This window comes from Aneurinibacillus danicus, from assembly GCF_007991215.1.
Taxonomy (GTDB): Bacteria; Bacillota; Bacilli; order Aneurinibacillales; family Aneurinibacillaceae; genus Aneurinibacillus; species Aneurinibacillus danicus.
Genome location: NZ_BJXX01000127.1, coordinates 1 through 43,294, shown reverse-complemented (window position 1 = coordinate 43,294; position 43,294 = coordinate 1). Strand labels below are relative to the sequence as shown.

Here is a 43,294-nt window from a genome sequence, read left to right as displayed (position 1 = left end):
ATTTATTAATCATTTGGAAATTTTCTCGCTTCTGGCTAATGTGGCGGATGCGAAGTCTCTCGTTATTCATCCGGCAAGTACGACACACTCGCAGCTTTCAGAAGCGGAGTTAAAAGACGCCGGTGTTACTCCTGATTTAATCCGGCTGTCTATCGGAATCGAAGATCCGGACGACTTAATTGACGATCTTGCACAGGCGCTGGAAAAAGCAGCGGTACAAAACAGCGGTATAAAATAAAGAGAAAAGGAAGATTTGAACAGGCAACTACTGTTAAAAACTAAGTTTGTTCACCTACAAAAAATTTGAAAAAGAAAAAAGATCGCTTTTAACTAATTAAGGCGATCTTTTTTTGTTATGTATGGAATAAAGACGAAATTAGCAGGTGAAATTGGATTGAATGAAGGAGTAAGCTTAACCAAAACTTTTGGTTTTCCCTCATCATTAAAGGTAAAGAAAAGTCCCGCATCTTTACGTTTTTCGTATGATGCGGGACTTTCTATAAATTAACACGAATATTAGGCTGATTCAGAGGTAGCTTCCGGTTTAGGCACCCCGCCTTTACGGGTAACACTGTGGCGGCCATCGATACTAACAGGTACATCACCGGTTACTGTGACCCGGCGTACTATACGGTGTTGATTCCCGTAGTCATTAATCGCATAGTGCTGTGTTGCACGATTATCCCAAATCGCGATGTCGCCAGCGGCCCAACGCCAGCGTACAGTATTCTCCAATCTAGTGATATAATCTTGTAAAACTGAGATAATATGAGCGGAATCGGACGATGGTACACCCAGAATTTTCTTGACGAAATGCCCGAGTATCAATGTGCGCTCGCCCGTTTCCGGGTGTACCTGGACTACCGGATGTTCCGTTTCATATACAGTGGAAGTAAACACTTCACGGTAATGCTGCACGGCTTCCGGGGAAGCTTTTATATGCCGGCCTGCATAGTCATACTCATTCGTGTGCAGTGCCCAGAGTTTATCAGCGAGATCGCGTAAAGCAGGAGGCAGGTCTTGATATGCGGCTGCGGTATTTGCCCATACTGTATCGCCGCCAGCAGGCGGAACAACAACTGCGCGGAGAATGGATGCTTTTGGATATGCATCCACAAAAGTTACATCAGTATGCCAGGAGTTGGCTCGTCCTCCTCCATGAGTGGAGTCAAGTTCATGTATATAGCTTGTTTTTTCTCTCGTTGGTACTGTTGGATGTGCAACCGGGTTACCTAACAACTGTGCCAGCGCTTCCTGGCTCGCGTCATCAATATGGTGCTGCCCACGGAAGAAAATTACTTTATATTTCAGTAATGCCTGTCGGATTATGTTCACTGTTTGAGCATCAAGATCCGGAGAAAGATGAATTCCTCGTATCTCGGCACCGATCCGGCCCGCTACGGGTTGTATTTCCACATTTGTATTGGTGATAATGTTTTTATCAACTACGCTCATAATAGTACCTCCCTCTATTGATTGTCCCGTTTTTTGGGGATTTAATGCTGCCCACGCAGTAGATTCTTACAAAAATCGGCCTTTTACTTTCAAGAAATACACTTGTTCCTCGTTTACATCAGCCTCCTTTATAATTGAAAGATTTTGCGGATAAACAAGAGGAGGCCAGCACAACCGCTTGCACGGTGTTCTGGCCTCCAGATGACTGGTCGGCAATCGCCTTTTGTCATGTAATTAAACAATGTAAATTTATCGGGTTACAAAGATATTATACTTAGTATAATTTGTTGTCAAGAGAACTATCAGAATAATTTTTAATATAACGCTCAAATTCAGAGTAAAAAACATCTTGACAGTGTATATTCAGTTCGATATTATTTATTCAAATTAACCTTATAGGAATTATTATCATAGTAGTTTGGTGCATGCCGGTGACTATAGTACTTTGGTTGATGAGCCCATACGGTATAAAGGTATCTGGCTAAATGACCGACTAGTCGACTAGAGGTCGTATTCTTCTACATTTGGAGAATACGGCCTTTTAATTTTTATCAAAAAGAGGTGATTATACATGAGCAAAGTACAAAAAAATTCAATAGTGATAAAAGATCTTTTTAAAAGCTATGATGGAAAGGCAAATGAAAATGTCATTCAAGAAATTAATCTTGAGATTCCACGTGGTGAATTCTTCATATTGCTTGGACCGAGCGGCTGCGGTAAATCTACATTATTAAACATTATAGCGGGATTTATTAGTAAGTCAGGCGGCGATTTCTTTATACAAAATAAAGAAGTAAGAGGTCCTGGAAAAGAAAGAGCGATGGTGTTTCAACAGCCTGATGCAGCGTTATTTCCCTGGTTAAATGTAAGGGAAAATGTAGAATTTGGTTTGAAAATGCAAAAGGTTAGTAAAGTCGAGCGAAACTCGATATCGGATAAATACTTACGCTTAGTTGGGTTAAGCGATCATGAAAAGAAATTACCGGAAGAGCTTTCCGGTGGTATGAAACAGCGGGTTCAACTGGCGAGGGTTTTGGCAAATGACCCGGAAATCTTATTGATGGATGAACCTTTTGGAGCTTTAGACGCGCAAACAAGACGGACCATTCAACAGGAACTGATTAGGATTTGGACGCATACAAAGAAAACCATTATTTTTGTTACCCATGATATTCAAGAAGCTATACTTTTAGGACAAAGAATAGGGATTATGTCGAAAGGCCCCGGTTCTTTTATTGAGGCAATCTATGACATTACGTTGCCTTATCCCCGTGATATCACAGCGCCAAGCTTCAATGACATTTATAGAAAGGTACAATCACATTTTGAAGGTAATGGAATGGCAGAGAATGTAGTTAATTTCTAGGTTTTGAATAAAATTACGGAAATCCGGAAGGAGGAGGAGAAGCTTGCGTAAATTCGTAAAGAAGCAGAGCAGAGTGAACCTTGAAGCTGTAAAGTTCGGCTTGTTGAGCTGGTTCTTAGTACTAATCATCTGGCAAATCATCTCTTTGTTTTCAAAACCAGAATTTTTTCCTGGACCCTGGCAAACCCTTCAAGGAGCCATTGAATTAATAAGGGATGGAACTTTGCAGCAGTATACTTTGATTAGTTATGGACGTATTCTCACAGGTTGGACCCTTGGCAGTTTGATTGGGATTCCAATAGGTTTATTGATGGGGAAAGTTCGACGTGTTCGCTTGTTGCTAGAACCATTTGTTAATTTCTTCAGATTTATTCCTGCGCTTGTATTTGTCACTTTGTTCATCCTGTGGTTGGGGATAGGGGAGCAATCTAAAATTGCTCTTATCACGTATACAACTCTCTTTGTAGTAACACTGAATACAATGGCGGGCGTGCTTGCAATTGATGAAAATAAATTTCGGGCTTCCAGGTCCATGGGGGCAACAGAGGGACAAATAATATGGCATGTGATTATCCCGGCGACGGTGCCTTATATATTTAATGGTATACGATTAGCTATGGGAAATTCCTTTATGGCGATTGTTGGTGCGGAAATGTTAGCAGCGAAAGAAGGAATTGGATACTTGATTTGGACCTCCAGGCTTTATCTTAAAACGGATTGGATTTTTGTTGGATTGATAACCCTTGGGTTAATGGGCTTTTTTATGGATAAAGTGTTAACAAATGCAGGGAGTCTCCTGTTAAAAAAATACGGCGTGAAAAAAGCGGATAGTACACAAAGAAGCATGCTCCAACAAGCTCAATAGAAAGGAATAAGAGGATGAGATCAAAAGTATATTCTTTTAAAATAGCAATTTTTTTATGGTCAATACTATTGCTTGCCATTGTTCTAAGTGGATGCAGCCAATTAACATCAGATAAGGAGGCGGCATCAGATAAAGAATCGTCATCAGGTGAAAGGCAAAAGGTATCCATCGCTTTAGATTCCGGGGTGTTTTCGCTCCCCTTTCGTTTAGCAGGGGATAAAGGCCTATTTAAAAAATACGGTGTTGATGCGGAATTCGCTACCTATTCTTTTGGGATTGATACATTAAATACTGTTATTACAAATCAGGCCGATATTGGAATTGCTATGGATTATGCAGCTTTGACTCGAGTAGGGAAGGGGGATTTGAAAATTGTTTCACGTTTTGCTATCCCCAATTCAAATCGACGACAACTTCTCGTTAAAGGAAACATCAATAAACCTGAAGATTTGAAGGGAAAACGTGTAGGAGTACAGAGTGGTACAGTGGTTGAATATATATGGGCGAGATATCTTGAAAAATATAATATAAAGAAAACGGATATAACGATTGAACCGCTGACTTCTACAGCGGAAATATACACCGCATTTGAAAAAGGTGAAATTGACGGGGCATGGTTTGACGGACCTTTTCTTGATAAGGCCAAAAATGTGGCAGGAGCTAAATTTTTAGCTGATCTTAACAATATTGACTTCATTATGAGAGGCTATGTAGTAGCAAGCGGGGATTTTGTGCAAAAAAATCCAGAGACCATCAGCAAAATCTTAAAGGCTTTAAACGAAGCGAATCCATATATTAAAGAACATCCTGATGAAGCAGCTGATTTAGCATTTAAAGAGTTAAAGTTACCTGCGGATAAGGTGCAGGAAGAGGTGAAAAGAGATTGGGTATTTGATATTACATTTAACCAGGATGATATAAAGCATTTGCAGGATATCCTGGAATGGACCCAGAAAAATGGATTGATAAAGGAAAAGTTTAATATCAATGATAAGATTGCAGTCGCCCCCTTAGAGCAAGCACTTCCGGATAAAACAAATTAGTTTGTGAACTACCCGCCACCTACGCTTCGCTTAGAGGTGGGGGCTTCTAAGTAACCGTTTAAGTTGCTCGTTTTCTTTCATAACTTCTTCGGCATCAAGGACCGGAACCATAGAGAAATCAATTTCTCCATGTTTTCCGCTCTCGAACTCTCGCTTCCAGCGCCCCACCATGTTAGCAGATAACTCATAACGGCGGGCAACGGCTGCTAAATTACCGGTCTCTTTCGCTTCTTTCACCACTTGTTTTTTGAAATCAATCGAATACTTTCTTCTTGTCATTGATGTCTTCCCCCTCTGTCACTATAAGTGTAATCAAAATACACCCTTAGTGTCCAACTTCTCTAGGGGGCTAAAGAGATAGAACAAGATCGAGTTTTATTCGTAAGAGAATTGCGATAGTTGCATATGGCCGTCTGATTGTATCAAACAAGGGACTGCTGCACATCTCATCGTCGCATGTTAGATTGGAATACTATATAGACATTCATGTCGCTAACACAGCACCAGCAGATGATAAAATAAAGTTATTTCAGAATAGGCTTTTGTCTATGTCATAAGCCTATATATAAACATAATCTATGATGAAGTGCTAACACTTAAAATATAAAGGAGGTATACTCGATGTACGGGTATTATGATCCAAATTATGTGCAACACTATGATTATTTCGTTTACCCTGACTTCGATAGACAACCACAACTATTGGGAAGAGTTAATCAACTTGAAAGGCGTGTAAATCAACTAACCGCGCAAGTAAATCAGCTGCAAAATACGGTGGAACGCCATACAAGAAGGCTAAATCGGTTAAATCAACGTCTGCGTGTAGTTGAGAATAGGCTTCAAATACCTTTTACTCCTTATGAAGGTGGATTTTAGTTAATCAGAAAACGACCATGGTATTTTAGCCGTAACCCCGACATGAAAATTGAGGGAAGGCCAGCTGACTTTTTCGGTACGAAGGAAAAGAGAGAAGAGAAAGATAATGATTTCAATGTGGAAAAAGGCGACGGCCTTTTTCCTCCCTTGGATCTTTTTTCCTCTTCTCCTCTTTCTTTTCTCATGATTTTCACAGAAAAACGTTCATGCAGGGTGCTTACATCGTTGATGTACAAAGCATACAACTTGATGCTTAACGTCCGATAAGGCACGTTATATAAATAGAAGAAAAGTGAAAAAGGACAGAATGCAATGTCTGCAAATAAATGGACAATTGTACGGAAAATTTCTCGTAAGTTAGGTCCTGTATAGGTTGTTACCCGTGATAAGAATGGAAGAAAACAGAAGGGATATTTTAAGTTTTCTACTAGAAAAAATAAAGGGTTGCTCCGAGATCTGACCAACTAATTGTTACTGACATCGTATCCGAGTGCAACTTGGCGTTGTCTGTTGACCGATGGGAAATGTCGCAACGGGAAATTCGGTTTTCCCGTTGCTGGCTACTTGATAGGTGACCTTCTTCTAAATGAGCGTTTTGGGGGGTAAAAAACAATAGGTCGGCTCCCGTTCCCACATAAGTTTGTTCAATTGACTATCCATTCCTTCACCCCATTATTCAAATATTCATTTGACTGTTTTTATTATAAGGTATACAATAACATTCAAACAATTATTTTATTGTTAATATGAGGTGAAAAATGGAGAAACTAAAAAAAATAGATAGCTGTGAGATTTATTGTTTTGACGAAGAGAAGGTGAATCGTGTAAAGCAAAGCATCGAGGAACACGATACGTTAACTATTGTCAAAGTGTTTAAGGCATTGGCTGACGATACAAGGCTAAAAGTCGCATATGCGTTATGTGAAGAAGAGGAGCTATGTGTTTGTGATATTGCTAACATTATCGGCTCTTCTACAGCCACGGCATCCCATCATCTCCGTTTGCTTCGGAATATGGGACTGGCGAAGTACCGGAAAGAAGGGAAGTTAGTGTTTTATTCGCTACATGATGAACATCTTAAACAATTAATTACGCTTGCTTTTGCTCAACGAAAAGAGGTTGCCAGGCAATGAAAACAAGTGAAAATACACAACAGCTTGAGAAAAAAAGCGTCTATCGCGTGCAGGGATTTACCTGTACGAACTGCGCTGCTCAATTTGAACAAAATGTAAAAGCGTTGCCTGGTGTTAAAGATGCAAAAGTGAATTTTGGCGCATCTAAAATTTCTGTTGAAGGCGAGGCAACGATCGAAGAGTTAGAAAAAGCCGGTGCGTTCGAAAATCTACGGCTGTTCCCCGAAAAGCAACGGATCGTTGTTGAAAAAGAGTCTTTTTGGAAAAAAACGACGAATATCCGTACAGTGATTTCCGCTGTGTTATTATTGGTCGCTTGGCTTATTCGTGATCAGTATGGCGAAGAGCACTGGCTCCCCGTTTCGTTATATGCTGCTTCTATTCTCATTGGAGGATTTTCTCTTTTCCTAAAGGGATTTAAAAATCTCGCCGTGCTACGTTTTGATATGAATACTCTTATGACTGTCGCTATTATTGGCGCAGCCACCATCGGTGAGTGGGGAGAAGGAGCGACCGTTGTGTTCCTCTTTGCTATCAGTGAAGCGCTGGAGAGATACTCTATGGAAAAGGCACGTCAATCGATTAGCTCACTGATGGACATCGCGCCCAAAGAAGCGACAGTACGAAAAAACGGGCAAGACATACAAATTCCGGTTGAGGACATTCAAATCGGGGATATTATGATTGTAAAACCCGGACAAAAGCTGGCTATGGACGGCGAAATTGTTAAAGGTACATCTTCCATCAATCAGGCTGCGATTACTGGAGAATCCATTCCTGTGACAAAATCGGTGGGAGATGAAGTGTTTGCCGGAACACTGAATGAAGAAGGACTACTGGAAGTTAAAGTAACAAAAACAGTCGAAGATACTACGATCGCAAAAATTATCCACCTTGTAGAAGAAGCACAGGCTGAACGAGCACCTTCACAAGCGTTTGTAGACCGATTTGCCAAATACTATACACCGATGATTATGTTATTAGCACTGGGTGTTGCTGTTATTCCACCTCTCTTCTTTGGAGGAGATTGGAACGCATGGGTATACGAAGGATTGGCGATTCTGGTTGTTGGTTGTCCGTGTGCGTTAGTTGTCTCCACGCCAGTTGCCATTGTTACGGCAATCGGGAATGCAGCCCGTAACGGTGTGCTCATCAAAGGTGGTATCCATCTGGAGGAAGCAGGTTCTTTATCTGCTATCGCTTTTGACAAGACAGGCACACTGACTCGTGGGGTTCCTGTGGTAACCGATTTAATTCCTCTGCAAAGCCACTCAGCCGACGAATGCTTATCTATTGCAGCAACATTAGAAAAGGGCTCCCAGCATCCTTTAGCCTCTGCTATCGTACGGAAAGCAGAAGAGGAAGAGCTTTCTTTGCCTGACGTAGAAGATTTCTCCTCGATTACTGGTAAAGGGGTAAAAGCAACCGTAAACAGCAGCGAATATTACATCGGGAGTCCTCGCTTATTTGAGGAGCTCTTGTCCATTGGCAGAATGAAGGGTATTCAATCACAAATTGAGAAACTTCAGCATGAAGGTAAAACCGTGATGATTCTTGGTACAAGTGAACAAGCACTGGCTCTGATTGCTGTAGCTGATGAAGTTCGTGAAACCAGCAAAGATGTCATTCAAAAACTTCATGCAATAGGCATTAAAAAAACCATCATGTTGACAGGTGACAATAAAGCTACGGCTCATGCCATTGGAGAAAAAGTAGGCATCACTGATATAAAAGGTGAACTGCTACCTCAAGACAAGCTGGAAGCTATTAAGCAACTCAAGAAGTCCGGCCAACGTGTAGGAATGGTAGGAGATGGAGTGAATGATGCACCAGCGCTCGCTACTGCAACTGTGGGGATCGCCATGGGTGGTGCCGGTACAGACACTGCTCTAGAAACGGCTGATATTGCATTAATGGCTGATGATTTAGAAAAGCTTCCGTTCACGATTAAGCTGAGTAGAAAAGCACTACAAATCATTAAGCAAAACATTACATTTTCTTTAGCAATCAAGCTTATCGCTTTATTGCTTGTCGTTCCTGGCTGGTTAACGCTCTGGATTGCAATCTTTGCTGATATGGGAGCTACATTAATTGTAACCTTAAATGGATTGCGCTTACTAAGAGTTAGGGATTAACCCTGGCTCTTTTTACTTGTAGATGACAGACCTGATCTCCTGTTGATCATACATCCTGCTAAATAAACAGAATATTCTTAGTATAAAAATACTCCGCATATAAAATTCATCAAAAATAAAAGCCCGGATTACAAAAAACATCTTACCACCTCACTACCACATATGCTATCCCCTTTACATATTTATTTCGGTTTCAGCCTGGTAACCAGGTTATAACATAAGGTTACAAATATTTTTAACGCGTCATCGTATAAAAGAAGCCCATCTTAATTATTAGTAATCTTAATAGCTATAATAATTTATATGTATTTTACTAATGCTGTGACTTCCGGTAAAGTTGAAGTAGACACCTTTTCGAGGAAGTGTCTAAGCGGGGAAAGACAAATGAAAAAACGTTCCTTTCATTAAAATTTTCGAATGATTTATACTATTAAAACCCACTTTATTAATAAGAATAATAGAGATACAACAAAAAACATTTTTTCTCCGAATAGTGAACGGCAAAAATTGTTGAAACCACTCCTTATTAATAAAAAGAAGTACGATAAGTTTATATTCCTTTGTGAGGTGGATATCGTTGCAACTTCAGGTAATGAACAGTCCGTTTAATCAGGAGCAGGTAGAACTTCTTAACCGCCTTCTACCGACCTTGACAGAATCACAAAAAATCTGGCTGAGCGGTTATCTGGCCGCGTCCCAGTCTGCTTCCGTTCCGGGAACAACAGAAGCGCCGGCAGCAGAACTTCCTGTGGGGAACACCGGGCAGACAATTTCAAAAGAAGTGACCATTCTTTACGGATCACAGACAGGCAACGCGCAGGGGCTTGCGGAGAATGCTGGCAAAATACTTGAGGGGCGCGGCTTTCAAGTAACTGTCTCCTCCATGAGCGATTTTAAACCGAACAATTTGAAGAAAGTCCAAAACCTGCTTATTGTCGTGAGCACACATGGGGAAGGTAATCCGCCGGATAACGCGCTGTCTTTCTATGAGTTTCTTCATAGCCGACGGGCGCCAAAGCTTGATGATCTCCGTTTTTCTGTTTTGTCGCTTGGAGATAGCTCGTATGAGTTTTTCTGTCAGACGGGAAAAGAATTCGATCAGCGGCTGGAAGAACTCGGCGGCACACGGCTTTATCCGCGCGTTGACTGCGACCTTGACTATGATGAGCCGGCGGCAGAATGGCTTGAAGGAGTCTTTGGCGGCTTAAATGAAGCGCGGGGTGAGAGTGCTGCTCCTGCTCTGGCAACAGTACCTCAAGCAGGTAAACCGGCATATTCCAGAACAAATCCGTTTAAAGCGGAAGTGCTTGAAAATATAAACTTGAACGGCCGCGGCTCGAATAAAGAAACGCGACACCTCGAGTTATCGCTTGAAGGGTCTGGCCTCACATTTGAACCGGGTGACAGCCTCGGTATCTATCCGGAAAACGATCCGGCTCTGGTAGATATGCTTCTTGAAGAATTGAAATGGGATCCGGAAGAAAATGTGACGGTCAATAAACAGGGAGACGTTCGTCCGCTTAGAGAAGCGCTTATCTCTCACTTTGAAATTACCGTTTTAACCAAACCGCTTCTTGAGCAGGCGGCGCAGCTTTCAAACAATGAAGATTTACGGGAACTTTTATCGCCGGGCAATGAAGAAAAAGTAAAAGCGTATCTTGAAGGGCGCGATTTGCTTGATCTGGTCCGTGATTTTGGTCCGTGGGATGTATCGGCGCAAGAGTTTATCTCTATTCTCCGTAAAATACCGGCCCGTCTTTATTCGATTGCCAGTAGCTTATCCGCGAATCCGGATGAAGTGCATTTGACAATCGGTGCCGTCCGGTACGATGCACACGGACGCGAACGAAAAGGCGTTTGCTCCATTTTATGCGCGGAACGTCTGCAGCCTGGAGATACGCTGCCAGTTTATATTCAGCATAATCCAAACTTTAAGCTGCCAAAAAACCCGGATACGCCGATCATCATGGTTGGACCGGGGACAGGCGTTGCTCCGTTCCGCTCCTTTATGCAGGAGCGCGAAGAAACAGGGGCGAAAGGAAAATCATGGCTGTTTTTCGGCGACCAGCATTTCGTAACGGATTTCCTTTACCAGACCGAATGGCAAAAGTGGCTGAAAGACGGCGTGCTGACGAAAATGGATGTCGCGTTTTCGCGTGACACGGATGAAAAAGTGTATGTGCAGCACCGGATGCTTGAACACAGCAAAGAATTGTTTGAGTGGCTTCAAGAAGGAGCAACCGTTTATATTTGCGGAGATGAGAAAAACATGGCACATGACGTCCATAACACTCTTATTGAGATTATAGAAAAAGAAGGCGGCATGAGCCGTGAAAAAGCGGAAGACTATCTTGCCGACATGCAACAGCAAAAACGTTATCAGCGTGATGTATACTGATTTTGGATTGAAGGGAGTTTTTTCAACATGGTAAACCGAATTTTAAAAGCGCCGGACGGCCCGCCAAGCGATGTTGAGCGTATAAAAGAAGAAAGCAACTATTTACGCGGCACGCTGAAGGAAGTGATGCAGGATCGGCTCAGCGCCGGAATTCCTGAAGATGACAACCGTCTGATGAAATTTCACGGCAGCTACTTGCAGGATGACCGGGATCTCCGCAATGAGCGCCAAAAACAAAAACTTGAACCTGCGTATCAGTTCATGCTGCGCGTCCGCTTGCCGGGCGGTGTTGCGACACCGGAGCAATGGCTTGTCATGGACGAGCTTGCCCAAAAAAACGGCAACGGCACATTAAAACTGACAACACGCCAGACGTTTCAAATGCATGGTATTTTAAAATGGAATATGAAAAATACGATTCAGGAAATTCATGCGTCCCTTTTGGATACGATAGCCGCGTGCGGTGATGTGAACCGGAACGTCATGTGCAACCCGAATCCCTATCAATCTGAGATCCATTTAGAAGTATATGAATGGGCGAAACAATTGAGCAATTATTTATTGCCACGTACCAGAGCGTACCATGAAATTTGGCTGGATGAAGAAAAAGTGGAAGGCACGCCGGAAGTGGAAGAAATCGAACCAATATACGGACCGCTTTATTTGCCGCGGAAGTTCAAGATCGGTATCGCTGTTCCGCCATCGAATGACATTGATGTCTATTCACAGGACCTTGGTTTCATTGCGATTGTGGAAGATGGCAAGCTTGTCGGTTTTAACGTGGCGATCGGCGGCGGCATGGGCATGACGCATGGCGACAAAGCGACATATCCTCAGCTCGCCAAAGTAATCGGCTTCTGTACGCCGGACCGAATTCAAGATATAGCGGAAAAAGTCATTACGATTCAGCGCGATTACGGAAACCGTTCCGTCCGCAAAAATGCCCGGTTCAAGTACACAGTTGACCGACTCGGGCTGGAAACGGTCAAGGCTGAACTGGAAAACCGCCTCGGCTGGAGCCTGGATGAAGCGAAGCCGTATCATTTTGACCATAACGGCGACCGCTACGGCTGGGTGAAAGGTGTTCAAGGCACATGGCATTTTACACTGTTTATTCAGGGCGGCCGCATCGCGGATTTTGATGATTACAAGCTGAAGACCGGCCTGCGCGAAATCGCCAAAATCCATACGGGTGATTTCCGTCTGACAGCGAATCAAAACCTGATCATTGCCAATGTATCAAGCCAGAACAAGAAAAAGATTAGCGAACTGATCGAACAATACGGTTTGACAGATGGCAGACATTATACAGCACTCCGCCGCAGCTCGCTTGCGTGTGTCGCTCTTCCGACGTGCGGACTGGCGATGGCGGAAGCAGAACGCTATTTGCCCGTTCTGCTTGACAAAATCGAGACCATTGTCGATGAAAACGGCCTGCGGAACGAAGAAATTACCATCCGTATGACCGGCTGCCCGAACGGATGTGCACGCCATGCGCTTGGCGAAATTGCCTTCATCGGTAAAGCACCCGGCAAATACAACATGTATCTCGGCGCAGCCTTTGACGGCAGCCGCCTGAGCAAAATGTACCGCGAAAACATCGGTGAAGAAGAAATCTTGAGCGAACTGCGTGTGCTTCTTTCCCGCTACGCGAAAGAAAAGCAGGAAGGCGAGCACTTCGGTGACTTTGTCATCCGCGTCGGTATCGTCAAAGCAGTGACAGACGGCACGAATTTCCATGATTGATCAGGATGCACCAGAGACAGGAATGCGTTTCTGTCTCTTTTTTTGTGTCGAGTTAGTGAGAATTGAATCCAGATGATAATGGGCCTTTACTTATTTATTCGAGTTAAACGGAGTAGTAACCAGCAAAATTACTATCCTCATTTTGCGGTGGAATACGAATACAGGCATCAATCTAATCATAAACTATTTGCATTAAAAAAGTTAGAATTATTATTATATTCTAAAAATTATTTATGTTAAAATAACAGTATAATATCACTCAGGAGGGAAGCTATGTATCAAGAAACAATGCAAGCGTTATTTGACCAGGCTTTTCTTAAGTACAGGGATAACATTGCTCTCAAGTTTAAAGATCAGGTCTTTTCCTATGATCAAATTAGAAGAATAGCAAACCGCTGCAGTCATTCTTTAATTGAACGCGGCATTCATCCTGGGATGCGGGTTGCGTTGCTGCTCTCAAACTGTCCGGAATTTATTATATCCGATTTAGCTATCATGAAAACAGGAGCTACAAAGGTTCCGTTAAATGACATGCTAGGTAAAAAAGAAATTACCTACATACTCAGAGATTCGGGGGCTAAGGTAGCCTTTGTAGGACAAGAGTTTTTTTCTGTAATTCAGGACATTCGCAATGATTTACCCGATTTGGAATGGTTTGTTGGAATGGTAGAGGAAGGGAAGTGCCCGGATGGGTTTATCCCGTGGGAGACCTTCCTTGCTGGGGCAAGCGAGGCAGACCCGGAGCCTAGAGCCATGCCGGAGGATCCGTATCTATTGGCGTATACCGGGGGAACCACCGGGCTGCCTAAAGGTGTGGTCCACAACCAGCGTAACGGTTACATTAATATCTGTTCCCATGTAATTGAGACAGGTATCGGAGAAAATGAGCGAATGCTCTTCATGACACCACTTCCACACAGTGCGGGGCTTTTTACGCAGGCAGGATTGCTACGGGGAGCAACCGTCATAATCGAAGCAAAATTCGATCCAATACGTGCTCTTGCGCTTATTGAACAGGAGAAGATTACTTTTACCTTCATGGTCCCTACTATGATTTATCGAGTGCTTGATCAGTTGCGGCAAGCAAAATACGACACATCTTCTCTTCATACAATTATTTATGGAGCTGCGCCGATAACGGCAGAGCGGCTTAAGCAGGGACTTGCTGTTTTTGGGAATGTTTTTGTTCAATTTTTTGGCCAGACAGAGTGCCCGAATTTTATTACCAGGCTTTCGAAACATGACCATACGCTTGAACCGGATAAGATACATCGTCTGCGAAGCTGTGGGCGTCCTGTTATGATGGCGCGCGTACGGATTGTTAATGAGGAAGGACAAGAAGTGCCGCGCGGCGAGGTGGGGGAAATTGTCTGCTCCGCTCCGTATGTTATGAACGAATATTACAAGCTGCCGGACAAGACCGCAGAGACAGTACGAGATGGCTGGCTGTATACCGGAGATATCGGCAAAATGGATGAAGACGGATATGTTTATCTCCTGGATAGGAAGAAGGACATGATTATCAGCGGAGGAATGAACGTATATACGACGGAAGTAGAGAATGCCCTGCAAAAGCACCCTAAAGTGAGGCAGGTAGCTGTAATCGGAGTTCCGCATAATGAATGGGGGGAAGCGGTACTTGCACTAATTATTCCTGCGGACGATTCACTTACCGAAGAGGAGTTGCTTGACTTTGCTAAGGAAAATCTTTCTTCATACAAACGGCCAAAGAAAATAGAGTTTGTTACCGAGTTTCCGCTTACCCCTTATGGAAAACTTGATAAGAAAGAGCTGCGCAAACCTTACTGGGAGCAAGCAGGGAGACAAGTGAATTAGCAAAAAGGAGGGAGAACGTGTACGCAGTTCAGTCGGTCTGGCCGCAGGATAAAATAAAACAAACGATTATGAGTCTAAAGAAGGCCTGGTACCTAATGACAGAGCAAAAGGAAATCCCATATGATTATCTGCGACCCGTTGTCGCGGATTCCTGGCTTCGCTGCTTAGATGCAAACGTTCATTATACCAGGCGAACCGCTCCTCTTAAATGGCAGGAGGAATTCGTGCATCTTAATAGTAATAGCTTTATAGAAATTACCGCTCCCGTTTTTTCACAGCTGTATGACTGGATTAGTGAGTCCGGCTTCCTTATTGCCTTAGCAAATGCAGAAGGAATTTTGCTGCAAACGGCGGGTAAGGAGGATATGCTTGCTCCTGCCCGACATAATCAATTTATTCCAGGAGCGGATTGGAGTGAACAAGCAGCTGGAACAAATGGAATCGGAACATGCCTGGTACTTAACCAACCAGTGCAAATTTTCTCTTTCGAGCACTATTGTCAGGGCTGGCAAAATTGGACCTGCTCCGGAGCACCCATTCACGATCCACTAACAGGAAAAATATTAGGTGTAATAAACATTTCCGGCTATCAGGAAAATGTTCATGCGCACAATTTAAGTCTTGTTACAGCATCAGCCAAAATGATTGAACAAAAGCTTATGGAATGGCAGTTCCAGTTTAATAGAAAGGCCTACAATCTTGTTTTAGACAGGGACTCGGATGGTTTTATCGTTGTTAATCCCCAGGGACATATCCTTTCTGTAAATCCCAGCGCAAGAGAGCTGCTATCCTCTTCCTACTTCCTACATCGTAATTTACCTTCCAAACTGGTACAGATGCCGGAGTTGTACGAGAAATGGGAAAAGAGAATGATGGGAAGCGAAGTGATTGATGAAGAAGTTATGGTCTTCAGTACAGGTGGCAGGCAGCGGCTCGGTGTCAGTTGTATACCGATCGTTTATGATCGGATTGAAACCGGTACCCTTATAGTACTGCGTAGAATCAACAGGACTGAAAGCCTTCCAAAAAGTGAACGAACGATTGAGGAGACGCCTGCGAAACCATCCGTGGATCTGCCTATTATAACCGCCTCCGAAAAGATGCAAAAGGTACTTCATTTTGCAAGTCTCGCGGCCCGAAACGAAGCGAACATTCTTCTGCTGGGGGAGAGTGGAACAGGAAAGGAAGTACTAGCACGTTTCATTCATGATACAAGCACACGGAGACAGCGCCCTTTTGTGGCCGTCAATTGTGGAGCCATTGCTAAAGAATTAATTGCAAGTGAGTTGTTCGGTTATACGGAAGGGGCTTTTACTGGAGCTTCGAAACGAGGAAAGAAAGGAAAGTTTGAGCAAGCGGCGGGCGGCACGCTTTTTCTCGATGAAATTGGAGAAATGCCGCTTGATATGCAAGTTTCCTTACTCCGGGTTTTAGAGGGACGAAAGGTTTGCCCGGTCGGTGGGGAGGAAGAAATTCCTGTCACCTGTCGTATTATGGCAGCCACCCACCGTGATTTGTACAACGAAGTAGAAAAAGGGCGGTTCCGTGCAGATTTATACTACAGGCTTAATGTTCTTACCCTTGATATACCTCCACTACGGGAACGTAACGGAGATGTTCTTCTTCTTGTAGAGCATTTCTTGAAAGGATTTACCCGGAAGCTGCTTGATATGGATATCGAGCTTATTCGTTTTTTTCAGCATTACTCATGGCCGGGCAATGTACGCCAGTTGAAAAACATAGTTGAGAGGCTGGCATACCTAAGTGAGGGTAAAAAAATGACAAAGGATATGTTGCCGGCTGAACTGCTGAGGCACATGGAGCAGAGACCGACCCTGTGTGGGCAAAACGAAGGGGAAAAACGTTTAATACAGGAGGTGTTAAAAGAAACAGCCTCCTGCTATGCAGAAGCTGCCAGGAGACTGGGAATATCCAGAAGTACACTGTATAGAAAAATGAAAAAGTACAGAATTAAACCATAAAGGTCGCATACATGCGGCCTTATCTTTTTTCTCATGATGTATGATACATCTGTTTCAGTCGGACATAAAATGAGACAGTTGATAAGCATAAAAGACAGAAAAAAGCGCTTTCAATATTGGCATAGAATTTGCTCTGGTAAAAGGCATAGAGAAAAATCATACAAAGGAGGAAGCTTTGTGGCAAGAATACCTCAAATTCTAGCTATTGATGCTGGAGGAACAATGACGGATACGTTTTTGATTGATGCGAACGGAGAATTTGTGGTGGGGAAATCTCAGACCACACCGGAAGATGAGTCTGTTGGATTTACCAATTCAGTATACGATGCGCTCAGTTATTGGGGTATCAGTTCTGATGAAGCATTCTCTTCGCTTGTTTCAGGAATCTATTCAGGTACGGCTATGCTGAACCGTCTCTTAGAGAGAAAAGGACGGCGTATAGGATTGATTGTCACCAAAGGGCAGGAGGACTACCTTCGGATGGAACGGGGCCTTCAAACATATCTGGGTTATTCCTACTCGGATCGTTTGCACCTTGCTACTCATACTCATAATACTCCGCTTGTTCCACGGGAACGTATTCGCGGGGTTACGGAGCGCTCTGATTTGTTCGGTGATGTAATTATTCCGTTATATGAGGACGATGTACGACAGGCAGTAAAGGAACTGATTGCCGAGGAGATCGAATATTTGTGCGTAAATCTTCTATATTCCTATAAAAATCCTTCACATGAGCAACGGGTTAAAGAAATTGCGCTAGAGGTGTTTAAGGAAGAGGGAGTATCCATCCCGCTCTTCCTTTCATCTGAATTGTACCCGCTTCGTCGTGACTTTCCTCGTCTCAATACTTTGCTTATTGAGGCCTATGCTGCAGAACCGTCACGTGATCAATTGAAAAAAGTTAATGACGCGAGTAAAAAGCTGGGAGCAAATTTTGAGATGCGAGTAATGGCTTCTCACGGGGGAACCATTGGGATTGAGGCTAAACAACTAGCACGCACCCTGGTGTCGGGACCGATCGGCGGGGTGATCGGAGCTAAATACCTGGCGGATCAGCTGGGCAGTTCTAACGTGGTGTGTACGGATATCGGAGGAACAAGCTTTGACTTGGCCCTTATTACTGATGGAGAGTATCAAATTAAGAGCACACCGGATATTGCACGTTTCATCCTAAATCTCCCGCTTGTACAAATTGATTCTGTTGGGGCAGGTACCGGAACCTATATTCGAGTGAATCCATCGACAAAACGAATTGAACTTGGACCTGACAGTGCTGGCTACAGGATTGGAGTATGCTATGAAGAGGGAGACGTGGATACACCGACAATATCAGACTGTAACTTAATTCTCGGATATTTAAACCCCGATAACTTCCTCGGTGGAGAGGTTAAGCTGAATAAGGAACGGGCATATAAAGCATTTAAGGAACAGGTCGCTGATGTAATTGGCATGGATGTATATGAGGCGGCACAGGGTGTAATCAGCTTGTTTGAAGACTCGCTTCGTAATCAGGTGATTGCGATGGTTCTTGGAAAAGGGTATACACCTGTAAACTATACGATGCTCTCCTATGGCGGTGGCGGCCCCCTGCATACAGCCGGCTATACGGAAGGACTCGGTTTTCAGGATGTACTCGTACCAGCTTGGGCTGCCGGCTTTTCGGCTTTTGGTTGTTCGTGTGCTGATTTTGAATACCGCTATGACAAAACGGTCGATTTACCGATAGCTGGTGCTATGGGCGTTGATCCTTTAATTACAGCGGCGGCGTTGAATGAGGCATGGAAAGAGCTCCGGGAGAAAGTAAAGGCAGAGTTTGAAAAAAGCAAAGTAGACGAATCGCGTATTCAATACAAGCATTATGTACGTATGCAATACCAGGGACAGTTGAATGATCTTGAGATTCGCAGTGAAACAGGCCAAATAGAGAATCTCAAACAGCTTGAGAAGATTGTAATGAACTTCGAAGAAATGTACGGGAAGGTATATGCGCGCTCTGCAAAATCACCTGAGCTTGGATATCTAATTACGACAGCCGTTGTGACAGGGGTGGTAGAAGTCGAGAAGCCGAAGCTGCCAATTGAGCCGCTTAGTGAAGAACAGCCACCGGCAGAGGCATATAAAGGACAGAGAGACGTATATTATCGCGGCAAGTGGATAAAAGCGGACATCTGGGAGATGGAGGCAATGAAAGCAGGAAATCGTGTAAAAGGCATGAGCATTATTGAATCACCTTCTTCCACGTTTGTTGTTCCGTTGGGAAGAACAGCGTATTTGGACGTACACCGTATATTCCATCTGCAGAATGAAACTCAGAAATAAGGAGGGAATAAGCATGTCATTAATGTGGGAAAAAAGCATAAACCCAAAGGATGCAATTGGTTGGAACGGGCAAACGCTAAAACAAATGCTTGAAAAATCTGAAAAGTATCTGGAGGAAACTGGTCGGTATGCAGGACTCACAGAACTTGAGCTGAAGCAACAGGACCCTATTCGCTACGAAAGAATCTTCTCGCGCCTCCGTGGCGGCCTTGTTAACGCACGGGAAATTGCCCTAAATATTTCGGCTTCCCCTATTGTTAAGGAGATTGGTGAGCTCTGCTTTGCTCTTTATACCCCGGAAGGAGATTCTATCGCTCTTTCTACAGGAATTATAGTTCACGTGCATACGATGTCTGACGCGATTAAATACATGATCCGTAACGGGTGGGAAGCAAACCCGAAAATTCGTCCCGGGGATGTATTTGGAAACAACGATCCATTCATTGGGGATGTTCATAACTCCGACGTGCATACCATTATCCCGATTTTCCATGAAAATGAGCTTATTGGCTGGGCCGGGGGCGTAACACATGAAATTGACGTCGGTGCGTCAACTCCTGGAAGTATGGCATATGGACAAACAGGGCGGTATGAAGACGGGCTTATCGTAACCTGTGAGAAAATTGGTGAAAATGATGAGCTGTACGCCAGTTATGAACTGCGGGCAAAGAAGGCGGTACGTGCTCCCATGTACTGGCTACTTGATGAAAGAACACGCCTTGCTGGCTGCCAAATGGTACGGGATGCTGTACTGCGTGTAATCGAGGAAGAGGGGATTGAGACATACAAACGCTTTACGCGCGAGGTTATTGAAGAGGGACGCCTGGCATTTCGTGACAGAGTAAAGGAAATGCTGGTCCCTGGAAAATACGAGGCTCCTTCCTTTATGGATGTTCCATTTGAAGGTGAGGTTCGTATGCCGGCATATGCCGCAAAAAATCAGCTTATGCATGCACCACTTGAGCTGGAGATTGGAAAAGAAGGAGAGTTTGTTCTCAGTCTAGAAGGAGCAAATAAATGGGGCTATCACTCCTTTAACTGTCCACCAAGCGCAATGCAGGGGGCTCTCTGGGTGCAGTTGACACAAACCTTGATTCCAAATGACAAGGTCAATGATGGAGCATACTTTGCAACCAGGTGTATTCTTCCGAAAGGCTCTTGGTCTAATCCGGATAATGAAACCCTTTCCACTACACTTTCTTGGCTGTTCCTAATTCCAAGCTTTACAGGAATGATTCGCAGCCTTGGCCGCGCTTATCAGGCAAGAGGGTATGTCGAGGAAGTATCAGCAGGATATCCAGGAACATGGAATTTAACCATGGGTGGCGGACCGAACCAATATGGGTTAGACTCTGCTTTTACAAGTTTTGAACACTCCTGCCAAGGAACGGGCGCTGGTTTCATTAAAGACGGAGAAGGATACTGTGCCGCGATGTGGAACCCTGAAGGGGACATGGGGGATATTGAAGCATGGGAAATCCTTGAGCCGCTTCTCTATCTTGGTCGACGTGTAAAACCGCAAACGGCAGGTATGGGGAAATATAGAGGAGGATCCGGTTATGAGTCGCTCCGAATGGTATGGAAAACTCCAGAGCAAGTTATTTTCAATGTGGGAGAGGGGCATGTCTTCCACGGTGCCGGAATTTTTGGCGGATATCCAGGAAATACAGGCTATCGCCACAACCTTCATAATACGAATATAAAGGAACTGATTCAGAAGCAGCTCCCCCTTCCATGCAGAGAAGGTGATCCTGAAGATTCGCAATACAGTCCATTGGTGAAGGCAGAGAAAGAGGTTCTTGATTATCGGGCATTAACCTTGGCAGAGGACTTTAAGGAGCATGATTTATATCTGGCTGTGCAGCGAGGAGGTCCAGGACTTGGAGACCCGCTTGAGAGAGATCCAAAAGCGATTGAACAGGATTTGAATGATAGGGATATTCTGCCCCGGTTTGCGGAACGAGTATTTGGAGCCGTATTTACTTCTGATGATAAAGGAAAATACCGTGTAGATGAAAAAGCGACGGAGAAAAAGCGAAAACAAATACGTAAGGAACGTGCTGCTAAGTCTATTCCTGCTGCGGAATACATTAAGCAGCAGAGAGAACAAATTACAAAAGGGGATTTCTATTACCCTGTCCGTGATATGTATGTAAGTAGCTTTGAATTAAGCGAGAAGTGGGCAAATAAGTTCAGGGCCTTCTGGAATTTGCCGGCTAACTTCAAATTTTAAACAGAATGGAGTGATATAATGCCAACCTATGAGCGAAAAATGATAGAGGAGTTAGTAGACGGGAAGCTATCGTTCCGGCAGGTGCACAAAATTTTAAGTTCCTTTAAAGACGCGGATCGATTTGATCAATATGTCTCTATTTTGCAAGAGCGTGTTCCATATGATGATAAAATCATTATGCCATATGGACTGCACCTTAACATTGTAGCGAAGGAAACCGGGGAGCGGATTGTAAAGTGCGATTGCGGACATGAATTTTGCGAATATACAACAAATTGGAAACTCTTTGCTAATGTATATGTCCGTGATACGGAAGAAAAAATTATGGAGGTTTATCCTAAATTTATGGGATGTGACCCGAAATGGATGCATCTTCGTGAATTCTATTGTCCTTCATGCTTCACGATGCTAGAGGTAGAAGCCGTTCCACCTGGATATCCGTTTATCTTTGATTTTCAACCAGACATCGAGGCTTACTATGAGAACTGGTTAAACAGACCGGTTCCAACACCTTAAACAAAACGACCGACGCCCACAAGGTGTCGGTCGTTTTTCTTTTATCGAGGAGCTCAGCACTTGGAGCGGGGAGTTAGTGGTACATCTGGATTTTTATTAGTTAACATAATATATATTGAGGTTTGCAAAGCGAGAACTTATGGGGAAGTTGACTTAATTATTAGGTCGACCTCAAGGATTATTGATGATAGCCCTAGAAATTATGTTCACTTGCTAAGAGTACATAATTTTCTTAGCTTTATAAATTATCGTACCAAAATTCTTGTTCTAAAACAATAACGGATTTTTTGTTATGTGAACAGTAAATCCTGTGATCTAAACTTTTGGAGTTCTGAAGCATACCAAGGGATGGTAAGCCTATCCTTGTGTCTATTGTCTATAGTCAACCCCTCGACACGACAATATTTTTGAGGTTTCCTATAAGGACATGGCGTTGATAACATATTGAGGTATTGTAGTTCTGTTCCTGCAAAGAAGTACGTATAAGGAAATACTTTAGTTATGGTATAATTAGGTAAGTATTATAGCACAATTGATAATAAATAATTGGACAATAAAATTTTAAAAATTTGTTTAATCTCTGGGGGAATATCTGATGGTTGAACATGATCGGCAGGAGATAATTGGACATATATTAAAGAAAATTATTATTAGAATGGATTTTCAAGACATAATTAGGGTATCGAATAATGGATTAAAGGAAATACAAACAGTTTGCTTTAAGAATAATCTAGATGCAAGTTTAACAAGAACTTTAAGTCCTTTTGATTTTGACTTCTCAGATTATCTAACCGAAATGAACATTCCATATGAATATATAAAGGATATTACATCACATGTGTTTTTTAACAGGCAGGAAAACTTAACAGTTGAAGTGAATCAGTTTTTTATAAAAGTTACACAAGATGTTGGTAATGACTATATTCGATTTAGCGAAATGGAAAGAATTTTCTTGGCTCTTGTCAAGGTGCTGCAAACTAATGAGGAGATTCGAACGAGGAGGTTTTCACTTACGAAAACTAATGAAGTGTTTTATGAAAACCCAAAAAAACTTGTTCAGGACTTTAGAAAAGAAATTGTTGGTTTGGATTTTTACGGAGATATGGTTGATTGGATGAATCCTCTTTCTCAAATGAATCAGACTTTAAATTTTATGGTGGATGATTTACATGTAAATGTGGCAAAATTGCTGGATAATGGTATAATAGAGAATAAACCACTTATTCGTTTGCTACTTCAATTTGAGGCTCTGTGTGTGGATAAACCATTTGTTGAGCCGGCTGATCTTCTTACTCAAATGAATGAGCAAATTTATAATGTTTTTAAAGCAAGTTTATCAGAAGAAGGTCTTAAGAAAATTTCCGTTGGTGAAAGGTTGGGGGATTATCATGAACAGATATCAGACTGATGGATACAAAGAATTTAAGCCGCGCAGTAAAAATAATACCTTTCGCCCTGTTGAAAAAGCTCTTCGTCCAATAAATCGTACTTCAATATACTATGGTCACAGTCTGAGGGCTAATATTTATGAAGCTAACAAACAAGTTCATAAAACTAAATGATAAATTAAGTATATACGTTATTGGTTATGAGAAAAAAGGCGAAAGTATTTTAGTTAATTTTGCTGATAAATTTTTTGGTGTTGTGGACTGCTATAGGACTTCACAATACTCAAAGACTGTAGAGTTCATACAAAGTCTGGGTATTAATCACCTAGACTTTGTTTGTTGGACGCATACTGATGAAGACCATACTTTGGGCTTATCTGAGGTTATGGAGAATTACGTTGATTACGAGAAAACAATGTTTATAACACCAGAAGGTTTTGCTCCAAAAGAAATTTTTAGTAAATTTGAGGATGATTTTGATGTGGAATATAAAAGAATATTTGAATTAGCAGAGCAAAATATTCATCCTGCAAATCATTTCTCGGCAAATCATGGTTTTTCCCGTACTTTTTATTATAATTTTGCTGGTAGTACAACCCCTCTAAAACTAGAATTAAAGAGTTACTCACCTTTATCCCATATAGTAAAAGGGCTTTCGCTTAAGGTAGTAGAAAGTTATTTTAGTGAACACAACAAGATTAGGTCTCATCCAAACTTTTTTTCCATTACTTTAAGGTTGTTAATTACACATCCTGATATAGTACCAATCTCAGTATGTCTTACAAGTGATTTAGACAATTATGTTATTAAAAAAATGCTAAGAAATGAAGCAGAAGACTGCTTTAGTGACAATTTAATTATGAAGATTCCTCATCATGGCTCACCTAACTCAAATGAAATATTTCGATTTATCAATAGCTTGAGTCATGCTGTAACAACTACATACTCAAGTAGTAGCTTACCTCGTCCTGAAATAATAAATCAATATAAATCTAAAAAAAGCATTGTTTCTAACACAGGATTTAAAAGTGGTGATTTCGGCATAGTGCATTATGATGTATTCTTAAAAAAGCATCCAGTTAATCTTGTCAAAGTAACCCATATGGGTGCTGCTGATTATTGTTAAGTGGGGGTTTAGAAATTAAAAATTTAACCTTGTCCATAGTTGTTTTCCTTTACGTTGGATTTGGACAGGAACCACCTGTGCTTTCCATTGTAAAGGATTTTTTATGCCAGGATAAGGAAAATGAACCCATCTAATTTTAATGCAACGCTAGTGATGTTATACATAAAAAAGAAAAATTTATCTTACGAAGGGGGGAGTTAGAGTGAACCATAATAACCTACATAGTCATACTAGCAAATGCCTTGATTAACTCTAAATCTCCGTATTTACTTTACCCCAGTAAATTGGATAGAAACAGTCACCTGAAACATTTCAGAAAGCGTATATAGAAAACAGACCTATCTTCCTTTCAGCAGGTTATTCGCCGTGCTATTGGTGAATGGTTAAAAAATACAGGAGTAGTTTATGACTTTGCCCTATAGTCTCCGTGTTAGTTCTATGTATTCTTTACCCAAAGAAGAGACTTCCTCTGTGCGGAACGATTACAAATGTGAATGGATACTTACTTTACGACTGTAATATGAACTGGTTAGGGGTAAGAGTGACGCGCAACGCATATCAGGAAAAGCCTCAGCCTTGCGAGCTACCTTCCGCTCAAATCATCGATTTCCCCTTGCAGGGGGGAAGCGTTCGAGAGTACCCAAATTATATTGAGATTAAATTTAATGATGAAGTTTAGGTAGACAAAACGTTTGAGCAGGAATACCATATTGATGTAACGGAAGACGGAATATATGGGATAGAAATTATTCGATACATGTCTAATCCAAGGGGAAAGAAAACATGGGCGCTTCCCTTTATCGATTATGTTGTTTATGAAGGCGGTTTTGGTCATGAACAGGAAGGATATGAAGGATTCTACATAGATAAAGATGGCAGAAAACGGATGTTGGTTTCCATGACATAGATGATGATACTGACAGGCGATAAAGAGAGCATTCCCCGGAATGGTTCATTATTTTCTGAACCATTCCGGGGAAGGAAATGTACCCCCAGTTATGGATCATGAAGTAATGGAAGCTTTGTGTGCATATGCCTGGCCGGGAAATATCCGTCAATTGAAAAACGTCATTGAAAAAATGGTGTTTCATGCAGACGACGCACACATTCAGCTGAAAGACATTCCATTCGAAATCCAATCGGCCATGCCAAATTTCTCTATGAGGGAAGAGAAGATGGACGAAAACAATAATAAGATAGAAAGAAAAGTTTTTCGAAGAAAAAACATAGACAAGAGTACCTTAATTCAGGCATTAAATCAAACCAATGGGAATATTACTCAAGCGGCACGAATTTTAAATATATCGAGATGGACCATTTACAACAAAATGAGGAAGTTTAATTTAGGATAATACGATATAATAAAATAATTAAAGATTTTTAATAATTTGATATTTTTCAATGGCAGCTTCAGGTAAGGTTCAGCGGTTTACTCTTCGTGAACTGGCTAAAGAGTTGAAATCAGCACGATGAGTTTCTCAGATAAGCCGGGTTTCGTATTTATGACGGATTCAGCAGATAAATCATTTTGCTCAGGATATGATCAAAAAGAACGCGAATCCGATAACTCCTGGAGAGTAGATGAAACTTATATCAGAGTAAAAGGGCAATGGATGTACCTGTATCGTGCTGTCGATTCGAAAGGAAAGACCATTGATTTTTACCTAAGCAAAACAAGAGACCACAAGGCTGTAAAGCGCTTTTTGAAGGAAGCTTTGCGGTCTTTTTATATTCATTACAAATTTATCCGCATGTCGAGTGACTACTTGTTTTAAAAATAGTAAAAACGAGATCGCATCACAGGAGGGTGCTGTTGTACAAAAGACATCACCACTTTGAATGTCAACCGTTCCGAACAATGTAACCTGGGCATGATGGCCATAGGCAGGGATTTGTTTTTGCCGTCCTTTTTGGGACCATGTAGCCCGCAGGACTTGATACGAACGAATATTGGTTTCATCCTGTGCAAGCAGCACTGTATTTTCGTCCATTAGGTTTTTTTATTACCTCTAATTGACGGAGAAATGCTTGTTGCTTTTCTGAATTCGTCTTCGCTAACACATACGTAGTTCGCTTCCAGCGGAATCCCATACGGATGAGCATATTCCTTCTTTTGCAGGCGTACTTTCCTGCATCACACGCTTTACTTCTTCTTGCTCATGCGGAGACAACAAGGGACGGTTTCCCGGAGGAAAATGAAAGCCCACCTTCTTGAAAAAATTTAGCAAAAGACAATCCTTCTAATAATTTTATTGTATTTTCCCGTTATCATTCCAATGTTTTCGATCTATACGAATTCAATTGCATTATTGTGTACTTAACGAATTCTCTTTCTATAACAGGAGAGTATTTATTTTTTGCTTGTATGCAAATCAAATGAAGCGTTGGCATGTTTATTTGGTCCACATAAGGAATCAGGCAAATGTCTCCTTTTAATACCATAGGATCTTGTTCCATCAAATCTGTAAAGAAACCAACTGCTAAGTTATTCGCTATTACATTTTTGATTACATCGTCATTGTTTGAATAAAATAAAATCTCACCCTGACCGTATGTTGAAAATATATCTTCCCAAACTTTTATGGCGAATTTTTCATTTCGAATAATTAGAGGGTATTGAAGCATTTCTTCAGGAGAGATTACATCCTTGTTAGCTAAGGGTGACTTTCTACTAACAGTAACCATAAATTTAGGTTGATACAGTGAGCGTGATTTCAAATATCGAGATACCTCTCTAAGTGTTTCGTCCGATCCAAAAATTAAGCCAAGATCAATTTGATAATTTTTTACACTCTCTATAATAGCTTCTGTGCTATTTTCATTAATTTCAACTTGTACATGAGGATAATCCAGTTTAAAGATGTTCAAAGCTTCAGGGAGAAACGTCGAGAAAAAAATAGGAGAAGAAGATATAGATAAATTGCCTTTTACCTGGTTTGGATGTTGTCCTAATTCTTTCAGCTCCATAATTTTATTCATAATTTCGTAGGACAATTTCAGTACAGTTTCCCCTACATCTGTGCAAATGCTACCAGAACGAGAACGTTTAAAAATAGGTATTCCTAGTTCTGTTTCGAGGTTTGAAATTGCTTGACTTATAGCAGAATGAGATACATGTAAGCTTTCAGCTGCTTTAGAAATAGTTCCTTTTTTTGCCACCTCAATTACATATTCAAGTTGCTCAATGTGCATCTCAATTTACCTCTCTTATTTAATATTAATTTACTATTTTTAATTTCAATGTTAATCAAAATTTATATACAAATTAATTAACGTATATTATTAACTTTGGTCAATATATATCTATGTAATCCTTCTTTCATAGCATGGTCCGCTATCATGTAAAGGTTCATCCCATCCCATTTAAACTTGTTCTAATTATGGAATCTCACCTCATTTCCTTCCTATAAACTTATCAATTTAGCCATGTTGTATAAAGGATTTATTTTTGTACCTCAACATCTTTATGTAATTTTAACTTACAGATATGTAGGTAACGTTAACTTTATATTTATTATCTATTATATTAGAATAATCTAAAATATCATAATAATAAAACAAAAATAAAGGAGTGGATTGGATATACTGAGAGTCATTGAAAGCGAATACACCAAGTTTAACAAAGAAACGTGTTTTAAAAAACTAATGGTGTCATAATTTCCTTGTTAAAGAGGACGGAGGTTATATTACACCTTTGTAGGGAGAAGGAGGTAAATATGAATTCATATCAACTGAATTTAAAGACATTATTAGATAGGTCTGCTCGATATTTTCCCGACAATGAGATTGTATCAAGAGAAGCAGATGGTTCCTTATTTCGATATAATTATGCCCAATTTTATGATCGGGTCCGGCGATTAGCCAATGCTTTAAATTCTTTAGGTATAAAAAAAGGGGACAAAATTGCGTCCTTTGCATGGAATAACTATAGGCATCTTGAATTATATTGGGGGATTCCATGTTATGGGGCCGTATTGCATACTGTTAACATTCGATATGGTGAACCGGAAATTGTTCATTCCATTAACCATGCCGAAGATAAGGTTTTATTTTTTGATAAAGATTTACTTCCAACAATAGAAGCTATAGCCCATCAGTTGCCTAAGGTGAAAGCTTATGTCATTTTGGGAGATACTATACCAAAAACGACTCTCTCACCGCTGTACTGTTATGAAGAACTTCTTTCCCAAACTGATTCTAATTTCTGTTTTGAAGAATTGGAAGAGAATACACCCGCTACTATTTGCTACACATCGGCCACTACGGCGCTTCCGAAAGGAGTGGCATACACCCAAAGAAGTATATACCTCCATGCGTCAGCCTTATGCCATACAGATGTGATGGGAATTTCCGAGCACGATCATATCTTGCCAATTGTCCCAATGTTCCATGTGAATGCTTGGGGCTTACCGTATGCTGCTATTGCTACCGGAGCTAAATTGGTGCTGCCAGGTGAACGACCCAAAGCTAATGAACTATTGGAACTAATAGAATCAGAGAAAATAACCTATGCGGCAGGTGCGGTTACCTTGGGTGTTGATATGTTGACTATCCTAGAAAAGCGACCTTATAACTTGTCCAGTTTGCGCAAACTTCATCTCGGAGGACAAGCGGTACCTAAGGCAATAATTGAAAAGTTTTTCTATAAATATGGAGTGCCAATTGTTCAGGGCTTCGGTGCTACGGAAACTTCTCCAATGGTTTCATTTACACGTATTAGACGCGATCAAAAGCAGCTTAGTGACGATGAGAAGATTAATATTTGTTGCAGACAAGGAATGTTAATACCTGGATTGGAGGTGAAAATTGTAGATGAATTGGGCGAAGAAGTTCCATGGGATGATGAACATATGGGAGAACTTCTAGTGCGTGGACCTTGGATTGCGAGTGAGTATTATAATGACGAACGATCTTTATCGGCGTTTGTTGATGGATGGTGGAGAAGCGGAGATATTGCCACAATAAATAAACAAGGATCGATACGCATAGTTGATCGGAACAAAGATGTCATTAAAAGTGGTGGGGAATGGATATCTTCTGTCCAACTAGAGAATGAATTAATGGCTCATCCGTCCGTTTTAGAAGCTTGTGTTGTTGCTATTCCTCACGAAAAGTGGCTAGAACGACCTTTGGCTTGCGTTTTACTGAAAAAAGGGCAAAATAATACCAATATGGAAGGAGAACTAATCGATTGGCTGACGCCTAAGTTTCCAAAGTGGTGGTTACCGGATCAAATTATGTTCGTAGATGAAATACCTAAAAATGCAAATGGTAAATATAATAAAAATCTATTGCGCAAAATGGTGAGTCAAACCCTACTTACTTAGAGTGAGTGAAAAGGATTAAGTAATTTATCCCACATCACAAAATCGATTCAATAGAGAAAGGATTAAGAGGTATGTTAGATTGGAAAAAGGCTTGGAAACCGATGGTTGAAGCAATAGGGGTGGATTTCAGTGAAGGACAGTATCAATGGGGGGCAGACGCTGTAGAACTCAGTACGGTCCGCCGTTTCTTAGAACCACTTGAGTTTGATTGTGCACTACATTACGATCAATCCGTTGCAATGGAATTCGGTTATACCGATGTCATTGCTCCTTATAGTAGTCTCTTAACATGGTTGATCCCACCCTATTGGAAACCAGGTATGCATGTTTTCAATACTGCCGATAGAAATGCTCCGGCAGCGGAAAGTCCATTGCTGCAAATTGAAACAGACCTTGCACCGAAAACACCCTGTTATTTCGCTACAGATATTGAAGTTGATTATATCAAACCAATTTTGGTGGGCGAGCGGCTCTGTCGAGTAGGAGATGTACTGCTCTCTTGTATCCCAAAAGAAACAAAGGTAGGCCGCGGAGCATTTATGGTTTGGGAAACAAAAGTTCAAAACGAAAAAGAAGAGTTAGTAGCGATTGTTCGTATAGGTACGTACCACTACTTTCCATTAGATTGATTAGGCAAATTTCACTATGAAAGAAAGGATAAATTATGAGAAAAATCGATCAACTATATTGGGAAGATGTTGAGATAGGAGATGAGATTTCATCTGTAGAATTTCCACTAACTGTTGCCAGACTTGTTATGGCCGCAGGTGCCAATCGAGATTTCAATTCCATTCACCACAATTCGGAGTATGCCCAGCAGACGGGTGCCCCTGACATGTACGCAAACGTTATATTTCTTCAAGGGATGTGGGAGAAAACAATTCGCAATTATATTGGTCTAGCCGGTACTATAAAGAGTCTAAAAGGCTTCCGTATGAAAGTATTCAACACCGTAGGAGAGACAGTTGTGACAAAAGGTACTGTTAAGAAGAAATGGAGAGAAAAAAAAGAGTTTCTAGTAGAGCTTGAAATTTGGTCTGAGAACTCCAAAGGTATTACCGTGGGTCCTGGAGCAGTTATTGTAACTCTCCCCTTAAGAGAGAAAGCTAATTAAATTGTGTCACCTATTTTATATTTTAGGAATAGGAAAACGCTTACCGTTGTTTGAACAAAACTATTTTTATGAAAAAAGTTTTTTCAAAAGTCACAAAATATAACTCATTTATTGAAACTATAAAATATAAGAGGTGAAAACAAATGCAACCTGTATTACGACCAACAGATCCATATTTGTATGTTGAAAAAAAATCGGTAAGGGGAAAGTGCCCAGAATGTAATGGAACAGATATTAAAGCTTACCCTGTTCTAAGTGAGGGCGGTTGGTGGAAAGTGGAAAAATGTCAGACCTGTCTGTGCTCGCTCAAAAGGGAGAAATGGGGATTATTTGGGTCGATAAGAACATTGACGGAATCACTTTGAAACTTACATCCTGCTCACGGTGAATGTTGTATAAACCTTGAACTTTAAAAATGAAAGAATGGAAGGAGATCAAGTATGAGTGGAATGATCGGAGTCGATGTCGGGGGAACTTTCACCGACGTAATTGCTGTAAAAGACGGTAAAATAACGGCAGTAAAGGTTCCTACAAATCCTAAGAATATGGAGCTGCCGGTAATTGAGGGTGCAGAATTAGTAGGCTTGAAGAATATGGCGGTATTTAACCATGCTAGCACATCTGGACTAAATGCTATTTTGACACGTAACCTTCCTAAAGTTGCCTTTTTAACCACACTGGGCCATCGGGACATTTTGGATGCTGGGCGCGCTATGCGGCCGCTTGAAGCTCAGACCGATCCCCATTGGAGAAGGTCGTTTGGCGATGCGTCTAGGCCGTTGGTTCCCCGTTATTTACGGCGTGGAATTCGTGAACGTATTAAGAGCAACGGCGACGTCTTTATCCCTTTAGATGAGGAACAAGCACGTGAACAACTCGACATTTTGAAAAAATGTAACGTTGAAGGTGTAGCGATCTGTTTAATTAACAGCTACGTCAATCCCGAACATGAGAACCGTTTAATGGAGCTAGTCAGAGAGGTATTAGGGGATATTCCATGTTCAATTTCATCTGAAACATCCCCGCTTGCAAAGGAGTTTACCCGTTCATCAACAACCGTCATTGACGTTTTTATGAAAATTGTTTACGGCAAGTATTCGCAAGATCTAATCAGTGGATTACGGGATAAGGGTTTCATTGGAGAAATTAATTTTGCTGACTGCGCAGCGAATCTCTCCCCTTCCGATTTTGCATTAGAGAGACCTCATAAAATTGTCTTTTCCGGTCCAGCCGGGGGAACTGTTTCCAGTGCCCATTTTGGCAGTTTAATCGGACAAGATAATATTATCTGCGCAGATATTGGAGGAACATCAACCGATATCAGCATCGTAAAAAACGGAAAACCGACTGTAACGACGGATTTTCAATTGGAACATGACTTACTTGTGAACACTTTGACGAATGAGGTTCATAGTATCGGGGCAGGCGGTGGCAGTATTATTAAAATCGATTCCTCTACCGGCGAGTTAAAGGTCGGTCCCGAAAGCGCCGGAGGCCTCCCGGGTCCTGCCTGCTATGGGAGAGGGGGAATTAATCCAACCATGACTGACGCTTGCATGATGATCGGAATCCTTAGCAGTGACTCTCCATTAGGTGGACGGATTAGCCTGAATCGCGATTTGGCACAAAAGGCATTTGAATCGTTGGAAACTAATCTTGATTTGGAGAAACGCATCAAGTACGCCTACAACATGGGCTTAAGCGAAATCAGTGAAGGGATTGTTAATACCTGTATTAAACACGCGATCGATCCACGTGACTATAGCCTGATTGCATACGGAGCCGCCGGTCCGATGTTATTGCCTGCTGTGTTGAATCAGGTTGGCGCCAAAAGCGTTGTGGTTCCTCCATATCACGGTTTATTCTCGGCGCTTGGCTTATTGAGTTCGGATCTTGTCTTCAGTGACAATTGTTCCGTTTATTTACCCCTTAATGAAGAGGCAGTTGAAAAAATTAACCTATTATATAAAAAAATGGAAGAAAAATTGATTTCAAAGTTATCGGATGATTTGAGTGAAATTAGGATCGTTCGCACCTTTGACGGTCACCTAGCCGGGCAAACATGGGAAACACCTTTTGTAGACATTCCAGATGGTGAAATTACAAGCGATACCATTCATACTATGATTTCTAATTTTCATGATACTTATGAACGAGCCTGGGGCAATCGCTTTGACAGTTTACCGGTAGTCGGAGCAACATTCAGACTTCAGATTGTCATTCCAACAGAAAAAGTAAATTACCCGGTGTTACCATCAAGGACATCCGGCTCCTTGCTCCCTGAAAGTATAGTCGAGCTACATTATATTACCGACGAGCCGATCACAGCGAATGTATATTCGAGGGATGAATTACTATATGGAGATGTTGTCTATGGTCCAGCCATTATCCGCGAGTCGATGTCTACTATTTTTGTTCAGAGCGATCAGAAGGCGGCAGTAGGAAAATATGGAGAAATTACCATTACGAGGGTTTGAAATGTGTAATTTTTGTGTGATTGCGTTAATCTGTCATGCAATCTGAATTTTCTAGGGAGGAATCAAGATGACTGAGAGTATGATACAAAGAAGTATATTAATACGTGATTTATCAGATGTTCAATTTCAAGAAAGATATGGTTGTGACCGGTTCACAGCAATGGTGATTTCCACCAAATTGCGCTATATTGTTGAACATATGTGTTCCGGATTACTAACAACGGCTTTTTCGGTTATTCTGCGCGATTGGTTTGATTTTTCCGCAACCATCTCAGGTTCTCCTCAGCAGGACTACCCAATGCCGGCGTGTAGTAACAGCTTAATCTTGTTTAGTGGAACCATGCCTGAAGCCATCCGAAACACGGTGGAAGAATACGGACGAGATAATTTGGAACCAGGAGATGTATTGATTGCTAATGACCCATACCGTATTGGGACCCATGTCAATGATGTGTGTTTCATCCGTCCTATTTTTTATAAGGTGAACGGAAAGAATCAGTTAGTGAGTTTTGTCAACCTACAGGCCCATATGTTGGATATGGGAGGCGTGGTTCCTGCCGGTTTCAGTGGAACAAAGAAAAACGTTTATGAAAATGGGTTGGTGATAAGCCCTCAATTGTTGTATCACAAAGACAAACCTTGTAAACAAACGTGGAATTTAATTTTTGATAATGCTCGGTTCGGTAGCGTCATGAAACCGGATATGATGTCGATTTACGAGAATCTAAAGTTAGGCGAAAAGTTGATTATTGAAACAATCGACCGCTACGGTTTAGAAGCATATTTAGGTGCTGTTCAATACGCTGTCGATATTTCTGCGGAATCCATGCAAAGAGCGATTGAAAACATTCCAGATGGTGTTTATGAAGGGGAAGATTATATCGATTGTGATGGAATTGATGATTCCGAAGAATTTCGCGTGCGGACTAAAATAACGGTTAAGGGCGGCAGGATTGAAGTAGATTTAAGTGGTTCCTCGCGTCAAGCACGCACTTCCATCAATTGTGGATATTTGGATGCGAAATGTGCAGTTGCTGTGGCTTTCCAATTTTTATTAGATCCTAATTCCCGCTTCACTTCCGGGGGAATGCGCAATATCGACCTTGTACTACCAGATGCTACCATAGTTAGCGCTATGCCACCCGATGGAACAATTATGATGTATTTCGAGGCTTCAGCGTTAATACTTCATTCGATTTACCGTGCGTTGAAGGATGTCTTAGGAGAAAACGCCGTAGCAGGCGATGTGTTTTCTCTTAATCTCCACAATGCCAACGGACGTTGGCCTGATGGTACACCATGGGTAACGTCGGCTCAATGCGGTGGTGAACATGGAGCTTGGGGTGCAACAAAAGCTGGAGATGGTGACAGTTATAGCGTGGTTCCATTGTGTAATAGTCTGGATCCTGCAATTGAGGCTATTGAAATGGAGATACCAGCTATCGTTTTGAGAAAAGAGTATGTTGCGGATACCGCAGGAGCAGGCCAACATCGAGGCGGAGCCAGTGTTTTGAAAGACACCTTTTGGCTTACTGAAGCAGAGCATTACTCCATGCCATTGCATTTTAGACGGCCAAGCGGGTTTGGTGCAAATGGTGGAAAGGATGGTTGTTCCGGTGCCGTATGGATGTGGGGTCCTGACCAGTTGAATATCAGCAAAGCAGAGCAGCTTTATGATTTGAATCAAGAGGCTTACCGTAACTCGACACCGATTGCTGGTGTATTAGATCCACGCACAAAAACATTGGACATGAATGGTCAATATTTTTACTACGCTAAAAATCCGGTTTGGCATACAAAGCCCAATTCGCTTTTCCGGTACATTATAAATTCCGGCGGTGGATGGGGCAATCCATTGGAGCGAGATCCTGAAAAGGTCAAGAACGACGTTCGCGATGAATACGTGACAATTGAAGGAGCAAAAAAAGATTACGGTGTCGTAATTATTGGCGATCCACTCAAAGACCCGGAAGGGCTTGAAGTAGATTATGAAGCCACAAAACAGCTTCGAGCTCAACTTGCCCGCTAACAATTGAATTGAGTTTATCGCACTAAGTTTTAGTGCTATCGGCAGCATAACTCAACGTCCCGAGAAGGTCGTTGGCATGCATTTTTTCAGCCCGGTTCCAGTAATGAATTTACTGGAAATTGTCCGTTCCCTTACAACTTCGGATGAAACCATAGAGCAAATGAAGGCAGTTGGGGAACGTTTAGGCAAAACAATCATTGTCGCAAACGATTACCCTGGGTTTACGGTAAATCGTGTTCTTGTTCCGATGCTCAATGAGGCCATTTATCTGGTGATGGAAGGAAATACACCGGAGGAAATCGATCAGGGAATGATGTAATGACAAATCATTACCGTTTTTATTATCCAGTAGAAACTGTAACAGGTTCAAAGTGCAAAAGCCAAAATATAGTACCTTAATGAGATCATTTAGTTGAACAAGACTTACACGCAATTTAATTGATGATCAAGGATGTTGACGGTTCCCATTCCATAAGGAACCGTCTTTTTTCTTTTGTATACTAAAACTGCACCTAAATGAAATAAAACAGAAAATATTGATATATAGGGATTTTTATTCTTAATATCGTAAAAACATAAAATCCTAACATTACCCATATAGAATATAAAGCTATCCGTTTAATAAAGGGCTTCCATTGTAAACTTATCGTTTTTTATCTCTTTTTACAATCACACGAATACTGATTTTGTTTTATGGCTCTTTTTACTAGAGTCTTTAATGACTACTTGAACTTGATCCCTAGACTTCGTTTTTTTCGTACAAGCGTGGAGATGTTGACCTCGAGTGTATCGGCGCATTCCTGCATAGTCGAAGTAAGTGAAAGCATATTCGTAATGTATTCTTTTTCAAATTCGGCGATGGCCTGTTTAAGAGGTAATGGTTTATTGTTCTTATATTTGACTGTTTCGCTATTTTGTAATGCGACTCGTTGTGAATTTTTAATGAAAGATGGTAGTTCATTCAATGAAATTATTCTATTTTCACTCATATGATACATTCGTTCGACCAAATTCTTTAACTCGCGAATGTTTCCGGGCCATTCATATTCCATACATTTTTCTAATACATCATTGTCTATTCTTTTCTCCATTTTGTATTTTTGGGCTAATTTTTTTAGATAGAAAAATAGAAGAGCAGGTATATCTTCACGTCTTTCTCTTAGTGGCGGGATCGTAATAGACAATACATTTAGTCGGTAGTATAGATCAAGGCGAAATTTTTTCTGTTCAACTAAAGACTCAAGATCACAATTCGTAGCAGCAATAATTCGTATATTAATTTCGTGTGTCTGAGTTCCTCCGAGTCTTCTTATTTTAGAATCTTGTAATACGTTTAATAGTTTAACCTGTAAGGAATAGGGAAGGTCACCGATTTCGTCGAGGAAAATAGTGCCTCCATGAGCCAATTCAAACAATCCTTCTTTTCGTGCATTAGCCCCTGTAAAAGCTCCTTTCTCATAGCCGAACAATTCGGATTCCAAAAGATGATCGGGAATCGCTCCGCAGTTAATCTTGATAAAATCACCACCCCTTTCACTTTTTTCATGAATGTAGTTAGCTAGGACATCTTTTCCTACCCCGGATTCCCCTAATAAAAGAATAGGTGAGTCATTTTTAGCAAATCTTGATGCCATGGAGAGAATCTGGTGCATACTTTTACTTCTATAAATGAACTGTTGATTGTTTTCCAATCCATTTTGAATCTGCTCAAGTGCTTTTTGAAATGCCAAGTTAACCTGTCGAGTTTCTTCTAATTCCTGTTGTAATCGATTAATTTCTGTGATGTCTCGTACGTTAGACACAACAAATAGAATCTCTTGATCTTGGTTAAAAAAAGGAGTCGCGGTAACAATCGCCTTTTTCCCGTTGTAATAATCAATTATAGTGCTACAGGATCGTTGAGTTTTAATGGCTTCGCCTGCACAGGATTCAGGTACAACATTCATTTGATGTAATTCAATAGTGCTATAAGTATTCATTAACTCCATAGAAATTCCTGAAATTTGTAGAAACGCTTCATTATATAAAAGTGTATACCCGTTCTTATCGCATACATATAATCCATCATGGGAAGTATTGAAAATGCTAGTTAATAAATAAACAAGTTCCTCCGTAGCTGTTAGTTGAAAAAAGGGCGTTTTATACAACGATCTTCACATCCTTTGAAATCGATAATTCTAGTATATAAAAAAGGATATAGAATGAAAACAAAATAATCAAAAAATAATCAAAATTGCATATGCACAGAAGATTATATAGATGAAATGTAGCATGGTGGGAAAAGAAATTTTATTTGGCATAATTATTGCAAAGTTACTAAGGTATAAACTTAATTTAATTATAAAAAGTTGGAAATCACATCAATAACGATCCTCATTACATCAAATAATTCTCTTGTAAAGGAAAAATCAAGTGTTTTTTATTTGGATCAACTTTGATTTTCAACGAGTGATTTCTAGTTCGTATGATTGTTTAAAGAGAGTGTCAAAAGTCTATGATCATCAAAAGGAGGAATTATTTTGGAAAAACTAATTATTACAGTTGCTCCAACCGGAGCTCAGACAACCCGCCAGCATACTCCATACGTACCTTTGTCACCAAAGGAAATCGCAGATTCCGTTTATGAAGCGTGGCAAGCAGGAGCAGCAATAGCCCATATTCATGTGAGAGATCAAGACGGAAATAATACCCTTGATTTAGCAACCTATATTGAAGTAGTTGACCGAATAAAGGATAAATGTGATATCATTCTCAACTTGACCACGGCTGGTGGAATAGATATGAATGATGAAGATCGGCTTCGAGTGTGCGAATTACGGCCTGAGATGGCTAGCTTTGATGCTGGCTCAATGAATTTTGGATCAGGTGTTTTTCTAAATTCCCCTGCTTTTCTAGAAAAGTTGGCCATTAAGATGAAAAATTATAAGATAAAACCTGAAATTGAAATTTTTGACATTGGAATGATTCACAATACCTTGCGAATTTTCAAAAAGGGTCTCATCGAGCCTCCGTTCCATTTCCAATTCGTACTAGGCGTACAGGGTGGTATGCCTGCTACACCTAAAAATTTATTGTATTTGGTCGAAAGTATTCCAGCTAATTCTACCTGGTCAGCGATTGGGGCAAGCAAAGATCAATTAACGATTAATACAATGTCCATCGTTTTGGGGGGGCATGTTCGAGTAGGTATGGAGGACAGTGTCTATTATCGAAAGGGAGAATTAGCTAAAACCAATGCCCAATTTGTTGAAAGAATTGTAAATTTATCTCGAACTTTAGGAAGAGAAATTGCTACGCCAAACGAAGCAAGACAAATTTTAGGACTAGATAAATTAAGAAGTACAAAAGCACCGGAGGATATAAGTAGTGTTGTTAAGTAATCTGGGGGGCTTAGCTTTTTTGTTGTTTTTCTGGGAAATTTGTTTATTCCCTATTTTAAAACTTTAAGAGGAGTGAATCTGCCGAATAAATCTCGATTCATTTGACCGGCTAATCACATTACAAGGAGGAGCACATATGAGAGTTGCAATAATGGGTTCAGGTTCCTTAGGTACAATAATAGGAGCCTTAATTACTGCAGGAGGACAAGAAGTAGATTTAATTGATATCAATAAGGAACACGTAGAGGCACTAAATCATTTTGGTGCAAAAATTACCGGTTTCATGGATGTTTGTGTACCTGTAAAAGCCTTATTTCCTCATGAAATGAATGGTCACTATGATTTAGTTTTTTTGCTGACCAAACAGGTTTATAACCGGACTTCTTTAGAACAATTGCTTCCTCATCTTCACCCCAATAGTATCGTTTGTACGCTACAAAATGGTATACCAGAGGATTTTGTTTCTTCTTATATTGGACGCGAAAGAACCATTGGGGGTGTTGTAGGATTTGGTGCTGCATGGATAGGACCAGGTGTTTCTGAACTCGCAACAGAAATACAAACTTTAAAAAATTACGCATTTGATATTGGTGAATTAGATGGATCGATAACTCCACGCCTTAGGGAAATAAAAAGAATTTTGGATTTAGTTGGTCATTGTGATATCTCATCTAACATCATGGGAATAAAATGGTCAAAACTATTAATGAATGCCACATTTAGTGGTATGTCAGCTGCTTTAGGCTGCCGTTTTGGCGAAGTTTTATCCAGTGAAGCTGCAATGGTTAGTTTAGCCCATATTGCAGATGAAACGATAAAGGTTGCACACGCTCATGGAATTAAATTAGAAGTGATGCAGGGGAGAGATATGGAGTTTCTTGAACTCCAAGACGAAAATGATATACCAAATAAAATGGATTTTTATCAAGAAGTTTGGGGACCGCATAGTAATACAAAAGCCAGCATGCTACAAGACCTGGAGAAGAAAAGAAAGACAGAAATAGATTTTATCAATGGTTTCATTTGTAAAAAGGGAATGGAAGCAGGAATAAAAACCCCCTACAATAATCTCGTTGTCAAATTAGTTAAGGAAGCAGAAAAAAATGGGTATGTTCCGAAATTTGCAGATAATATAAAATATTTTGACCCTAATTTATTAAATACGGTTAAATGAGTTTCAGAGGATAGACCGCTATCATACGTTCCTGGTTTCCTGCATTTTAACTGCAGAAGCTAAATTTTTATTAAATTAAAAATAAGGAGGAAGTGTATGGATCTTATAGTTATTCTTTTAGCACTAGGATTGCTTATGTTTATTGCGTACCGAGGATTTTCAGTAATTCTGTTTGCGCCTCTTTGTGCGTTGTTTGCTGTCTTATTGACGGAGCCATCGTACATTCTCCCTTTCTTTTCGAATATCTTCATGGAAAAGATGGTGGGTTTTATTAAACTATATTTTCCTGTTTTTCTCTTAGGGGCTATATTTGGTAAAGTCGTTGAAATGTCCGGAGTAGCAAAATCAATTGCTCGAACTATCATTAGTTGGGTGGGGCCTAAACGAGCGATTTTAGCCACAGTGCTATTAAGCGCAGTACTTACTTATAGTGGTGTAAGTTTGTTTGTTGTTGTTTTTGCTGTTTATCCATTTGCTTCTAATATATTTCGAGAATCAAACATTCCAAAACGCCTGCTCCCCGCCACTATTGTTTTAGGGGGCGCCACTTTCACAATGGATGCATTACCCGGCACGCCACAAATTCAGAATGTAATTCCTACTACTTTTTTTAAGACGGATATTTACGCTGCTCCGATTTTAGGGACAATCGGCGGAATTATTGTTTTTGTTGTGGGTATGATTTATTTAGAATCACGCGTTCGAAAAGCTCAAAAAGCTGGAGAGGGATATTCAGGTTTTGGAGATGCAGATGCAGAATTGGCGGCTACTGCTCACGCTGTAGAAGAGATTTCTCCAACAAATCTCGACTCTTCAAACAACCGTTCTCGTGAACTTCTTGCATTTGTTCCTCTTATTCTTGTTGGGGTCACTAACAAATTTTTTACCACGGCCATTCCTAAGTGGTATCCCAACGGATTTGATTTCGCGTCTATCGGTCTAGAGTCGTTTGGGAAGGTTGAACTTTCCAAAGTTATAGGGATTTGGTCAGTAGAAATTGCCCTGTTGATTGGGATAATCGCCACTATAGCCTATAACTGGAAAGAAGTACGGGCTAAATTTCAAACGGATATAAACGTCAGCATTGGTGGGTCTTTACTGGCGACCATGAATACGGCTTCAGAATATGGATTCGGTGGTGTTATTGCCGCACTTCCTGGTTTTAACATGGTTCAAGACGGAATTTCACATGTATTTTCAAATCCGCTTGTGAACGGAGCAGTCACAACTAACATTTTGGCGGGTATTACTGGATCAGCTTCCGGAGGAATGGGAATTGCACTGAGTGTAATGGCTGACAAGTATATGGAGGCGGCGGCACAATATAACATTCCCCCAGAGGTCATGCATCGGGTAATTGCGATGGCTTCCGGAGGGATGGATTCACTACCTCATAATGGAGCAGTGATTACGATTCTTACCGTTTGTGGTATGACCCATATTCAATCATATCGTGATATTTTCGCTATCACCATATTGAAAACGCTAACAGTTTTCGTAGTCATTGGAATCTATAGTTTAACTGGCATTGTGTAATGGTTCTTGTATGATTACATCACATTGGAACTATTAATAAATTCAAATATCGTACAGTCATTGCCCCCCTTAGTTAGCGCTAAGGGGACACGTATTTACTCGATGTAAGCTTTATGGCTAGTTTCTGTAAATTTTTTCGGACTGCACCTGTTTTAAATTTTGAAGCGTCAGAACAGGAATTATTCATTCTGAAACCCTTTAGCAAGAAGCTTCAATAATTCTCTCAAAGCAAAAGAGTGATAGGAATCTTTTTTTGTTATAATCCCTAACTCCCAAACAAGAGCGGATTCAGTTAATGGAATAATCTTAATATTAGGGTTGTTTTGTTTGTAATAGATAGATTCAGGAAGAAGGGTAATGCCTAGTATTGTCTGGAATGACTGGTTCAGCTTCAGGAGGTAGGGGATCGTCCTAAGTTCGATGGGAGAGCAGTATTTGCAAACAGCTTCAGCAATGAATATTCCGCCTGAGGTAATGCATCGTGTAATTGCTATGGCTTCAGGAGGAATGGATACACTCCCACATAATGGTGCAATTATCACTATCTTAACCGTCTGTGCACTAACTCACCGTCAATCTTACGGGGATATTTTTGCTATCACGCTATTAAAAACATTCGCTGCATTTTTGCTCATTGCGGTTTATAGCTTAACAGGTATTGTCTAAGATTTTAGAAGATTGATAAGCGGAGGATTTAGTCATGGCAAGGAAACGATTGATTAAGAAATGAATCAACGAATAATACTAGAAGCCAACCATCCACTTGGACAATTGAAACTGACTAAATTGGATTAGATGCACTTCTTCTTGCTATGGAAAAGAAAACTTATATGAAGGCTTTAGTGAACTATGTTCTTGCTTAAACAAATAATTAAGGCTAGATTTTTGGGTAAGAAGAGTGGAGATTTTTACTGTCATTACAAAACTTAAATTTTAATGAAAATTATAGAAAGCAGGGTACAATCATGATAAAAAAAGTTGCTGTTTTAGGTGCAGGAACAATGGGACATGGTATTGCAGAAACCTTTGCTATGCATGGTTACGATGTTAACTTATATGATACTGATGAGAATAGATTAAGGGTGGCCATAGGAGAAATACAAGAAGAACTTGAATTGTTGGTTGAGGAGAATTTTATTGAACCGGAGTTAATTTCATTAACTATCAGCAGGATTAACTTGTTTACAGATTTACAGCAAACAGTCGAAGATAGAGACTATGTAATTGAAGCTGCTCCTGAAATTTTAGAACTAAAACAAAAGTTATTTAAACAATTAGATGAATATTGTCCTTCACATACCATTTTAACAAGTAATACATCAAGTCTTGAATTGAATGGTATGATGAAATTTGTCAGTGACAAACGTAAAGAGCAAATAATGATAAGTCATTGGTATAATCCGGCCCATTTAATGCCTCTTGTAGAACTATCCTATTTCGGAAACATGCCAGAGAAAACTTATAAAGAAGTTGAACAATTTTACCAATCGATCAAAAAACAAACTGTTAAAGTTCTAAAAGATATTCCTGGACTTGTAGCAAACAGGCTCCAACAAGGTTTAGCACGAGAGGTGTTCTCGATTATACAAATGGGGGTGGCAGCGCCTGAGGATATTGATAAGGCATTGAAATTTGGACCCGCGTTTAGATATGCTACAACAGGTCATCTAGAAGTCGCTGATTTAGGTGGTTTAGATGTTTGGTGTACTGTTGCTGACAACCTATTAAAGGATATGGATAACTCTCGACAAGCTAATAAACTCTTAAGAGAAAAAGTAAAAGAAGGAAAATTAGGCATAAAATCTGGAGAAGGTTTTTATAGGTATGCAAAGGATGATAT

33 protein-coding genes and 2 pseudogenes are annotated in these 43,294 nt (G+C 40.8%); 29 read left to right on the top strand and 6 right to left on the bottom strand.

All coding sequences use genetic code 11. The features are described 5' to 3' along the window. Window positions 1-238 (top strand): PLP-dependent transferase (locus ADA01nite_RS14010; RefSeq protein WP_146810900.1); only part of this gene is annotated, 238 nt, incomplete at its 5' end. 278 nt (window positions 239-516) lie between these two features. On the opposite strand, the gene ADA01nite_RS14005 is transcribed toward ADA01nite_RS14010, so the two are convergent. Further along, a complete protein-coding gene (locus ADA01nite_RS14005; protein WP_146810899.1) occupies window positions 517-1,455 on the bottom strand; it encodes a TauD/TfdA dioxygenase family protein in 939 nt (312 codons plus the stop codon). A 571-nt stretch (window positions 1,456-2,026) separates the two neighbouring features. Here ADA01nite_RS14005 and ADA01nite_RS14000 point away from each other — a divergent pair. Genes ADA01nite_RS14000 through ADA01nite_RS13990 form a run of 3 tightly spaced genes read left to right on the top strand, consistent with a single transcriptional unit; the run spans window position 2,027 to window position 4,729 of the window. After that, complete coding sequence (locus ADA01nite_RS14000; protein ID WP_146810898.1) at window positions 2,027-2,821, top strand: ABC transporter ATP-binding protein; 795 nt, start codon at window positions 2,027-2,029, stop codon at window positions 2,819-2,821. 43 nt (window positions 2,822-2,864) lie between these two features. Beyond that, window positions 2,865-3,686: an ABC transporter permease gene (locus ADA01nite_RS13995; RefSeq protein ID WP_246147345.1), complete on the top strand. Its 822-nt coding sequence runs from the start codon at window positions 2,865-2,867 to the stop codon at window positions 3,684-3,686. Window positions 3,687-3,700: 14 nt separating this feature from the next. After that, on the top strand, window positions 3,701-4,729 hold the full coding sequence (locus ADA01nite_RS13990; protein ID WP_146810897.1) for an ABC transporter substrate-binding protein: 1,029 nt from the start codon (window positions 3,701-3,703) through the stop codon (window positions 4,727-4,729). Between the two features lie 30 nt (window positions 4,730-4,759). Here the strand turns inward: ADA01nite_RS13990 and ADA01nite_RS13985 are convergent, their stop codons facing one another. After that, on the bottom strand, window positions 4,760-5,008 hold the full coding sequence (locus ADA01nite_RS13985; protein ID WP_146810896.1) for a transposase: 249 nt from the start codon (window positions 5,006-5,008) through the stop codon (window positions 4,760-4,762). Window positions 5,009-5,350: 342 nt separating this feature from the next. Here ADA01nite_RS13985 and ADA01nite_RS22955 point away from each other — a divergent pair, with 342 nt between their 5' ends. The 14 genes and pseudogenes from ADA01nite_RS22955 to ADA01nite_RS13910 all read left to right on the top strand — a co-directional run. Beyond that, window positions 5,351-5,605 carry a hypothetical protein gene (locus ADA01nite_RS22955; protein ID WP_174760612.1) on the top strand — a complete coding sequence of 85 codons (255 nt, stop codon included), beginning with the start codon at window positions 5,351-5,353 and terminating at the stop codon, window positions 5,603-5,605. Between the two features lie 758 nt (window positions 5,606-6,363). Further along, a complete protein-coding gene (locus ADA01nite_RS13975) occupies window positions 6,364-6,738 on the top strand; it encodes an ArsR/SmtB family transcription factor (RefSeq protein ID WP_146810895.1) in 375 nt (124 codons plus the stop codon). Further along, the gene (locus ADA01nite_RS13970) at window positions 6,735-8,873 is read left to right on the top strand and encodes a heavy metal translocating P-type ATPase (protein WP_146810894.1); all 2,139 of its coding nucleotides are present in this window, start codon (window positions 6,735-6,737) and stop codon (window positions 8,871-8,873) included. Before ADA01nite_RS13975 ends, ADA01nite_RS13970 begins: the two co-directional genes overlap by 4 nt. A gap of 577 nt (window positions 8,874-9,450) precedes the next feature. Then, on the top strand, window positions 9,451-11,271 hold the full coding sequence (locus ADA01nite_RS13965) for an assimilatory sulfite reductase (NADPH) flavoprotein subunit (protein ID WP_146810893.1): 1,821 nt from the start codon (window positions 9,451-9,453) through the stop codon (window positions 11,269-11,271). Window positions 11,272-11,298: 27 nt separating this feature from the next. Then, complete coding sequence (gene cysI, locus ADA01nite_RS13960; RefSeq protein ID WP_146810892.1) at window positions 11,299-13,017, top strand: assimilatory sulfite reductase (NADPH) hemoprotein subunit; 1,719 nt, start codon at window positions 11,299-11,301, stop codon at window positions 13,015-13,017. A gap of 273 nt (window positions 13,018-13,290) precedes the next feature. Further along, a complete protein-coding gene (locus ADA01nite_RS13955) occupies window positions 13,291-14,853 on the top strand; it encodes a class I adenylate-forming enzyme family protein (protein ID WP_146810891.1) in 1,563 nt (520 codons plus the stop codon). Between the two features lie 17 nt (window positions 14,854-14,870). After that, on the top strand, window positions 14,871-16,835 hold the full coding sequence (locus ADA01nite_RS13950) for a sigma-54-dependent Fis family transcriptional regulator (RefSeq protein WP_146810890.1): 1,965 nt from the start codon (window positions 14,871-14,873) through the stop codon (window positions 16,833-16,835). Between the two features lie 177 nt (window positions 16,836-17,012). After that, window positions 17,013-19,154, top strand: a complete 2,142-nt coding sequence (locus ADA01nite_RS13945) for a hydantoinase/oxoprolinase family protein (RefSeq protein ID WP_281286015.1) — start codon at window positions 17,013-17,015, stop codon at window positions 19,152-19,154. A 13-nt stretch (window positions 19,155-19,167) separates the two neighbouring features. After that, window positions 19,168-21,387, top strand: a complete 2,220-nt coding sequence (locus ADA01nite_RS13940; RefSeq protein WP_146810888.1) for a hydantoinase B/oxoprolinase family protein — start codon at window positions 19,168-19,170, stop codon at window positions 21,385-21,387. Between the two features lie 18 nt (window positions 21,388-21,405). Beyond that, the gene (locus ADA01nite_RS13935) at window positions 21,406-21,903 is read left to right on the top strand and encodes an acetone carboxylase subunit gamma (RefSeq protein ID WP_146810887.1); all 498 of its coding nucleotides are present in this window, start codon (window positions 21,406-21,408) and stop codon (window positions 21,901-21,903) included. Between the two features lie 595 nt (window positions 21,904-22,498). Then, complete coding sequence (locus ADA01nite_RS13930; RefSeq protein ID WP_146810886.1) at window positions 22,499-23,311, top strand: hypothetical protein; 813 nt, start codon at window positions 22,499-22,501, stop codon at window positions 23,309-23,311. Window positions 23,312-23,430: 119 nt separating this feature from the next. Further along, window positions 23,431-24,417 carry a ComEC/Rec2 family competence protein gene (locus tag ADA01nite_RS13925; RefSeq protein WP_146810885.1) on the top strand — a complete coding sequence of 329 codons (987 nt, stop codon included), beginning with the start codon at window positions 23,431-23,433 and terminating at the stop codon, window positions 24,415-24,417. A 947-nt stretch (window positions 24,418-25,364) separates the two neighbouring features. After that, window positions 25,365-25,769, top strand: a complete 405-nt coding sequence (locus ADA01nite_RS13915) for an AAA-type ATPase lid domain-containing protein (protein ID WP_146810884.1) — start codon at window positions 25,365-25,367, stop codon at window positions 25,767-25,769. Between the two features lie 213 nt (window positions 25,770-25,982). After that, window positions 25,983-26,150: pseudogene (locus ADA01nite_RS13910) on the top strand (DDE-type integrase/transposase/recombinase); the annotation flags it as partial. On the opposite strand, the gene ADA01nite_RS22635 reads toward ADA01nite_RS13910, so the two are convergent. The 3 genes from ADA01nite_RS22635 to ADA01nite_RS13895 form a co-directional block, all read right to left on the bottom strand. Beyond that, window positions 26,082-26,408 (bottom strand): transposase, encoded by a 327-nt coding sequence (locus ADA01nite_RS22635; protein ID WP_246147344.1) that lies wholly within the window; start codon window positions 26,406-26,408, stop codon window positions 26,082-26,084. The pseudogene ADA01nite_RS13910 and the gene ADA01nite_RS22635 sit on opposite strands and share 69 nt — an antisense overlap. Next, window positions 26,374-26,520 (bottom strand): winged helix-turn-helix domain-containing protein, encoded by a 147-nt coding sequence (locus tag ADA01nite_RS23090; RefSeq protein ID WP_146810883.1) that lies wholly within the window; start codon window positions 26,518-26,520, stop codon window positions 26,374-26,376. Before ADA01nite_RS23090 ends, ADA01nite_RS22635 begins: the two co-directional genes overlap by 35 nt. 165 nt (window positions 26,521-26,685) lie before the next feature. Beyond that, on the bottom strand, window positions 26,686-27,609 hold the full coding sequence (locus ADA01nite_RS13895) for a LysR family transcriptional regulator (protein ID WP_146810882.1): 924 nt from the start codon (window positions 27,607-27,609) through the stop codon (window positions 26,686-26,688). 524 nt (window positions 27,610-28,133) lie between these two features. Here ADA01nite_RS13895 and ADA01nite_RS13890 point away from each other — a divergent pair. The 6 genes from ADA01nite_RS13890 to ADA01nite_RS13865 all read left to right on the top strand — a co-directional run bounded on the left by ADA01nite_RS13890 (window position 28,134) and on the right by ADA01nite_RS13865 (window position 35,683). Further along, window positions 28,134-29,744: a long-chain fatty acid--CoA ligase gene (locus ADA01nite_RS13890; protein ID WP_146810881.1), complete on the top strand. Its 1,611-nt coding sequence runs from the start codon at window positions 28,134-28,136 to the stop codon at window positions 29,742-29,744. A gap of 71 nt (window positions 29,745-29,815) precedes the next feature. After that, window positions 29,816-30,373, top strand: coding sequence for an FAS1-like dehydratase domain-containing protein (locus ADA01nite_RS13885; RefSeq protein ID WP_146810880.1), 558 nt, complete (start codon window positions 29,816-29,818; stop codon window positions 30,371-30,373). 35 nt (window positions 30,374-30,408) lie between these two features. Next, the gene (locus tag ADA01nite_RS13880; RefSeq protein WP_146810879.1) at window positions 30,409-30,858 is read left to right on the top strand and encodes a hotdog family protein; all 450 of its coding nucleotides are present in this window, start codon (window positions 30,409-30,411) and stop codon (window positions 30,856-30,858) included. Window positions 30,859-31,298: 440 nt separating this feature from the next. Continuing rightward, window positions 31,299-33,335: a hydantoinase/oxoprolinase family protein gene (locus ADA01nite_RS13875; RefSeq protein ID WP_218029566.1), complete on the top strand. Its 2,037-nt coding sequence runs from the start codon at window positions 31,299-31,301 to the stop codon at window positions 33,333-33,335. A gap of 67 nt (window positions 33,336-33,402) precedes the next feature. Further along, a complete protein-coding gene (locus tag ADA01nite_RS13870) occupies window positions 33,403-35,364 on the top strand; it encodes a hydantoinase B/oxoprolinase family protein (RefSeq protein WP_146810878.1) in 1,962 nt (653 codons plus the stop codon). A 7-nt stretch (window positions 35,365-35,371) separates the two neighbouring features. Beyond that, complete coding sequence (locus ADA01nite_RS13865) at window positions 35,372-35,683, top strand: 3-hydroxyacyl-CoA dehydrogenase family protein (RefSeq protein ID WP_307724490.1); 312 nt, start codon at window positions 35,372-35,374, stop codon at window positions 35,681-35,683. Between the two features lie 403 nt (window positions 35,684-36,086). Here the strand turns inward: ADA01nite_RS13865 and ADA01nite_RS13860 are convergent, their stop codons facing one another. Then, window positions 36,087-37,511, bottom strand: coding sequence for a sigma-54 interaction domain-containing protein (locus ADA01nite_RS13860; RefSeq protein ID WP_146810877.1), 1,425 nt, complete (start codon window positions 37,509-37,511; stop codon window positions 36,087-36,089). Window positions 37,512-37,883: 372 nt separating this feature from the next. Here ADA01nite_RS13860 and ADA01nite_RS13855 point away from each other — a divergent pair, with 372 nt between their 5' ends. From ADA01nite_RS13855 to ADA01nite_RS13835, 5 genes and pseudogenes are all read left to right on the top strand, one after another. Continuing rightward, window positions 37,884-38,744 carry a beta-keto acid cleavage family enzyme gene (locus tag ADA01nite_RS13855; RefSeq protein ID WP_146810876.1) on the top strand — a complete coding sequence of 287 codons (861 nt, stop codon included), beginning with the start codon at window positions 37,884-37,886 and terminating at the stop codon, window positions 38,742-38,744. 136 nt (window positions 38,745-38,880) lie between these two features. After that, complete coding sequence (locus ADA01nite_RS13850) at window positions 38,881-39,918, top strand: ketopantoate reductase family protein (RefSeq protein WP_146810875.1); 1,038 nt, start codon at window positions 38,881-38,883, stop codon at window positions 39,916-39,918. A gap of 96 nt (window positions 39,919-40,014) precedes the next feature. After that, the gene (locus ADA01nite_RS13845) at window positions 40,015-41,454 is read left to right on the top strand and encodes a GntP family permease (RefSeq protein ID WP_146810874.1); all 1,440 of its coding nucleotides are present in this window, start codon (window positions 40,015-40,017) and stop codon (window positions 41,452-41,454) included. A gap of 367 nt (window positions 41,455-41,821) precedes the next feature. Next, window positions 41,822-42,120 (top strand): annotated as a pseudogene (locus tag ADA01nite_RS13840) (GntP family permease); the annotation flags it as partial. Window positions 42,121-42,419: 299 nt separating this feature from the next. Beyond that, window positions 42,420-43,294, top strand: an 875-nt coding sequence (locus ADA01nite_RS13835; RefSeq protein ID WP_146810873.1) for a 3-hydroxyacyl-CoA dehydrogenase family protein, incomplete at its 3' end; no start/stop codon positions are given.

Bases quoted from the DNA above. Each gene is read 5' to 3' on its own strand.
- ADA01nite_RS14005 (WP_146810899.1), bottom strand. From the start codon at position 1,455: ATGAGCGTAGTTGATAAAAACATTATCACCAATACAAATGTGGAAATA.
- ADA01nite_RS14000 (WP_146810898.1), top strand. From the start codon at position 2,027: ATGAGCAAAGTACAAAAAAATTCAATAGTGATAAAAGATCTTTTTAAA.
- ADA01nite_RS13990 (WP_146810897.1), top strand. From the start codon at position 3,701: ATGAGATCAAAAGTATATTCTTTTAAAATAGCAATTTTTTTATGGTCA.
- ADA01nite_RS13985 (WP_146810896.1), bottom strand. From the start codon at position 5,008: ATGACAAGAAGAAAGTATTCGATTGATTTCAAAAAACAAGTGGTGAAA.
- ADA01nite_RS22955 (WP_174760612.1), top strand. From the start codon at position 5,351: ATGTACGGGTATTATGATCCAAATTATGTGCAACACTATGATTATTTC.
- ADA01nite_RS13975 (WP_146810895.1), top strand. From the start codon at position 6,364: ATGGAGAAACTAAAAAAAATAGATAGCTGTGAGATTTATTGTTTTGAC.
- ADA01nite_RS13970 (WP_146810894.1), top strand. From the start codon at position 6,735: ATGAAAACAAGTGAAAATACACAACAGCTTGAGAAAAAAAGCGTCTAT.
- cysI (WP_146810892.1), top strand. From the start codon at position 11,299: ATGGTAAACCGAATTTTAAAAGCGCCGGACGGCCCGCCAAGCGATGTT.
- ADA01nite_RS13955 (WP_146810891.1), top strand. From the start codon at position 13,291: ATGTATCAAGAAACAATGCAAGCGTTATTTGACCAGGCTTTTCTTAAG.
- ADA01nite_RS13940 (WP_146810888.1), top strand. From the start codon at position 19,168: ATGTCATTAATGTGGGAAAAAAGCATAAACCCAAAGGATGCAATTGGT.
- ADA01nite_RS13935 (WP_146810887.1), top strand. From the start codon at position 21,406: ATGCCAACCTATGAGCGAAAAATGATAGAGGAGTTAGTAGACGGGAAG.
- ADA01nite_RS13930 (WP_146810886.1), top strand. From the start codon at position 22,499: ATGGTTGAACATGATCGGCAGGAGATAATTGGACATATATTAAAGAAA.
- ADA01nite_RS13925 (WP_146810885.1), top strand. From the start codon at position 23,431: ATGAAGCTAACAAACAAGTTCATAAAACTAAATGATAAATTAAGTATA.
- ADA01nite_RS13915 (WP_146810884.1), top strand. From the start codon at position 25,365: ATGGTTCATTATTTTCTGAACCATTCCGGGGAAGGAAATGTACCCCCA.
- ADA01nite_RS22635 (WP_246147344.1), bottom strand. From the start codon at position 26,408: ATGGACGAAAATACAGTGCTGCTTGCACAGGATGAAACCAATATTCGT.
- ADA01nite_RS23090 (WP_146810883.1), bottom strand. From the start codon at position 26,520: ATGCTCATCCGTATGGGATTCCGCTGGAAGCGAACTACGTATGTGTTA.
- ADA01nite_RS13895 (WP_146810882.1), bottom strand. From the start codon at position 27,609: ATGCACATTGAGCAACTTGAATATGTAATTGAGGTGGCAAAAAAAGGA.
- ADA01nite_RS13890 (WP_146810881.1), top strand. From the start codon at position 28,134: ATGAATTCATATCAACTGAATTTAAAGACATTATTAGATAGGTCTGCT.
- ADA01nite_RS13885 (WP_146810880.1), top strand. From the start codon at position 29,816: ATGTTAGATTGGAAAAAGGCTTGGAAACCGATGGTTGAAGCAATAGGG.
- ADA01nite_RS13880 (WP_146810879.1), top strand. From the start codon at position 30,409: ATGAGAAAAATCGATCAACTATATTGGGAAGATGTTGAGATAGGAGAT.
- ADA01nite_RS13875 (WP_218029566.1), top strand. From the start codon at position 31,299: ATGAGTGGAATGATCGGAGTCGATGTCGGGGGAACTTTCACCGACGTA.
- ADA01nite_RS13870 (WP_146810878.1), top strand. From the start codon at position 33,403: ATGACTGAGAGTATGATACAAAGAAGTATATTAATACGTGATTTATCA.
- ADA01nite_RS13850 (WP_146810875.1), top strand. From the start codon at position 38,881: ATGAGAGTTGCAATAATGGGTTCAGGTTCCTTAGGTACAATAATAGGA.
- ADA01nite_RS13845 (WP_146810874.1), top strand. From the start codon at position 40,015: ATGGATCTTATAGTTATTCTTTTAGCACTAGGATTGCTTATGTTTATT.